This is a genomic window from Mesorhizobium sp. WSM3860 (assembly GCF_002294995.1).
GTDB lineage: Bacteria > Pseudomonadota > Alphaproteobacteria > Rhizobiales > Rhizobiaceae > Mesorhizobium.
Genome location: NZ_NSGF01000017.1, coordinates 1 through 54814, shown reverse-complemented (window position 1 = coordinate 54814; position 54814 = coordinate 1). Strand labels below are relative to the sequence as shown.

Annotated in this window: 59 protein-coding genes and 1 tRNA gene; 23 read left to right on the top strand and 37 right to left on the bottom strand. The window is 63.7% G+C overall.

Annotation, left to right across the window (positions count from 1 at the left end):
- Nucleotides 1-24: 24 nt before the first annotated feature.
- Entirely contained in the window at nucleotides 25-552 is a 528-nt protein-coding gene (locus tag CK220_RS23460) for a gamma carbonic anhydrase family protein (RefSeq protein WP_095813811.1), read from the bottom strand.
- 17 nt (nucleotides 553-569) lie between these two features.
- Entirely contained in the window at nucleotides 570-914 is a 345-nt protein-coding gene (locus CK220_RS23455) for a hypothetical protein (protein WP_095813810.1), read from the bottom strand.
- Nucleotides 915-1023: 109 nt separating this feature from the next.
- Between CK220_RS23455 and CK220_RS23450 the strand changes: the two genes are divergently transcribed.
- Nucleotides 1024-1746: a hypothetical protein gene (locus tag CK220_RS23450; protein WP_095813809.1), complete on the top strand. Its 723-nt coding sequence runs from the start codon at nucleotides 1024-1026 to the stop codon at nucleotides 1744-1746.
- Nucleotides 1747-1978: 232 nt separating this feature from the next.
- Entirely contained in the window at nucleotides 1979-3217 is a 1239-nt protein-coding gene (locus CK220_RS23445) for a cytochrome P450 (protein ID WP_095813808.1), read from the top strand.
- A 241-nt stretch (nucleotides 3218-3458) separates the two neighbouring features.
- Here CK220_RS23445 and CK220_RS23440 read toward each other — a convergent pair whose 3' ends face one another.
- From CK220_RS23440 to CK220_RS23420, 5 genes are all read right to left on the bottom strand, one after another.
- Nucleotides 3459-3803 (bottom strand): cupin domain-containing protein, encoded by a 345-nt coding sequence (locus CK220_RS23440; protein ID WP_095813807.1) that lies wholly within the window; start codon nucleotides 3801-3803, stop codon nucleotides 3459-3461.
- A gap of 5 nt (nucleotides 3804-3808) precedes the next feature.
- Entirely contained in the window at nucleotides 3809-5089 is a 1281-nt protein-coding gene (locus CK220_RS23435) for an O-acetylhomoserine aminocarboxypropyltransferase (protein ID WP_095813806.1), read from the bottom strand.
- Between the two features lie 158 nt (nucleotides 5090-5247).
- Nucleotides 5248-5769: a CoA-binding protein gene (locus tag CK220_RS23430; protein WP_095813805.1), complete on the bottom strand. Its 522-nt coding sequence runs from the start codon at nucleotides 5767-5769 to the stop codon at nucleotides 5248-5250.
- Nucleotides 5766-6548 (bottom strand): AAA family ATPase, encoded by a 783-nt coding sequence (locus CK220_RS23425; RefSeq protein ID WP_095813804.1) that lies wholly within the window; start codon nucleotides 6546-6548, stop codon nucleotides 5766-5768. Before CK220_RS23425 ends, CK220_RS23430 begins: the two co-directional genes overlap by 4 nt.
- Nucleotides 6549-6595: 47 nt before the next feature.
- Complete coding sequence (locus CK220_RS23420) at nucleotides 6596-7417, bottom strand: enoyl-CoA hydratase (RefSeq protein ID WP_095813803.1); 822 nt, start codon at nucleotides 7415-7417, stop codon at nucleotides 6596-6598.
- Nucleotides 7418-7566: 149 nt separating this feature from the next.
- On the opposite strand from CK220_RS23420, the gene CK220_RS23415 reads away from it, so the two are divergent.
- From CK220_RS23415 to rpsI, 3 genes are all read left to right on the top strand, one after another.
- Nucleotides 7567-8028: a PaaI family thioesterase gene (locus CK220_RS23415; RefSeq protein ID WP_095813802.1), complete on the top strand. Its 462-nt coding sequence runs from the start codon at nucleotides 7567-7569 to the stop codon at nucleotides 8026-8028.
- A 225-nt stretch (nucleotides 8029-8253) separates the two neighbouring features.
- Nucleotides 8254-8718 (top strand): 50S ribosomal protein L13, encoded by a 465-nt coding sequence (gene rplM, locus CK220_RS23410; RefSeq protein ID WP_066989450.1) that lies wholly within the window; start codon nucleotides 8254-8256, stop codon nucleotides 8716-8718.
- Entirely contained in the window at nucleotides 8718-9194 is a 477-nt protein-coding gene (rpsI, locus tag CK220_RS23405) for a 30S ribosomal protein S9 (RefSeq protein WP_066989448.1), read from the top strand. Before rplM ends, rpsI begins: the two co-directional genes overlap by 1 nt.
- A 59-nt stretch (nucleotides 9195-9253) precedes the next feature.
- Here rpsI and CK220_RS23400 read toward each other — a convergent pair whose 3' ends face one another.
- The gene (locus tag CK220_RS23400; RefSeq protein ID WP_095813801.1) at nucleotides 9254-10159 is read right to left on the bottom strand and encodes a LysR family transcriptional regulator; all 906 of its coding nucleotides are present in this window, start codon (nucleotides 10157-10159) and stop codon (nucleotides 9254-9256) included.
- A 95-nt stretch (nucleotides 10160-10254) separates the two neighbouring features.
- Between CK220_RS23400 and CK220_RS23395 the strand changes: the two genes are divergently transcribed.
- The gene (locus CK220_RS23395; RefSeq protein ID WP_095813873.1) at nucleotides 10255-11142 is read left to right on the top strand and encodes an aldo/keto reductase family oxidoreductase; all 888 of its coding nucleotides are present in this window, start codon (nucleotides 10255-10257) and stop codon (nucleotides 11140-11142) included.
- A gap of 207 nt (nucleotides 11143-11349) precedes the next feature.
- On the opposite strand, the gene CK220_RS23390 is transcribed toward CK220_RS23395, so the two are convergent.
- Together CK220_RS23390 and CK220_RS23385 are read right to left on the bottom strand one after the other, a co-directional pair.
- Nucleotides 11350-12408, bottom strand: coding sequence for a glycerophosphodiester phosphodiesterase family protein (locus CK220_RS23390; protein ID WP_095813800.1), 1059 nt, complete (start codon nucleotides 12406-12408; stop codon nucleotides 11350-11352).
- Nucleotides 12409-12491: 83 nt separating this feature from the next.
- The gene (locus tag CK220_RS23385) at nucleotides 12492-13706 is read right to left on the bottom strand and encodes an acyltransferase (protein WP_095813799.1); all 1215 of its coding nucleotides are present in this window, start codon (nucleotides 13704-13706) and stop codon (nucleotides 12492-12494) included.
- Nucleotides 13707-13831: 125 nt separating this feature from the next.
- Between CK220_RS23385 and speB the strand changes: the two genes are divergently transcribed.
- Together speB and argC are read left to right on the top strand one after the other, a co-directional pair.
- Nucleotides 13832-14833, top strand: a complete 1002-nt coding sequence (speB, locus tag CK220_RS23380; RefSeq protein ID WP_095813798.1) for an agmatinase — start codon at nucleotides 13832-13834, stop codon at nucleotides 14831-14833.
- Nucleotides 14834-14862: 29 nt separating this feature from the next.
- A complete protein-coding gene (gene argC, locus CK220_RS23375) occupies nucleotides 14863-15795 on the top strand; it encodes an N-acetyl-gamma-glutamyl-phosphate reductase (RefSeq protein ID WP_095813797.1) in 933 nt (310 codons plus the stop codon).
- A gap of 22 nt (nucleotides 15796-15817) precedes the next feature.
- Here the strand turns inward: argC and CK220_RS23370 are convergent, their stop codons facing one another.
- Nucleotides 15818-16909: a COX15/CtaA family protein gene (locus tag CK220_RS23370; RefSeq protein ID WP_095813796.1), complete on the bottom strand. Its 1092-nt coding sequence runs from the start codon at nucleotides 16907-16909 to the stop codon at nucleotides 15818-15820.
- Between the two features lie 151 nt (nucleotides 16910-17060).
- Between CK220_RS23370 and CK220_RS23365 the strand changes: the two genes are divergently transcribed.
- Complete coding sequence (locus CK220_RS23365; RefSeq protein ID WP_067330098.1) at nucleotides 17061-17276, top strand: DUF2842 domain-containing protein; 216 nt, start codon at nucleotides 17061-17063, stop codon at nucleotides 17274-17276.
- Between the two features lie 94 nt (nucleotides 17277-17370).
- A complete protein-coding gene (locus CK220_RS23360; RefSeq protein ID WP_095813795.1) occupies nucleotides 17371-17775 on the top strand; it encodes a hypothetical protein in 405 nt (134 codons plus the stop codon).
- 12 nt (nucleotides 17776-17787) lie between these two features.
- On the opposite strand, the gene CK220_RS23355 is transcribed toward CK220_RS23360, so the two are convergent.
- Nucleotides 17788-18846, bottom strand: coding sequence for a polysaccharide deacetylase family protein (locus CK220_RS23355; protein WP_095813794.1), 1059 nt, complete (start codon nucleotides 18844-18846; stop codon nucleotides 17788-17790).
- A gap of 87 nt (nucleotides 18847-18933) precedes the next feature.
- Between CK220_RS23355 and CK220_RS23350 the strand changes: the two genes are divergently transcribed.
- Entirely contained in the window at nucleotides 18934-20154 is a 1221-nt protein-coding gene (locus tag CK220_RS23350) for a GNAT family N-acetyltransferase (RefSeq protein ID WP_095813793.1), read from the top strand.
- Between the two features lie 41 nt (nucleotides 20155-20195).
- Here the strand turns inward: CK220_RS23350 and CK220_RS23345 are convergent, their stop codons facing one another.
- Entirely contained in the window at nucleotides 20196-22400 is a 2205-nt protein-coding gene (locus tag CK220_RS23345) for an exopolysaccharide transport family protein (protein WP_095813792.1), read from the bottom strand.
- Between the two features lie 263 nt (nucleotides 22401-22663).
- Here CK220_RS23345 and CK220_RS23340 point away from each other — a divergent pair, with 263 nt between their 5' ends.
- From CK220_RS23340 to CK220_RS23320, 5 genes are all read left to right on the top strand, one after another.
- A complete protein-coding gene (locus CK220_RS23340; protein ID WP_059184846.1) occupies nucleotides 22664-23227 on the top strand; it encodes a polysaccharide biosynthesis/export family protein in 564 nt (187 codons plus the stop codon).
- 8 nt (nucleotides 23228-23235) lie between these two features.
- Complete coding sequence (locus tag CK220_RS23335) at nucleotides 23236-24366, top strand: glycosyltransferase family 4 protein (RefSeq protein ID WP_095813791.1); 1131 nt, start codon at nucleotides 23236-23238, stop codon at nucleotides 24364-24366.
- 131 nt (nucleotides 24367-24497) lie between these two features.
- Nucleotides 24498-26030, top strand: a complete 1533-nt coding sequence (locus CK220_RS23330; protein WP_095813790.1) for an undecaprenyl-phosphate glucose phosphotransferase — start codon at nucleotides 24498-24500, stop codon at nucleotides 26028-26030.
- Between the two features lie 65 nt (nucleotides 26031-26095).
- Complete coding sequence (locus CK220_RS23325) at nucleotides 26096-27343, top strand: O-antigen ligase family protein (RefSeq protein WP_095813872.1); 1248 nt, start codon at nucleotides 26096-26098, stop codon at nucleotides 27341-27343.
- A 54-nt stretch (nucleotides 27344-27397) separates the two neighbouring features.
- Nucleotides 27398-27474: transfer RNA gene (locus CK220_RS23320), tRNA-Pro, on the top strand.
- A 41-nt stretch (nucleotides 27475-27515) separates the two neighbouring features.
- Here the strand turns inward: CK220_RS23320 and CK220_RS23315 are convergent.
- Together CK220_RS23315 and CK220_RS23310 are read right to left on the bottom strand one after the other, a co-directional pair.
- Nucleotides 27516-27974 carry a YbaK/EbsC family protein gene (locus CK220_RS23315; RefSeq protein ID WP_095813789.1) on the bottom strand — a complete coding sequence of 153 codons (459 nt, stop codon included), beginning with the start codon at nucleotides 27972-27974 and terminating at the stop codon, nucleotides 27516-27518.
- A gap of 172 nt (nucleotides 27975-28146) precedes the next feature.
- On the bottom strand, nucleotides 28147-28413 hold the full coding sequence (locus CK220_RS23310; RefSeq protein ID WP_095813788.1) for a helix-turn-helix transcriptional regulator: 267 nt from the start codon (nucleotides 28411-28413) through the stop codon (nucleotides 28147-28149).
- A 304-nt stretch (nucleotides 28414-28717) separates the two neighbouring features.
- Between CK220_RS23310 and CK220_RS23305 the strand changes: the two genes are divergently transcribed.
- The 3 genes from CK220_RS23305 (at nucleotide 28718) to CK220_RS23295 (ending at nucleotide 30403) form a co-directional block, all read left to right on the top strand.
- Nucleotides 28718-29317 carry a hypothetical protein gene (locus CK220_RS23305; RefSeq protein ID WP_095813787.1) on the top strand — a complete coding sequence of 200 codons (600 nt, stop codon included), beginning with the start codon at nucleotides 28718-28720 and terminating at the stop codon, nucleotides 29315-29317.
- 229 nt (nucleotides 29318-29546) lie between these two features.
- Nucleotides 29547-29738 carry a hypothetical protein gene (locus tag CK220_RS31575; RefSeq protein WP_082954114.1) on the top strand — a complete coding sequence of 64 codons (192 nt, stop codon included), beginning with the start codon at nucleotides 29547-29549 and terminating at the stop codon, nucleotides 29736-29738.
- Nucleotides 29739-30142: 404 nt separating this feature from the next.
- Nucleotides 30143-30403 carry a hypothetical protein gene (locus tag CK220_RS23295; RefSeq protein ID WP_245429359.1) on the top strand — a complete coding sequence of 87 codons (261 nt, stop codon included), beginning with the start codon at nucleotides 30143-30145 and terminating at the stop codon, nucleotides 30401-30403.
- 100 nt (nucleotides 30404-30503) lie between these two features.
- Here CK220_RS23295 and CK220_RS23290 read toward each other — a convergent pair whose 3' ends face one another.
- The 7 genes from CK220_RS23290 to CK220_RS23260 all read right to left on the bottom strand — a co-directional run bounded on the left by CK220_RS23290 (nucleotide 30504) and on the right by CK220_RS23260 (nucleotide 35285).
- Nucleotides 30504-30806 (bottom strand): DUF883 family protein, encoded by a 303-nt coding sequence (locus CK220_RS23290; protein WP_095813785.1) that lies wholly within the window; start codon nucleotides 30804-30806, stop codon nucleotides 30504-30506.
- Between the two features lie 103 nt (nucleotides 30807-30909).
- On the bottom strand, nucleotides 30910-31449 hold the full coding sequence (locus tag CK220_RS23285; RefSeq protein WP_067000781.1) for a MerR family transcriptional regulator: 540 nt from the start codon (nucleotides 31447-31449) through the stop codon (nucleotides 30910-30912).
- A 125-nt stretch (nucleotides 31450-31574) separates the two neighbouring features.
- Nucleotides 31575-31898: an integration host factor subunit alpha gene (locus CK220_RS23280; protein WP_067000778.1), complete on the bottom strand. Its 324-nt coding sequence runs from the start codon at nucleotides 31896-31898 to the stop codon at nucleotides 31575-31577.
- Nucleotides 31899-32000: 102 nt separating this feature from the next.
- A complete protein-coding gene (locus CK220_RS23275) occupies nucleotides 32001-32972 on the bottom strand; it encodes a beta-ketoacyl-ACP synthase III (protein WP_095813784.1) in 972 nt (323 codons plus the stop codon).
- A gap of 9 nt (nucleotides 32973-32981) precedes the next feature.
- Nucleotides 32982-34052 (bottom strand): phosphate acyltransferase PlsX, encoded by a 1071-nt coding sequence (plsX, locus tag CK220_RS23270; RefSeq protein ID WP_095813783.1) that lies wholly within the window; start codon nucleotides 34050-34052, stop codon nucleotides 32982-32984.
- 130 nt (nucleotides 34053-34182) lie between these two features.
- On the bottom strand, nucleotides 34183-34731 hold the full coding sequence (locus tag CK220_RS23265) for a DUF177 domain-containing protein (RefSeq protein WP_095813782.1): 549 nt from the start codon (nucleotides 34729-34731) through the stop codon (nucleotides 34183-34185).
- An 11-nt stretch (nucleotides 34732-34742) separates the two neighbouring features.
- Nucleotides 34743-35285 carry a ubiquinol-cytochrome C chaperone family protein gene (locus CK220_RS23260; protein ID WP_095813781.1) on the bottom strand — a complete coding sequence of 181 codons (543 nt, stop codon included), beginning with the start codon at nucleotides 35283-35285 and terminating at the stop codon, nucleotides 34743-34745.
- A gap of 117 nt (nucleotides 35286-35402) precedes the next feature.
- Between CK220_RS23260 and CK220_RS23255 the strand changes: the two genes are divergently transcribed.
- A complete protein-coding gene (locus CK220_RS23255) occupies nucleotides 35403-35918 on the top strand; it encodes an outer membrane protein assembly factor BamE (RefSeq protein ID WP_095813780.1) in 516 nt (171 codons plus the stop codon).
- A 142-nt stretch (nucleotides 35919-36060) separates the two neighbouring features.
- Here the strand turns inward: CK220_RS23255 and CK220_RS23250 are convergent, their stop codons facing one another.
- The 15 genes from CK220_RS23250 to CK220_RS23185 all read right to left on the bottom strand — a co-directional run bounded on the left by CK220_RS23250 (nucleotide 36061) and on the right by CK220_RS23185 (nucleotide 51605).
- Nucleotides 36061-38202: a sodium-translocating pyrophosphatase gene (locus CK220_RS23250; protein WP_095813779.1), complete on the bottom strand. Its 2142-nt coding sequence runs from the start codon at nucleotides 38200-38202 to the stop codon at nucleotides 36061-36063.
- A 300-nt stretch (nucleotides 38203-38502) separates the two neighbouring features.
- A complete protein-coding gene (locus CK220_RS23245) occupies nucleotides 38503-39723 on the bottom strand; it encodes an MFS transporter (protein ID WP_095813778.1) in 1221 nt (406 codons plus the stop codon).
- Complete coding sequence (nusB, locus tag CK220_RS23240) at nucleotides 39720-40214, bottom strand: transcription antitermination factor NusB (RefSeq protein WP_095813777.1); 495 nt, start codon at nucleotides 40212-40214, stop codon at nucleotides 39720-39722. The genes CK220_RS23245 and nusB overlap by 4 nt, the downstream gene beginning before the upstream one ends.
- A complete protein-coding gene (ribH, locus tag CK220_RS23235; protein WP_095813776.1) occupies nucleotides 40211-40705 on the bottom strand; it encodes a 6,7-dimethyl-8-ribityllumazine synthase in 495 nt (164 codons plus the stop codon). Before ribH ends, nusB begins: the two co-directional genes overlap by 4 nt.
- 135 nt (nucleotides 40706-40840) lie before the next feature.
- On the bottom strand, nucleotides 40841-40990 hold the full coding sequence (locus CK220_RS32030) for a hypothetical protein (RefSeq protein ID WP_176479174.1): 150 nt from the start codon (nucleotides 40988-40990) through the stop codon (nucleotides 40841-40843).
- A 122-nt stretch (nucleotides 40991-41112) separates the two neighbouring features.
- The gene (locus CK220_RS23230; protein ID WP_095813775.1) at nucleotides 41113-41730 is read right to left on the bottom strand and encodes a riboflavin synthase; all 618 of its coding nucleotides are present in this window, start codon (nucleotides 41728-41730) and stop codon (nucleotides 41113-41115) included.
- A gap of 61 nt (nucleotides 41731-41791) precedes the next feature.
- Nucleotides 41792-42919, bottom strand: a complete 1128-nt coding sequence (ribD, locus tag CK220_RS23225) for a bifunctional diaminohydroxyphosphoribosylaminopyrimidine deaminase/5-amino-6-(5-phosphoribosylamino)uracil reductase RibD (protein ID WP_176479173.1) — start codon at nucleotides 42917-42919, stop codon at nucleotides 41792-41794.
- Nucleotides 42920-42921: 2 nt separating this feature from the next.
- The gene (nrdR, locus tag CK220_RS23220) at nucleotides 42922-43401 is read right to left on the bottom strand and encodes a transcriptional regulator NrdR (protein ID WP_059184872.1); all 480 of its coding nucleotides are present in this window, start codon (nucleotides 43399-43401) and stop codon (nucleotides 42922-42924) included.
- A gap of 213 nt (nucleotides 43402-43614) precedes the next feature.
- On the bottom strand, nucleotides 43615-44205 hold the full coding sequence (locus CK220_RS23215; protein ID WP_245429358.1) for a hypothetical protein: 591 nt from the start codon (nucleotides 44203-44205) through the stop codon (nucleotides 43615-43617).
- A 76-nt stretch (nucleotides 44206-44281) separates the two neighbouring features.
- A complete protein-coding gene (glyA, locus tag CK220_RS23210) occupies nucleotides 44282-45595 on the bottom strand; it encodes a serine hydroxymethyltransferase (RefSeq protein WP_095813773.1) in 1314 nt (437 codons plus the stop codon).
- 126 nt (nucleotides 45596-45721) lie between these two features.
- Nucleotides 45722-47362 (bottom strand): Na+/H+ antiporter, encoded by a 1641-nt coding sequence (locus CK220_RS23205; protein WP_095813772.1) that lies wholly within the window; start codon nucleotides 47360-47362, stop codon nucleotides 45722-45724.
- A 138-nt stretch (nucleotides 47363-47500) separates the two neighbouring features.
- Nucleotides 47501-48754, bottom strand: a complete 1254-nt coding sequence (locus CK220_RS23200) for a L,D-transpeptidase family protein (RefSeq protein ID WP_095813771.1) — start codon at nucleotides 48752-48754, stop codon at nucleotides 47501-47503.
- 633 nt (nucleotides 48755-49387) lie between these two features.
- Entirely contained in the window at nucleotides 49388-49903 is a 516-nt protein-coding gene (locus CK220_RS23195) for a winged helix DNA-binding protein (protein ID WP_067001002.1), read from the bottom strand.
- 239 nt (nucleotides 49904-50142) lie between these two features.
- The gene (locus CK220_RS23190; protein WP_095813770.1) at nucleotides 50143-50565 is read right to left on the bottom strand and encodes a DUF6163 family protein; all 423 of its coding nucleotides are present in this window, start codon (nucleotides 50563-50565) and stop codon (nucleotides 50143-50145) included.
- Nucleotides 50562-51605 (bottom strand): enoyl-CoA hydratase/isomerase family protein, encoded by a 1044-nt coding sequence (locus tag CK220_RS23185; RefSeq protein WP_095813769.1) that lies wholly within the window; start codon nucleotides 51603-51605, stop codon nucleotides 50562-50564. The genes CK220_RS23190 and CK220_RS23185 overlap by 4 nt, the downstream gene beginning before the upstream one ends.
- A 168-nt stretch (nucleotides 51606-51773) precedes the next feature.
- Here CK220_RS23185 and CK220_RS23180 point away from each other — a divergent pair, with 168 nt between their 5' ends.
- From CK220_RS23180 to CK220_RS23170, 3 genes are all read left to right on the top strand, one after another.
- Entirely contained in the window at nucleotides 51774-52589 is an 816-nt protein-coding gene (locus CK220_RS23180; protein ID WP_095813768.1) for a DUF2066 domain-containing protein, read from the top strand.
- 220 nt (nucleotides 52590-52809) lie between these two features.
- The gene (gene hemB / locus CK220_RS23175; RefSeq protein ID WP_095813767.1) at nucleotides 52810-53841 is read left to right on the top strand and encodes a porphobilinogen synthase; all 1032 of its coding nucleotides are present in this window, start codon (nucleotides 52810-52812) and stop codon (nucleotides 53839-53841) included.
- Between the two features lie 145 nt (nucleotides 53842-53986).
- Entirely contained in the window at nucleotides 53987-54634 is a 648-nt protein-coding gene (locus tag CK220_RS23170) for a dihydrofolate reductase family protein (protein WP_095813766.1), read from the top strand.
- Nucleotides 54635-54814: the final 180 nt, after the last annotated feature.

Sequence of the window (54814 nt, the reverse complement as noted above, 5' to 3'; positions counted from 1 at the left end):
CCGAAACGGCAGACCGAACCGCTCTCAGAGCTCCCTCAACCCGGTCTTGAAGCGCCTGCCGTTGGCGACATAGTGCGCGGCCGAGACGCGGAGCCTCTCGATTGCCGCGTCGTCCAGCACCCGTATCACCTTGGCGGGCGAGCCGACGATCAGCGAATTGTCCGGGAACACCTTGTTTTCCGTCACCAAAGCGCCGGCGCCGACCAGCGAATTCTTGCCGATCCTCGCGCCGTTGAGCACGATGGCGCCCATGCCGATCAGGCTGTTGTCGCCGACCGTGCAGCCATGCAGCAGCGCGCGATGCCCGATCGTGCAGCCCTGCCCGATGCTGAGCGGATAGCCCGGATCGGTGTGCATGACCGTGTGTTCCTGCACGTTGGTGTCGGCGCCGATGGTGATCGGCTCACCGTCGCCGCGGATGACGACGCCGAACCAGAAGCCGGCATTGCGGCCTATCGTGATATCGCCGATCAGCGTGGCGTCAGGCGCTATCCAGTTGGTTTCGGCATCCTCGAACCGGGGTGCCTTCCCGTCGATCGCATAGATCGGCATCTTTTCTCCGATTCGTCTCATGCCGAGAATTCGGTGGAGCTTAGGAGACCCGTTGCCCAGGATGCAATGGTGATCAACACGATGCCGAGCGCTAGTGCCCACGCCATAGCCGTGCAGCCGCAGGAAAGCAGCGCCAGCGTGCCGATGCGCCCCTCGCGCCGTGCAGCCAGCGCATCATTGGTGAGCATGAACGGACCGGCACAGGCGGTCACCGCGAGCGAGCGGACAATATGCGCAGGCGTGACATAGGGTTCGGCGAAGGCCAGCCGGCGGCCGCAGACGATTTCCATCGCCGAGCCAGCGAGGCCGCAAGCCGTCAGGCCGACCGCAAACGCGTAGAGAGGGAGCAGCATGAGATCCATCTTTACCAACCGTTTACCATGAGACCGCACAGTCGTGCCGACGCGCTGCAAGAGCCATGCCGCGCCAGCTGTGCCACCTGAGGACAGGTGAGCGGATCGGGGAATCGCGATGAGAGAGGCAGCCGCCGCGGAGGAATTCGAGGTCGTCGACTCGACCTTGATGAAGCGGGTCTTCTACGTCTTCGCGGCGCTCGCCCTGCTTTCGGTGGCTATCAGCCTCGGCGGCAAATGGCTCGGCCGGTCCATCGCCATGGCCGGCTATACCGACGACACGACCGTGCGCCAGATCGTCATGGGCAACAATGTGATCAGCGTGCCGGCCAACTTCATCCGCTTCGACCAGGCCAGGCGCGACGGCATCGCCTCGCGCCTCGACCTTTATCTGCGCTATCCCGAAATGGACGGCTACAGCACCGCCGCGCGCGACGACTTCAACCACGCCACGACCAGGAAGATCATCTTCCTGTCATTCGAGCCGCGGATGATGTCGCGCGACATGAGCGGCCGTTTCGCCCCAATCTACAGCGCCCTGATCGTCAAGCCGGGCACGCCTAGTCCGGGCGGGACGACGCTCTACGGCTTCGCCGAGAAGTCAGGCTATCTCAACGAGGTGCTGGCGGTCGCCGACCGTCCCGGTAAAGACCCGTTCGTCGCCCGCTGCCTGAGCGGCCCAAGTGCCGAGGAATCGCTGGCCCCCTGCGAGCGCGACATCCAGGTCGGCGACGATCTCAGCCTCACCTACCGTTTCCCCCGCGAGCTGCTCGGGAACTGGCAGGCGCTCGATGCCGCGATCGCCACCAAGGTGACCGGTGTCCTGAAGACGGGACGCTGAAGCGCTCCGCCGGAGGCATGTGCGGGCCACGCGCTCTTCCTCTCCAGCGGCCAGCCTGGCTCAATCTGTCGGCGCGAACGGCGCGAAGATGCGGTCTGGCATCGGGCCGGCAAGGCGCTAGAGCAGTTCAGCGTTTCATGGAAACGCTGAACTGCTCTAACCATTTGTTTTTACGCAATTCCGGACGGAAAACCACTACACACTTTTCCTGGAATTGCTCTAATGGTCAAACATGATGCCACCCTATCTCACGTTCGACCCCGTCAGCCGCCGCCTGCGACTCGATCCGCACGAGCCCGCCTTCGTTCAGAACCCTTATGAGGCCTATGCTTTCCTGCATGGCGCATCCAATGCCTTCTTTTGGCAAGACTACGGCTTCTGGTGTTTTGGCGGCTTCGACGACGTCAACCGCCTGCTGCGCGACCGCCGTTTCGGCCGCCAGAACCCGGCCGGCATTCCCGACAGCCGCGGTCTCAGTGACGACCGCTCGCATCTCGCGGCCTTCGACGCGATCGAGGCGAATTCCATGCTGGAACTCGAGCCGCCGGTCCACACGAGATTGCGGACACTGGTCAATCGGGCCTTCGTCTCGCGCCAGGTCGAGCGGCTGAGGCCGCGCATCGAGGCTCTGGCCAATGAACTGATCGACCGTTTCGAGCCGGGCTCCGTCGATCTTCTGCCCACTTACGCCTCGCCCTTGCCGATCACCATCATCGCCGAGATGCTCGGCGTTCCGGTCGAGATGGGGCCGCAACTGCTCGACTGGTCGCATCAGATGGTCGCCATGTACATGCACGGCCGCACGCGCGAGACCGAGGAAACGGCCAACCGCGCCGCGCGCGATTTCGCGGCTTTCCTGCGCGGCTATGTCGCCGAGCGGCGCAAGAGACCCGGCGACGATTTGCTTTCGCTGCTGATCGAGGCCCAGGACAACGGCCAGAAGCTCTCGGAGGACGAGCTGGTTTCCTCAGCAATCCTTCTGCTCAACGCAGGGCACGAAGCAACTGTGCACCAGACCGGCAATGCCGTGAGATCGATCCTCGCGCAGGGCGGCGATGCGCGCCGCTTCTTCGCAACACCGGAGGCCAATGCCGCCACGGTCGAGGAATGCCTGCGCTACGATGCGCCGCTGCACATGTTCCTGCGCTATGCCTATGAAGAGATGGAAGTGACGCCTGGCATTCTGCTCAAGCCCGGCGATAAGGTCGCGCTGCTGCTCGGCATGGCCAATCATGATCCGCTGGCGTTTGCCGGGCCTGGCACTTTCAGCCCAGCGCGCACAGACCAGAAGAACGTCTCGTTCGGCGCCGGCATTCATTTCTGCATAGGCGCGCCGCTGGCCAGGCTCGAACTGCAAGTGTCCTTGAAGACGCTGTTCGACCGGCTGCCAAAGTTACGTTTGGCCGAAGAACCGCGTTTCCGCGATACCTATCACTTCCACGGGCTGGAAGACCTTTCCGCCGCGTTTTGAGTTGAAGCCTTCTGACCCTTCGTCACCCTTGGGCGTAGCGACGCGAAGCGGAGCGCAGTGACCTCGGCGAAGGGATGCAAACGGAGCAGAATTCTGCACCGCTGCAAAGCTTCAAAGTCACGGAATGGATCCTCGGGTCTGCGCTGCGTCGCTACGCTCCTTGCTCCGCCCGTGGCTGACGAAACGATAAACGCCTCGGCCAATGTCGAACGTACTCAACACAGAAACCGGAGTGGCTCTGTCAAAGCTTGATCACATATTCCTTGCGAGTCGTCTCCAGCACTTCCCAGGTGCCCTTGAAACCCGGCCGCAGCACAAAGCTGTCGCCGGCCTTGACCGTGCGCGCGTCGCCGCTGTCCTCGGCGATTACTGAAACGCCGGACAGGATGTGGCAGAATTCCCATTCGTCATAGACGATGCGCCACTTGCCTGGCGTCGCTTCCCAGATGCCGGCATAAAGGCTGCCGTCCCGCTCCTCGACATTCCAGGTGCGGAATTTCGGATCGCCGGAGATCAAGCGGTCCGGCGCCGGCGCGCCGGCCTCCGGCTCGACAGTTTCGGGATCGACCGAGAGAAAGGCGGACATCGCGCTCAGACCTTGCTCAGAGCCTGTTCCAGGTCGGCAACGATGTCGTTGACGTCCTCGATGCCGATCGACAGGCGGACCGTGTCCGGGCCTGCACCGGCCTTCACCTTCTGCTCGTCGGACAGTTGGCGGTGCGTGGTCGAGGCCGGGTGAATGACCAGCGACTTGGTGTCGCCGACATTGGCGAGGTGCGAGAACAGCTCCAGTGCCTCGACGAACTTGATGCCGGCCTCATAGCCGGCCTTGAGGCCAAAGGTGAATACGGCACCGGCGCCCTGCGGCGAGTATTTCTTCTGCAGTGCGCTGTTCTTGTCGCTCGGCAGTCCGGGATAGTTCACCCAGGCGACTTTCGGATGGTTCGAAAGCCAGGCGGCGACGCTCGCTGCGTTGTCGCAATGACGCTGCATTCTGAGCGGCAAAGTTTCCAGGCCAGTCAGGATCAGGAAGGCGTTGAAGGGCGAGATTGCCGGGCCGAGGTCGCGCAGGCCGAGCACGCGCGCGGCAATGGCAAAGGCGAAGTTGCCGAAAGTCTCATGCAGAACGAGGCCGCCATATTCAGGGCGAGGCTCCGACAGCATCGGGTATTTGCCCGACTTTGACCAATCGAAGGTGCCGCCGTCGACGATGGCGCCGCCGATCGAATTGCCGTGGCCGCCGATGAACTTGGTCAGCGAATGCACCACGATGTCGGCGCCGTGCTCGATCGGCCGCACGAGGTAGGGCGAGGCCAGCGTGTTGTCGACGATCAGCGGCAGGCCGTGCCTGCGGGCGATATCGCCGATCTTCTCGATATCGACGAAGATGCCGCCCGGATTGGCGAGGCTCTCGATGAAGATCGCCCGGGTATTGTCGTCGATCTGGCTCTCGAAAGTCGACGGATCGTTGGTATCGGCCCAGCGCACCTCCCAGCCATAATTCTTGAAGGCATGGCCGAATTGGTTGATGGAACCGCCATAAAGCTTTGTGGCAGATACGAAATTGTCACCGGGCCGCATCAGATTGTGGAAGACGATGACCTGGGCGGCGTGGCCGGAGGCGACGGCCAGCGCGGCCGTTCCACCTTCGAGCGCGGCCAGGCGCTCCTCGAGAACCGCCTGCGTCGGGTTCATGATGCGGGTGTAGATGTTGCCGAAGGCCTTCAGCCCGAACAGCGAGGCGGCGTGGTCGGCGTCATCAAAGACATAGGAGGTGGTCTGATAGATCGGCGTGGCGCGCGCTCCGGTCGCCGGATCGGGCTTGGCGCCGGCATGGACGGCTAAAGTGTTGAAACCGGGCGTACGGGTCATCGAAATCTTCCTCTCCAGATCTTTGGAAATCGCCGGGCATTCTCGGCGAAGCGGGGTCGTGAATGCAAAGAAGAAAATACCTTTCGGCTTGCGATCTGCGGCGAACGCCCGGGAAAATCCATTTCTTCCCGGAATAATTTTGCGCGCCTGGTTGTCGCCTATTTCTGCCGCACGCCAAAACTCTGGAAACCTTTGCGCATCAAGGGCTTCTTCGACGACAGCACGCCGGAGTTGACGCCGGTCCAGCCGATCTCGCCCGACAGCTTGCCATATTCGATCTTGGGACAGCGGTTCATGACCACCTTGATACCGGCTGCCTCGGCGCGCGCGGCGGCCTCGTCATGGCGAACGCCGAGCTGCATCCAAACGACCTTCGGCAGCGGATCGAGCTTCAGCACCTGGTCGACGATGCCTGGGACAGCAGCCGAGCCGCGAAAAATGTCGATCATGTCGACCGGATGCGGCAGGTCGGCCAGGCTGGCATAGACCGTCTGTCCAAGGATCTGCTTGCCGGCATGACCGGGATTGATCGGCAACACCGAAAAACCCTTGGCCAGCAGATATTTCAGCACGAAATAGCTCGGCCGCACGTCGTTTGGCGAGGCGCCGACCATGGCGATGGTCTTCACCGAGTTCAGAATGCCGGCGATGTAGCTGTTGTCGTAGGCGTCGTGATTCATGGCTCGTCCTCATACAGCGCTTCGGCGAGAAAGGCAGCCGGGTCGCTGCAGGAGTCACGCATCATGCGAAAATGATCGGTGTCCTGAAAATCAATCAGATCGAGGCCGAAGCGGCTGATGCGGAAGAGGCGCGCGTTCGGGCAGGCCATCAGCAATGGCGAGTGCGTCGCCATGATGACCTGCGCGGTGCCGGATCGCTCCATCCGCTGAAGCAGCTTCAGCAACTCGATCTGCCGCGTCGGCGACAGCGCGCTTTCGGGTTCGTCGAGGATGTAGATGCCTTGCCGGCGGCAGCGCTCCTCGAAGAAGCGGATAAAACCTTCGCCATGCGACCAGGACAGGAAATCGGGTGGTGGTGGCTTAAACGGATCCTCGAGCGCAATCTTATCGAGGTAGCGCGCGACAGAGTAGAAAGACTCGGCGCGAAAGAACCAGCCGGCGGTGACCTTTGGCAGCCAATGCGCGCGAAACGTGCCAGCAAGTGATGCGCCGCTCTTGTCAATAGCGATGGAGTGATCGACGGGCATATAGCCCTTTCCGCCGCCCGCCTCGTCATAGCCGGCCAGCGCGCCAATGGCTTCGAGCAGCGTCGATTTGCCGGTGCCGTTCTCGCCGACGATGATGGTGATGGCCGACGTGAATTCGAACTCGAATTCACGATCCCGGAAGATCGGCAGGTTCCATGGATATTCGTCCCAAGCCGCGACCCGCGAAGACTCAAGCAGGATGCGCTTGAGATAGGGCGCTTTCAGCCGCGTCAGTTGCTTGCGGGCCGCCACGTCGGACCTTCAATCATGAAAAAGCGCCGGTGCATTCTCGGGGTCAATTATTCGTCGGCCCATTCCGGCTTGCGCTTGCCGATGAAGGCGCCGATGCCTTCCTCGGCGTCGCGCGCCAGCATGTTTTCCACCATCACGCGGCCGGTATGGTCGTAGGCGTCGGCCAGCCCCATCTCGGCCTGGGCGTAGAACGCTTCCTTGCCGGTCTTGACCACCAAAGACGATTTTGAAGCAATGGTTTGCGCGTATTTGTTGACAACCTGATTCAGATATTCTCGCGGCACAATGCGGTTGATCAGGCCGAATTCCTTGGCCGTCGCCGCGTCGATCGTCTCGCCGGTGAGAAGCATCTCCATCGCCTGCTTGCGCGAGACGTTGCGCGACAGCGCCACCATCGGCGTCGAGCAGAACAGGCCGATATTGACGCCGGGCGTGCAGAAGGTCGCTTCATGCGAAGCGATGGCGAGGTCGCAGCTGGCGACCAGCTGCAGGCCGGCGGCGGTGGCAAGGCCGTCGACCTCGGCGATCACCGGCTTCGGGTGGCGCACGATAGTCTGCATGAGCCTGGCGCAAGCGGCGAATGTCTCTTCGAAGAAGGCGCGGCCGCGATCCGGTTCGGCGCGGTGCGCCGTCATTTCCTTGAGGTCGTGGCCGGCGCAAAACACTTTGCCTGACGCGGCCAGGATAATGACGCGTACGGATTTGTCGGCCTTCACGCGGTCGAACTCCGCCTGCAGCGCAGCCATCGTCGCCAGCGACAGCGCGTTGGCCGGCGGACTTGCAAGAATGAGACGCAGCACGCCCTTGTCTTGGCTGACAAGAACCGGGCCGTCGGCGACGGCGGGCTTGATGGCAACGACTTCGGCCATTTTTGAACCTCTCAATCAGCGGTCCCGGGTTATGGAGCAACAGAACTAACATGCTGCCGATTGAAGAACAGCCGCGAGACGTGTTTTCTCCGTGGCACCGTATGGTCCAGGCGCGCCGCCCGGGACTTCCCCGTATATAGGAATCGCGCATGCCCGCTCAAAGCAATCTCAAACCGGTGCTGACCGCGGCCGAAGTCAACGCGCTGATGGCAAGCGTCTATCCGCAGCTCAACGACCAGTTCTCCTTCTATGAGGCGCTGGAAGTGTTTCCGGGCGGCTGCACGGTGCGGCTCAATTCCGACGAGCGGCATCTGCGCCCCGGCGGCACCGTCTCGGGTCCGGCGCTATTCACGCTTGCCGACATCGGCGGCTATGTCTGCGTGCTCAGCCATGCCGGGCCGGATGCGCTTTCGGTGACGACCAATCTCAGCATCAACTTCATGCGCAAGGCCGAGGCCGGACCGATCGACGGCCACTGCCGTATCCTCAAGCTCGGAAAGAGCCTGATGGTGTTCGACATCGACATCGTCGCCGGGGCCGACCGGCACACGGTGGCTCACGCCACCGGCACCTATTCGATCCCGCCGAAGCGAATGTATGCGGTAAAATAATACCGTTTTGCCAATTGATTGTTTTTGCTTTATTTTCGGCGCCAGAAGAGTTTCTGCTTGTCTTGACGCATCCGGCGCCCTCGCCTATAAGCCGTCACGGAACAGCGGCCGCAACGGCCGCCGTTTTGTTATTGCCGGACGGCTTGGCCTCTCCGTCAATTCAAGCAACAAAAAACGCCCGTTCCTGCCGTTCGCGGATAGGAAGGTCAACCTGAGAGCAAAACCATGGCTACCTTTTCGCAGAAGCCTGCGGATGTGGTGAAGAAGTGGGTGCTGATCGACGCCGAGGGTCTCGTCGTCGGCCGCCTTGCCACTGTCATCGCCAACCATCTGCGCGGCAAGCACAAGCCCACTTTCACCCCGCATGTCGATGATGGCGACAATGTCATCGTCATCAATGCCGACAAGGTGGTGTTCACCGGCAAGAAGTACACCGACAAGGTCTATTACTGGCACACCGGCCATCCTGGCGGCATCAAGGAGCGCACCGCGCGCCAGCTGCTCGAGGGCCGCTTCCCCGAGCGCGTCGTCGAGAAGGCCGTCGAGCGCATGATCCCGCGCGGCCCGCTTGGCCGCCGCCAGATGAAGAATCTCCGCGTCTATGCAGGCACTGAGCATCCGCACGCCGCCCAGCAGCCGGTGACGCTCGACGTGGCCAAGCTGAACTCCAAGAACAAGAGGGCCTCGTAATGGCTGAGCTTTCCTCGCTCGCAGAACTCGGGACTGTCACGACCGCCGCGCAGCCGGCCGCGCCTGTCCATGTCCAGAAGCTCGATAAGTCGGGCCGCGCCTATGCCACCGGCAAGCGCAAGAACGCCATCGCGCGCGTCTGGGTGAAGCCGGGCTCCGGCAAGATCATCGTCAACGACAAGGAATTCGCGACCTATTTCGCGCGTCCGGTGCTGCAGATGATCCTCAACCAGCCGATCGTCGCTGCCAACCGCGCCGGCCAGTACGACATCGTCGCCACCGTCATCGGCGGCGGTCTCTCCGGCCAGGCGGGCGCCGTGCGTCACGGCATCTCCAAGGCGCTGACCTATTACGAGCCGGGCCTGCGCTCGGTGCTCAAGAAGGGTGGCTTCCTCACCCGCGACAGCCGCGTGGTCGAGCGCAAGAAGTACGGCAAGGCCAAGGCTCGCCGCAGCTTCCAGTTCTCGAAGCGCTAAGCGCTGCGAAGTCCAAGCATTTCGAAAAGGCCGCCTCCGGGCGGCCTTTTTTGCTTCCGTCACCAGTGCCCGGCCGGTGTTTTTATGTAGTCGATGAACGCGCGCAGCGGTGCCGGTACCAAGCGCCGGCCAGGGTAATAAAGAAACGGCCCCGAGAAGCTTTGCCACCACGGCTGGAGCACAGGTTCCAGGACGCCGCTGTCGAAATACGGGCGCACCCAGTCCTCGAAGAGCCAAAGAATGCCGACGCCGGCGATCGCCGCATCGACAGCGAGATCGACGCCTCCACCGATGCTGACGACCAGTGGCCCCGTGGGATCGACCCGCACCACCTCGCTGTCCCGCTCGAACTCCCACGGCGTCATGGCGCCGCTCGGGAAGCGGCCGCGCACGCAGGCATGGCCAAGCAGGTCGCGCGGGTGCTGCGGCCGACCGTGCCGGTCAAGGTAGGACGGCGCGGCGGAGGTCGTGAAGCGCTGCGCGCGCGGCCCGATCGGCACCGCGATCATGTCCTGCTCCAGCCGCTCGTCATAGCGGATTCCAGCGTCGCAGCCGGCCACCAGCAGATCGATAAAGTTCTCCTCGGCGATCACCTCCAGGCGAATGGCGGGATAGGCCGCGAGAAATCCCGGAACGATCTTGGGCAGCAACAGCCGCGAGGCGCTTATCGGCACGTTGAGACGCAAGGTTCCGGCGGGCCGGTCGCGAAAGCCGTTCACCACATCGAGCGCAGCTTCTACCTCGCCCAATGCGGGGCCGAGCCGCGCCAGCAGGCTGGCACCGGCCTCGGTCAAAGCAACGCTGCGCGTGGTGCGGTTGAAGAGCCTAACACCGAGTTGGGTTTCCAGACGGCGAATGGCTTCGCTGAGCGCCGACGCGCTGCCGGCCGTGGCGCGCGCTCCCTCGCGAAAGCCGCCGGCGCGCGCCACGGCCAGGAATGCCTGAAGATCGTTGAGGTCAGCCATTGTTCGCCATTCCGCACAAGTTGTTCCGATTATAGGCGATTATCGAAACAGCTGACATGACCTATTTCCCGATCGGCAGACAAGGAGAAGTGACCATGCCCAGCAGTGACAAATCCGGCATCGACAAATCCGGCACCTATAAACTCGGCGAGCACCCAGTCCGCCGCCTCGGCTATGGCGCCATGCAGCTTGCGGGTAAAGGCGTGTTCGGCCCACCGAAGGACCATGACGCGGCAATCGCCGTTCTGCGCGAAGCGGCGGCTCAAGGCGTGAACCACATCGACACCAGCGATTTCTATGGCCCGCATGTCACCAACAAGCTGATCCGCGAGGCGCTGGCGCCCTACCCTGACGATGTCGTCATCGTCACCAAGATCGGTGCCCGCCGCGGCAGCGATGCGTCCTGGCTGCCAGCCTATTCGCCGGAGGAACTCACGCAAGCCGTCCACGACAACCTCAGCAATCTCGGGATCGACGTGCTGGACGTGGTCAACCTGCGCATCATGTTCGATACCCACGGCCCGGCGGAGGGCTCGATCGAGGCGCCGCTGACCGCTCTCGCCGAATTGCAGCGCAAGGGCCTCGTGCGCCATATCGGCCTCAGCAACGTCACCCGAGCCCAGATAAGGGAAGGTCGCAGGATATGCGAGATCGTCTGCGTGCAGAACCAGTACAACCTGGCGCACCGGGACGATGAGGCACTGATCGATGAGCTGGCGCGCGACGGCATCGCCTATGTCCCGTTCTTTCCGCTCGGCGGCTTCAGCCCGCTGCAGTCCTCGACCTTGTCGGGCGTTGCGAAGCGGCTCGGCGCAACGCCGTTGCAGGTCGCGCTGGCATGGTTGTTGCGACGCTCACCGAACATCCTGCTGATCCCTGGCACCTCATCGGTCGAGCATCTACGGGAAAACCTTGCCGCGGCGGAGCTGGAATTAGCGGACGAGGTGCTGGCCGAGTTGGAGGGGGTGGCGAAAGCTGCCTAGGTCAGCGCCGTCATCCCACCCTCGGCTGCGGCGCGACCTCCCCGTCAAGGGAAGGTACGGCGCCGCGCCTATCCTTCGGCGTCCCATTTGCAGCGTCCCGCAGCCGTTATAGCACTCGACCCTCGGCGAGCTTGGTGCAACCTCCACCTCCCCTCGATGGGGAGGTCGGCGCGAAGCGGCCGGGTGGGGATGGAGCACCGACGCCAGCTAGTTGATGCTTGCCGTGCGCGCCGCCTCAGCCGGGCGCGCCTCGTCAGTATAAGGTATCCGATAGCCATTGGGGGCCAGCCATTCGATCGCCGCTTTTGGCTCGTCGGTCTGGATGATGGTGGCGCCGCGATCGACCCAGAAACCCCAAGCCTCGCGCGGCAGGCTGGCAGCGACCGCCAGCTCGTCGCCACGGCCGCCGGCAAGGAAGCCGCCCGGCTTGTTGACGATGGCATAAGTATCGGCCCAGAGGTGCCAGTCGCCGCGGACGGCTGTAGCCCGCATGCGCGTGCTGAACAGCGGGCCGCCATTTGCGGTCAACGTCTCGGCGCCGTTGCGCCAATTGATCAGCTCGATAGCGCGCGGCGCGAACGCCTTGTCGACCTCGCCGGCGAAGGCGGCGTCGTGCACGGCGTCATCGGCGAGGATTGGCATGAACTGGAAGCCGCCGCCCGCCTGGGCGAGCGCGGCCTTCGCGGTGTCGATACGCCCACCGCTCCACAGATTCTCCTTGACGATCACCTGATCGGCCATGCCGAGATCGCGGGCGACCGCGATCATGCCGGGCAGGTCCGTCACTTCCAGCTTGTTGTCGAGGTTGATCAGGATCCTGTCCTTGGTCGTCAGCAGCATCTCGCGCAGGGTCGACACCGGCTCGTTGGTGACGGCGCCGGTGCCCTCGATCACTAGCCGGCACTTCTTCAGCTCCGCCAGCGTATACTCCGCCACCTCGCCTTTGCAGTTCGTGGTGCGGTCGAGCCAGCTGTCATGCATGATGACGAACGCGCCGTCTTTCGAGCGCCTCACATCGACCTCGACGATCTCGGCGCCGATCGCGATCGAGCCCTCGACCGCGGCAATCGAATTCTCGGCATAAAGCGTCTTGCCGGCCTGCATGCTGCCGGCCCGATGCGCCGCGATCATCACATGGTCGCGCCACTGGTTGGCGTGTTCGAAGCGGTCGAGGATTTGGGCAGCGCGCGTCTCGCCGGCCAAGGTTTGGCTCGAGGCAGTCGCAAGCGCGGCGGACAGAAGAAGGCTCAGCCAGAGTGTTCGCATCGGGGAATCGCTCCGTTCCGGGTCGGTATCCGGTTAGTCGATGCCCATGACAGGGAGGTGAACGAAGCCGGCTAGCTGTTTGATCAAATCCGCTTGGCGAGGCGGCGGAACCAGGCCAGCGCCGGCATTTCGACGAAACGCCATGTAAGCCAGGACGTGACGATGACGGCGATCAACATTGCTATCAAAGCTGCCAAGCCAATCCATGGCGAGCCAACGCCGAAGCCGGTCACCTGATTGCCGCGCAGGCTCAAGTCGCCGAAAATGCCGAGCCCGAGCTTGCGCTCGGTCAGGCCGCCGACATTGATCATGCGGGCCTGGACGAAGATGTGAACCATGTAGATCGAATAGGAAAGCGAGCCGAGCAGCAGCATCGGGCGGCTGGAGAGCAGCGTGCTGATCAAGCCGCCCTCATGGGCGAACAGGTAGAGCGCCAGCGCAAAGACGAAGGGCGCCGCGATGCCGGCGTCGTTCGTTCCGGCGACCGAAACGAAGATGCCGATCGCCGCGATCATGGCGAGCTCGGCCAGTGTCCAGGCGATGCGCCCTGCCCCGCCGGCAAGCGTCTGTCGCGCCTCTGCAATGGAATCATGCTGAAACCAGGCAAGCAGCGCACCGAGCGAAAAGCCGTACAGGCAGCGGATGAAGCCGAAATCGAAGGACACGTCCATATGACGCGTCGAAAAGGCAAGCAGGAACAAAGGCGCGGTCACGGCGGCTGCGACGAACCATATCCAGGCGCGGCGGCCGGTCGCGAATACCACGCCGGCAAAAAGCAGATAGGTGAAGAATTCGGCCGAGATGCTCCAGCTCGGCGCATTCCAGCTCAGGTGATCCTCGACCCCCATGCCCTGCAGCAGCAGGAGATTGGCGACAAGGCTTTTGACGTCGAAGCCGCCGGTGAAGGGCGCTGCGCCGGTCCCGTGCAGCCCCGGCAGGGCGAGCCGCAGCGTCTCGAAGCCGACGAACCCGGCAAGCATCAAGAGATGCAGCGGGTAGATGCGGCCGAAGCGCACCAGCGCGAAACGGGCAAGCTCGTCCGGCTCGCTCAGCCGGCTGGCATAGGAGCTGGCAATGACGAAGCCGGACAGGACAAAGAAGAAATCGACGAACAGGTAGGAGCCGCCGATAAAGGCGCTTTGCGAGATCATCGACGTGGTCGGAAAATGGAACAATGCGACCAGCAGCGCGCAGATGCCGCGCCAGGAATCGAGCACCAGGAAGCGCTCGCTCGCCATCGTGCGGATCCTGGCCGCCGCCGGAGCGGGCGCGAGATTGAGCAAGGCGGCCTGCGTCATGGTGAGACAAATCCTGTGTTGCGGTGGCACTCCTCGAGCGCCGCTCGGTATCCGCAAGCTGTGACTGGCAAGTTGCGTGCCGGTTCTGTAGTTGTGGCTGCCCCGACGACAACCGAGGACCCCTAATGGCGAACCAAGAGATCGACCACGCCTTCACCGCCCGTTCCAAAACGGGCGCGTCGTTCGAGCCGACCTATGCCGGCGCGCTGTCGTTCATGCGGCGCAGATATACGAAGGATGTGAAGGGCGCGGACGCCGTCGTGTGGGGCATTCCCTTCGACGCCGCGGTCACCAATCGTCCCGGCGCGCGCTTCGGGCCGCAGGCGATCCGCCGCGCCTCGGCGATCCTCGACAACGATCCGCAATATCCGTTCTCGCGGGACCTGTTCGAACGGCTCGCCGTGGTCGACTACGGCGATTGCCTGCTCGACAGCGGCAACCACCAGAAGACGCCCGGTACGATCGAGCGCGAGGCGGCCAAGATCCTGAGCTCAGGCGCATTCCTTTTGACGCTCGGCGGGGATCATTTCGTCACCTGGCCGCTGCTCAAGGCCCATGCCGCGATCCACGGGCCGCTGGCGCTGGTACAGTTCGATGCGCATCAGGACACCTGGCCGGATGACGGCAGGCGCATCGATCACGGCTCCTTCGTCGCCCGCGCGGTCAAAGAAGGCGTCATCGATCCCGACCGCTCAATCCAGATCGGCATCCGCACCCATGCGCCGGACACGTTTGGCATCAAGATCCTTTACGGCCATGAGGTCGAGGAGATGCGCGCCTCCGACATTGCCTATGCGATCGTGGAGCGCACCGGCGGCAGGAAGACCTATCTGACCTTCGACATCGATTGCCTGGATCCGGCCTTCGCCCCCGGCACCGGCACGCCTGTGGCCGGCGGCCCGTCTTCGGCCAAGATGCTTTCGACGCTGCGCCAACTCGGCCAGATCGATATCGTCGGCGCCGACGTCGTCGAGGTTGCGCCGGCCTATGATCATGCCGATATTACGGCGATCGCCGGATCGATCATCGCCATGCACTATCTCGGCCTGGTGGCCGAACGGAAAGCGCGGCTCGACGACCTGAACAACGGCACTCATGCCGTACTACACAACGCTCAAGGCATATAGTTCTGGAATCGCAGGGAATTTGGCAACCGATGAAACCGAAAATCTTCATTGACGGCGAGCATGGCACGACAGGCCTGCAGATCAGGGCGCTGCTGGCCGACCGCAGCGATCTGGAGATCATCTCCATTCCCGCCGACCGCCGCAAGGAAGCCGCGGCCAGGGCCGAATTCCTCAATGCTGCCGATGTCGCGATCCTCTGCCTGCCGGATGCCGCGGCCAAGGAAAGCGTATCGCTGATCAAGAACGACTCGACCAAGGTCATCGACGCTTCGACCGCGCATCGCGTGGCCGAAGGCTGGGAATACGGCTTTGCCGAAATGGACAAGGATCAGGCCAACAAGATCGCCAGCGCAACGCGCATCGCCAATCCCGGCTGCTGGCCGCAGGGCCCCATCGCGACGCTGCGTCCGCTGGTCTCGGCCGGCCTGCTGCCTGCCGATTTCCCGGTCACCGTCAACGGCATCTCCGGCTATTCCGGCGGCGGCCGGCCGATGATCGAGGACTATCTCGGCAAGGGCGAGAACGCGCCTGAATTCCTGCCCTATGGGCTTACGCTGCAGCACAAGCATGTGCCGGAGCTCAGGACCTACGCGAAGCTGTCGCACGATCCGATCATGCAGCCCGCGGTCGGCAATTTCGCGCAAGGCATGATCACGGTGGTGCCGTTGCAGCTCGGCGGCCTCGACCGTGTGCCGAGCGGCGCCGAGCTTCATGCGGCGATCGCCGACCATTACGCGTCGATCGGCGGCGGCGTGGTCGAGGTTGCGCCCTATACGCATATGGAGCGCATGCCGGAGATCGATCCGGAGGCCTATAACGGCACCAACCGGATGAAGGTCTATGTGTTCGCCAATGACGAGCGGGCGCAGGCGCTTCTCTTGGCCGTCTACGACAATCTCGGCAAGGGCGCTTCCGGCGCTGCCGTGCAGAACCTGGACCTGATGCTGGGCATCAAACACTGAGCCACGATCGGCGAGGCGCGCCTCAGCCTCTGACGGCGATCTCGGTCGGCAGCGGATAGGCACCCTTGGTTCCGCGCCAGTGCGCGGCGGCGAAGCCGAGCACGATCAGCGCGACGCCTTGATGGGTCAGCGCCATATGCAGCGGCACCTGCATCAAAAGCGTGCCGATGCCGATCGAGGCCTGCGCCAACACCAGCAGGAACAGCAGCGCGGCGCGGCGGGCATGCGTCGTGCCGGGCTGACGCCGCCATGTGGCGATCATGTGCCAGAGCGCCACCACAAAAAGCGTGTAAGCGCCGAGCCGGTGCACGAACTGCACCGTCTTCGGGTTCTCGAAGAAATTCAGCCAGGCGGGTTTCAAGAGCAGGAGATCGGCCGGGATCACCTTGCCGTCCATCAGCGGCCAGGTGTTGTAGGAGAGGCCGGCGTGGAGGCCGGCAACCAGCCCGCCGAGATAGATCTGGATCAGTGCCAAGAGCACGATCACACCGGCAAGCCGCTGGGTCGAGCGGTCGGCGGCCGGCTCGGAGTGCGGCGCCAATCCTCGCGCGACAACCATGGTGGCGGTGAAGATTAGCGCCGCTAGCGTCAGATGCGTCGCCAGCCGGTACTGGCTGACCGAGACACGGTCGACCAGACCCGAGGCCACCATCCACCAGCCGATGGCGCCCTGCAAGCCGCCGAGCAGCAGGATGCCTAGAAGCTTCGGCCCGAGGCCGCGTTCGATGCGCCGCGTCGCCCAGAAGAACAGCAGCGGCAAGGCGAAGACCGCGCCGGCGCTGCGGGCGAGGATGCGGTGCACCCATTCCCACCAGAAGAGCGACTTGAACGCATCTATGCTCATGCCCTTGTTGAGCTCTGTATATTGGGGGATCTGCTGGTAGCGCTGGAACTCTTCCTGCCATTCGGCATCGTTGAGCGGCGGGATCACGCCGTGGATCGGCTGCCATTCGGTGATCGAAAGCCCGGAACCGGTGAGCCGGGTGGCTCCGCCGACCAGCACCAGCGCGGCCAGCACGATCAGCACGAAATAGAGCCAGCCGCGCACCAGCGCGCGGTTGTGGAGATCGCGATCGCGGGCGGCGTATCGGGCCGTGGTGGTGATGGCGGCCATGGGGTTCCCCGGCAGTTGAAATGGCGGGATTGGTGGACCATGGCCGCCCGGCTGGCAAGACCGGACAGCGCGGCACGCCGTCGCGCCGGCCTGCGGCGGTTGCGCCCGCTCCCCAATCGGCCTAAGCGAGGCGGGTCAACGGGACCGCGACATGCCCATTCGCCTGAAAAAGCTGATCGGAACCATCCTGCTGGTGGCGCTGGTCGTTATCTACGCGCTGATCGCCTCGGCCATCGCGGTCACCAGGCTCGCCGAATACGGCTCCTTGGCGCATTTCCTGTTCTTCCTGCTCAGCGGCCTGCTCTGGGTGCTGCCGGCGATGGGCATCATCAAATGGCTGATCCTGGAGCCGCCTCAGAAGGGCTGAGTGCGGCCGCGCCAAACGCTAACGTGATTCATGCGTGATTGCGCATTGGGACTAGCTTGCCGGGCTTGATCGCTTGGCAGGGAGGGCTTGCGTCATGCTAAAAGCATCGTTCGCGGGATTGATCCTGATAATCGCCTGCATGGCGGCCTCGATGGCAGCCGCCGAAACCATCAACGTGTCAGACGACCATGGCGGCAGCGTCGCCGCGTACAGCCAGCGCTGGAAGGGGCTCGCCGCGCGTGACGTCAATGTCCGCATCGTCGGCAAATGCCAGTCGGCCTGCACGGTGCTGCTCGGCTACATTCCCCGCAACCGCATCTGCGTGATGCCTGCGGCAAGCTTCGGCTTCCATCTGGTCCACCGCACCGACATGACCGCCGTTTTGTGGAATGCCTATGCTGCCGACATCCGAGGCTGGATCAACGCGCATGGCGGGCTTGCGTCGCAGTTCAAATGGATGAGCGCGCCGGACACCTACCGCTATTTCCACAAATGCTGACGCCCCTTCGGGCTAAATGGTGACGACCATCTTGCCGGCGTTGGCGAGCGGCGTCGTCACACCCGACAACATCGTGCGAATATGGGCGACGCTCTGGTAGCGGCCATTGACGGAGATGCGCGGGAGCGCATGCAGGAAACCGGCATGCTCGGCGCGCAATACGCCATGCCGGGTCGTCACCGCCGAGACATAGCCGGCCTCACGGGCGAACCCGACCTCGCGGCAGCCCACCGCGCTGGCATAGCCATAGGGGTAAGCGAAATGGCGCGGCCCGGCGCCCAGCCGTTCCATGAGGATACGGCGGACGTCGCCGATCTCGTGACGCGCTTCCGCCTCGGACAACCGCTTGAGGTTGCGGTGGTTGACGGTGTGCGCGCCGATCGTCACCAGCGGATGGGCGGCCACCTTGCGAATCTCGTCCCAGTTCATCAGGGTGCCGGGGCGGCCGGTGCCGAGCTCGATGCCGTTGGAGCGCGCCAGTTCACGCAGCGCGGCGCCCTGCTCTTCCTCCGGGACCTCTAGGGTCAACCACGCGTTCAGCCGTGCAATGGTCTGAATCTTTCGGCCGGGTGTCGAGCAATCGACGACCGTCGATCCTCTCGGGGTCTTCAGCGTCAGGTGCGAGCCGGTGTCGACGATATCCTCGACGAGGTCCCACCACAGGTCGACGGCACCGTCGATCAGGCCCGGCGCGACATAGATGGTGATCGGCGCACCGTGCTTCTCCAATACGGGCAGCGCCTCCGTCATGTTGTCGCGATAGGCATCGTCGGCGGTGATGGTGGCGAACTGGGCGCATTTGCCGCCCGCCCCGATGCGTTCGATCGCTTCATCAAGGCTAACAAAGGCATAGCCCCTTCCCTTCATGTCGGCGATCAGCTTGTCGAGGAAGGCAGGGGCGATGTTCAGATGGCGATTGACGCTGTTCGGCTTCTCGGGCGTGGCGGTCACGCGATGCAACATCAAGATGGCACCGATACCGCCGACAAACGGCTTCGCCAGCGGAGCGAGACCGGTGTAGCGGGCAACGTTCAACGCCAGCTTCCGGATTGCCTCGGCCCCGTCGATCATTCATTCACCTTTTGCGCCTAGGCTCATCCAAGGACTTGCGCCTACGCGAACCCCAGGTTGCAACCAATACGTCTTAAGGATTGAGGGATGGTTGACGCCGCCGCGTCATTTGACGGCAATCGGGTCGCCGCCAACGAAACGCCGGCGCGTGCGCCTGCCTCGATACAAGGCAGAATAACGGCGGCGGTGAGCGACGGCACCGGTCTTGCGGACTATGCGCAATTCTGCACTTCGGCGCTGTTTGCTCCGGCGCAGAGCGCGTCCTGGGTGCGCAACTGGGCGGCCGAAACCAAGGCCGATATGGCGGTCGCCGCGCTTAATGTCGACGGTCGACCGGCTCTTTCCCTGGCGCTGGAAGTGGTCCGAAACGGCCCGTTCCGCATCGCTCGTTTCGCCGGCGGACGTCATGCCAACGGCAATTTCCCCGCAACCGATCCGCGGCTTTTGTCCGCCATCGACCGCCACGCAATCCGCTCCCTGCTCTCCGCAGTCGCCAGCGCACGGCCCGACATCGACCTCGTTTCGCTGGAGCGGCTGCTGCCCGATCTCGACGGCGCCGCCAACCCGCTCGCCGCGTTGCCCAATTTTCCGAGCCCGAACCTTGCGTTGGCGGTCGATCTCGCTGGCGGCTTCGACGCGCTGCTCAGCCGCGCGAGCGGCAAGCGGAAGCGCAAGAAGCATCGCTCGCAGACGCGCAAGTTCGAGGCCGTCGGCAGCTTCCGCCGCATCGAGGCGCGAAGCCGCGAGGAGGTCGACAGCTTGCTCGACGCTTTCTTCGACATGAAGCAGGCGCGCTTCGCCAAGATGGGCATCGCCAATGTGTTCGGCGATAAAGACGTGCGCGCCTTCTTCCGGGCACTGTTTGCCGACGCGCTTGCCGAGCAGGAGCCATCTTTCCTGCTGCACGGGCTCGAGGTAGCGGGAAAACTTCGCGCCGTTACCGGCTCCAGCCGCTCAGGCAAGCGCCTCATCTGCGAGTTCGGCGCGATCGCCGAGGATGATCTCGCCTTTACCAGCCCCGGCGACTTCCTGTTCTTCGACAACATGCAGGAAGCCTGCGAGCAAGGCTTCGACGTCTACGATTTCTCGGTCGGCGACGAGCCCTACAAGCGGCTCTGGTGCGACATCGAGGTCCGGCATTTCGAGGTGCTGATGCCGCTGACGCTGAAAGGTCGCGTGCTAGCCACAGGTTTACGGCAAGGCGCGCGGGCGAAGGCCTTCATCAAGAACAATCCGACGGTCTGGACACTGACCAAGATCTTGCGCCGGAAGGCTGCCGGACAGGCCACCCCTATGGACGACGCCTGACCGTCGTCGTCAACCCGAGAATAAATCCAGCCGATATCTGCTCAGGCCGCCGATCGGCGTCCGGGCAATGGATCTCCCGGTTCACGGCCAACCGGCGTAACCAGCGTGACATCCGGATAGCCGTTCTCGATCAGCTTGACCGCCGCCTGCGTCACCTCGTCATCGGCTTCAAGCATCGACAGGAACACTTCCGTACCATCGCCGACCAGACGGCCGATGCCCTGTGCGTCGGCAGGGCCGCATTCGACAACGACGAGGTCGTAAGCCGTGGTCAGCGACTGCATGATGATCGGAAGCCGGTCGGCGGCGCGCATGGCGCGGACCGGATCGGCGGTGCCGACCGGAATGACATGCGCGTCCGAATAGAGATCGGGATGGATGACGTCGCTAAACTGCGCTTCGGAGGCCAGCAGATTGGTGATGCCGGGGAACAGTCCGCTGTCCAGCATCGGGCGCGAGGCGGCGCCCGAGGCGGTTAGATCGAGCAGGAGCACCCGCAGGCCCGCATCCGACACTTCGCGCGCCACCAGCACGGCGGTGGCGGCGGCCTCGTCGCCTTCCGGGGAGACAAAGATGGCGCGCGCGGCGCCCGAGGCAATCAGCTTTTCCGCCGCCTTCTCGACATCGATCTCGCCAAGCCTCGGCTGCCACGACCGAGGCGCTTCGGGCCGTGCCGGCTCTGGTGGGTCTACCGGCTCGGTAGGCGCTGCCTCCATGATGGCGCCCTGCCCGATCCGCTCGTCAGCGACCGACTCGTCGCCATCTTCGTCCTCGGCATCGGCGAGCGCCGGTTCGGTGCGCGCCACCGGCATCGCCACCTGTTCGATCGGCTCGAATCGGGCGCCGGCGGCCGGACGCATGGCACGGCCAGAGAACAATTCCCTCAGAAGCGTGCTGATCGCCATCAAAAGCAGCGACGCGGCGGCGGCGGCACCAGTGATCGGCCCGATCTTCGGGAAATACGGTTCGGTCGGCACCTGTGCTTTCGAAAGCAGACGGGCGTCCACCGGCAGATAGTTGCGGTCGGCGCGCGAAGCCGCCTCGCGATAGCTTGCCATATAGGATTCGAGTTGCTGGCGCTGGGCATTGGCGTCACGCTGCAGCGCATCGAGCTCCACCTGCTGCTCGCCGGCGCGGGCCGAAGCGGCTTTCAGCGTGTTGACCTCCTGGACCAGCTGGTCCTCACGAGCCTTGGCGGTCTGCGCCTGAGTCGCCAATCCCTTCAGGATCTTCTGTGCCTCGTTGCGGATCTGGCCGTTGAGATCGGCAAGCTGCGACTTCAGCGCCCGGATGCGAGGATGGTTGTCGAGCAGCGTCGTCGACAGATCGGCAATATTGGTCCTGAGTTCCACCTGCCGCTCGAGCAGGCGCTGGATCAACTCGGAAGACAGAACTTCCGGCACGCTGTCGAGCGTGCCGCCGTTCTGCAGCGCTTTGCGCACGCTGTCGGCGGTCGCCTCGGCGGCGGCGCGATTGGCGCGCACCCGTGAAAGCTCGCTCGACAGTTCGGAGAGCTGCTGGGTCGCGAGCACCGAATTGTTGCCGCCCATCAACAGGTCGGATTGCGCGCGATAGGCGGCAACCTTGGCTTCGGCATCCTTCACCCGATTCTGCAGATCGGTGATTTCCGGGCCAAGGAAGCCTGTGGCGGCGGTGTTCGATTCCATCTTCGCACTGCCCTTTGAGGCAAGGTAGGCCTGCGCAATGGCGTCCGCGACCTGGGCGGCGAGCTTTGGATCCTTCGAGGAGAACTCAACGGCAATAACGCGGGATTTTTCAACGCCGTAGACGTTGAGCTTATCGTGCATTGCCTTGAGCACGCGCTCTTCCGGCGGGATGTCGAAGGGATCGCTCTTCAGGCCGACAAGCACGAGGGCGCGACTGAGCGCCGACATCTTCAGCGCTTCGTCGAATTCCGGCAATTTTTCCAGATTGAGGTCCGAGGCAACCTTCTTGAGGATATCGGGGGACGATATGATCTGGACCTCGGTGGCCACCGCCTCCTCGTCGGATGCAGGCTTGTCGTCGTTGGTTGTGCCGGCCGGCCGCGTAAAGACCGATTCGCGCGGCCCGATCTCCAGCTTCGCCACCGCCTTATATTGCGGCGTCGCCAGCCAGGCGAAGGCAAAGGCCAGTGCGGTTACGACAAGCGTGACGAGAAGAATACGCAGCCAATTCCTCGCCAGGCTGGCGAAGAGCTGTCTCAGGTCGACATCGACATCTGCGGCCGCGGACTGAACGGACATGCATCCTGCTCCGGAACTTTGAGTCGAGGATGGACCGTAAACAACTATGGTAACTCAGCCGTTAAGATCAGGATGCGCACTTATTAGAATGCACTCAAAGAACATTAGGCGAAAGCAATAGAACAATTGGGTTTTTTGCCGACCATCTCCGCTTCCGGGCGACGTCCTTTACCGCCCATTAACCCTAACAGGATGATAACGGGCGCACTTCCTGGGGTGGCCGCCTCACCGGTGGCGAGAGCGACGAAGGTTCGTGTCCGATCATGAAAAGCACTGCTCATCTCTTTCGCGCCATGCTTGCCTTGTCGCTGCTTACCGGGTGTTCCAGCTACCGGCCGACGCCCGCCGCCTTTCATGAAGTGCTCGACCAGCCTTACAGACTCGGCGCCGGGGACCGCATCCGCGTCACTGTGTTCGAGCAGGACGGGCTGACCAACACCTACAGCGTCGACCAGTCCGGCTACATTTCCTTCCCGCTGGTTGGGGCCGTTCCGGCGCGGGGCCACACCGCCCAGCAGCTTGAAAAGGAAATCGCCGATAAATTGCGCCAGGGATATCTGCGCGATCCAGACGTCTCGGTCGAGATCGACCGGTACCGGCCGATCTTCGTCATGGGCGAAGTCGGCGCTGCGGGCCAGTATTCCTATGTGCCGGGATTGACCGTGCAGAAGGCGATCGCGATCGCCGGAGGCTTCACGCCGCGCGCCAACCAGGAAAGCGTCGACATCACCCGCGATATCAACGGCAAGGTCATGACCGGCAGGGTGCAGACATCAGATCCGCTGCTGCCCGGCGACACCGTCTACGTCCGCGAACGCCTGTTCTGAAAACCAACGTGGCGGCTCACCTCCGGATCGTCCATTGCTTCCGCTCACCTGTCGGGGGAATCTTCCGGCATGTGCGCGACCTGACCGAGGCGCAGGTCGCCGCCGGCCATTCCGTGGGCATCGTCTGCGATTCGACGACGGGCGGCGACTATGAGGAGCGGCTGTTCGGAGCGATGAAAGAGCGCCTGGCGCTCGGCATCCATCGCACGCCGATGCAGCGTCATATCGGACCGGGCGACATCGCCGCGGCCTGGCGCACCTATCGGATCATCAAGGAATTGCGGCCGGACGTGCTGCACGGGCATGGCGCCAAGGGTGGCGCCTATGCCCGTCTGTTCGGCTCACTGTTGCGGGTTTCAAGGTCTCGCGTGGCCCGCCTTTATTCGCCGCATGGCGGCTCGCTGCACTATGACGAAACGACAGCCACCGGAAAGCTGTTCTTCGCGCTGGAGCGCTTCATGGCCCGCTTCAGCGACTGCCTTCTGTTCGTTTCCGATTATGAGCGGAAAACCTATCGCCGGAAGGTCGGCGAGCCGCCCATCCCCAACAGGCTTGTCTATAACGGCCTGCGGGCCGTCGAGTTCGAACCGGTGGCGCCGGCGGCCGATGCCGCCGATCTCATATACATCGGCATGATGCGCGATCTCAAAGGCCCGGACATCTTCATCGATGCGCTGGCGCGGGCCGGCAGGGAGCTCGGCCGCCGGTTAAGCGCGGTGATGGTCGGCGCCGGCGACGACCTGCCACGCTACCACGCTCAGGTGGAGCGACTCGGACTGAAGGGCCATGTCCGCTTCCTGCCGCCGATGCCGGCCAGAGAAGCCTTCGCCCTGGCCGAGCTGATCGTCGTCCCGTCCCGCGCGGAAGCAATGCCCTATATCGTGCTCGAGGCGCTGGCAGCCGGCATGCCGATGATTGCCACCGCCGTGGGCGGCATTCCCGAGATCTTCGGCGAAGACTCCCCTGCCCTGATCCGGCCCGATGCTCGCCAACTTGCCGACAGGCTCAGAACGGCTCTCGACGATCGCGGCGCCTACCGCAAGCTGATGCCGCAAAACCCCGAGTTGAAGGCGCGATTCGGGGCCGACGTGATGGCGGCCGAGATCGAGAAAGCTTACTTCGCCGCGCTAAAGCTTTAGAATCTACTAATCTAGCAATACGGGCGAAAAGTCGCCGCAAGCAACAACACGCATTCAAAGCCACCTGTTGTTTCAAGGCTTTCTTAGCTCTCTTTTGCTATTCACTCGCGCGAAGCTCGCGGACAATCCCCATGAACGAGATCGACCCCGCGCACCGCTTTTCCATGGAGGCGGTGCGCAAATTCGACGGCCCGGCCGAAGGTCAAGTGCCCGGCATCAATGACGTGGCGCGACAGGTCGCCTCGCAGTACCGGCGCGATACGATGTCGCCGATCATGGTCAGCGGCGTGCTGCGCATGGTCGAATTCGCCGTGCTCTTCCTGTCAGGCATTTGCCTCTATTTCTACTATGTCGGCTTTTTCAACTATCTCGCCTGGCAATATCCGCTGACGATCGCGGCAGCTTCGTTCCTGGCGGTGGTGCTGCTCGACGTCAGCGACAGCTACCAGATCGCGGCGCTGATGCGCCCCCTCGCCAATTTCGGCCGCGTCCTGCTCGTCTGGGCCGGCACCTTCGCGCTGATGGCTCTCACGGCCTTCGCCATGAAGGCCTCGGAGGACTATTCGCGCCTCCTGTTCGGCAGTTGGTTCGTGGTCGGATTCGTGCTGATCTTCGGGCTCAGACTGGTGATGTCCAGGCTGATCAGGCGCTGGGCGCGCGACGGGCGCATGGAGCGCCGCGCGGTCATCGTCGGCGGCGGCAAGTCGGCCGAAATGCTGATCCGCTCGGTCGAGAAGCAGCCCTATAACGATATACGCATCTGCGGCATCTTCGACGATCGCGGCGACAAGCGTTCGCCGCCGATCGTCGCCGGCTACCCGAAGCTCGGCACCATTTCCGAACTGATCGAGTTCGCCCGCATCGCCCGCATCGACATGCTGATCGTGTCGCTGCCGCTGACGGCCGAATCGCGCGTGCTGCAGCTTCTGAAGAAGCTCTGGGTTCTGCCGGTCGACATCCGGCTCTCGGCGCATTCCAACGCGCTGCAGTTCCGCCCGCGCGCCTATTCCTACATCGGCTCGGTGCCGATGCTCGACATCTTCGACAAGCCGATCAACGACTGGGACTCGGTCGCCAAGCGCAGCTTCGACATCATCTTCTCGCTGGTCGGCATCATCGTCTTCTCGCCGGTGATGCTCGCCACCGCGATCGCCATCAAGCTCGACAGCAAGGGTCCGGTGCTGTTCAAGCAGAAGCGGCACGGCTTCAACAACGAGGTCATCGAGGTCTACAAGTTCCGGTCGATGTATACGGACAGGTCGGACCCGACCGCCAAGCAGACGGTGACCAAGAACGACCCGCGCGTCACCCACGTCGGCCGCTTCATCCGCAAGACCTCGATCGACGAGCTGCCGCAGTTCTTCAACTCGCTGTTCGGCTCGCTGTCGCTGGTCGGGCCGCGCCCACACGCGATCGCCGCCCAATCGCACAACCTGCTCTACAACGAGGTGGTCGACGGCTATTTCGCCCGCCACAAGGTCAAGCCGGGCGTCACCGGCTGGGCGCAGATCAATGGCTGGCGCGGCGAGATGGACACCAATGAAAAGATCCGCATGCGCACCGAATACGATCTCTACTACATCGAGAACTGGTCGATGCTGTTCGACCTGCGCATCCTGTTCCTGACGCCCGTCCGCCTGCTCAACACGGAAAACGCCTATTGAGCGCCATCACGCAGGAGTTGTCGGCCGGCGCGGTCAACCAGTTGCCGCCTCAGGCGGTCAACCAGTTGCCGCCTCAGGCGGTCAACGCAAAACTGATCGCGCTCATTTCGTCGGCCGCTATCGTCGTCGGCATCCTGCTTTCCGGCTTCGTCATCAGCGAGCCGGCACCCTACGAGCTCTACATGGCCGGGCTGATCGCCGTCTGGGCGCTGTTTGGCCTCAGAATATCGCGAGCGATATTGCCGCTGCTGGTGCTTTTGGTGGCGATGAATATCGGCGGCATGATCGCGATGACGCAGATGGCGGAACTCGCCAACACACCGCTCTATCTCGCGGTCTCGCTGTTTCTCGCCTTCAGCGCGGTCTTCTTCGCCTCGGTGACATCGGTCCAGCCTGACCTCTACCGACTGATCTTCATCGCCTATGTGGTGTCGGCCGTCGCGACCTCGCTGCTCGGCATCGCCGGCTACTTCCATGCCTTTCCGGGCGCGGAGATGTTCACCAAATACGACCGCGCCGCCGGCGCCTTTCAGGATCCGAACGTGTTCGGTCCGTTCCTGGTGCTGCCCGGCACCTACCTGCTCCACCTGCTGCTCACCGGCCCGGTGTCGCGCATGCCGCTTTTGGCGGTGCCGCTATTGATCATCACAGCCGGCATCTTCTTCTCCTTCTCGCGCGGCGCCTGGGGCATGTTCGCGGTGTCGGCGGTGCTGCTCACCGCATGCCTCTTCCTGCAGAGCGCCAGCGGCATGTTCCGCCTGCGAGTCGTGGTGATGACGATCGCCGCGCTCGCACTGCTGATCATCGCCGTCCTCGTCATCCTGCAGCTGCCCGGCGTGTCGGATATGTTCACCCAGCGCGCGCATCTCGAGCAGAGCTACGATACCGCGCGTCTCGGCCGCTTCGCCCGCTATACGATCGGCTTCCAGTTGGCGCTGGAGCACCCGTTCGGCATCGGCCCGCTGGTCTTCGGCACGATCTACGGCGAAGACACGCACGACATCTGGCTGAAGGCGCTGATGGACTATGGCTGGCTGGGCTTCGTCTCGTTCCTGACGCTGACGCTGTGGACGATCTGCGCCGGCTTCCGCATCCTCCTGCGCGCTCGCCCTTGGCAGCCCTATCTGCTTTGCGCCTACGTCGCCTATCTCGGCAATATCGGGCTCGGCACCTTCATCGACATCGACCACTGGCGCCATCTCTATCTGCTGCTCGGGCTGATCTGGGGCGCAATCGCGCTGGAATACCGACACCAGAGGGAATTGCGGCCGGCGCGAGCCCTTCCCGCTGCGGCACTATCATCGGCGAAATAGCCGCCGAATTCGGTTGACCCGCACGGGGTTATCACGATACATCGCCACCCGGTCCGGAGTGTAGCGCAGCCCGGTAGCGCACTTGACTGGGGGTCAAGGGGTCGTCGGTTCGAATCCGGCCACTCCGACCATTTCGCCTTGAGACTTGGCCTCCAGAAGTCCCCTCCAATCCCTACTGGCACACGTCGACCCATTTGGCGTCGACAAGTTCGGCCATCCGCTGCGGCGCAATCCGCACCGCCGCGTTGGTCGCGCCGGCGGCCGGCACGACCTCGTCGAAGGCCCGCAGGGTCATATCGCAAAAGACCGGCAGCGGCGCCGGCAGGCCGAAGGGGCAGACGCCGCCCGGCGGATGGCTGGTCGCGGCAAGCACCTGCTCGCCATCGAGCATGCGCGGCTTGCCGCCGAGCGTGTCCTTGCATTTGCGGTTGTCGAGCCTGGCAGTGCCGCTGGTCACGACCAGCATAGTTTGGTCGCCGACGCGTAGGCAGATCGTCTTGGCGATCTGCGCCGGCAGCACGCCATGGGCGTCGGCCGCCAGGGCCACCGTCGCCGAGCTCGCTTCGGTGACCAGCACCTCGATGTCGGGTGCATGTTCGGCAAAGAAGGCGCGGACCGATTCCAAGCTCATGAGCGAAACCTCAATCAGGCATGTGGCCAGTCTATGCCGCCGAATCGTGGCAGCGGCCGGGATTGCCACATGGCGCGCTGGCAGTTGGCAAGGGCCAGGGGACAATGGAAGGCGCAAAAAAGCCCGCCAGGGCGGGCCATGGCGGGCGTTTTTCGCGGACGCTTCGGCGTCTCTATTGCTGTGTGGGCCGATTCTCTTCGGTCGGCATCATGATCAATTCCTCTTCCGGCACTTGCAGCGCGGAGGCGATACGCCTGAGCTTGGCGGGGTCGGCATCCTTGCCGTCCTCGATGTCGACGATCTCGCCCACGGCCAGGCCGCAGGTCAAGGAAAGTTCCTCGATCGTATATCCCCTCGTTTCGCGGACGGCTTTCAGCGGATTGAGGCCGGACGCGGCAATGATGTCGTTAGAAACAGCGTTTCTTGCGGTGTTGGGCATGGCAACTCCTTGGGATGAAACAACACAGATGAAATGTGGCGTTGCCTGAGACGGGCGGGAGAATGGCCGTTAACGGATGATTTGCCAAGAGGCCGTTTTGGCCGTCACGCCTTCGTGACCGTGTTATCGGCTGGGGGCCGAAGCCGCAGGCCACCGACATGTAAGGTGGCGCGAGGCCCAATCAAGATCTTTTGAAGCGCTGAAGGCCGCACCCGCCGGCATTTTGCCCACTCCGGTTCGTTAGCTCTCTGTCGCTGGCCGGAAGGCGGGCGACGCCAGCCCCTTTTGAAGAGGATCGGATTCCATGAAACTGAAGCTATTCGCTATCGTATTCGGCACGATTTCAGGCCTTGCGGGCGCCGCGCAGGCGGACACCATGCGCGTGCGCGGCACAGTGGTCGACCTCGCCGGTACGACGCTGACCGTGAAAGCTCGCGACGGCAAGAGCGATACGATCATCCTTTCTCCGGACTGGATGATCTCAGGGGTCGCCAAGGCGTCCGCCGCCGATATCAAACAGGGCGATTTCCTCGGCATCGCATCGGTCTCCAAAGCCGACGGCGGCAGCGGCGCGCTGGAAGTCGTGATCTTCCCGGCGGCGTTAAAGGGAACCGGAGAAGGCGACCGCGATTGGGATTTGCAGCCCAATAGCCGAATGACCAACGGCACTGTCGCCGACGTGACCGAGGTCAGCGGCAGGACGGTGACGCTCACCTACAGCAATGGCCAGAAGAAGGAGATCGCGATCCCGCAATCGACGCCGATCGTGAAATTCGCGCCCGCCACGCCGGCGGATCTCAAGCCAGGCATGACGGTGTTCGTCAGCGCCGAGCGCGGCAGCGACGGCAAGCTCGTTTCGCGCCGGGTAGTGGTCGGCAATCATGGCGTCGCGCCGCCGATGTGAGGCGCGCGACTGACGCATCGGCTCGAAAAGCATGATAGCCGAGCCGTCCTTGCGCGTCCGCAAGGGCCCGCGGCGCGATCGTGGTTCAGCCAGAAACAATCCAGAAACAAAAATCTACAGTCCGGAAAAATTGTCGAAAAAATCCAGGAGGATAGTGCCGATCGCGAGGCTTGGGTCACCGATTTGGTCCGGTGAACTCCGGAACGCCCGCGTAAAAGGAAACGAAATCATGAAGAAGTCCCTCCTCTCCGCGCTCGGGCTGGCTCTGGCCCTGGCGTTCACCATGCCGATCCTCGGCACGACCAGCGCCGATGCGGCCCCGGTGGTAAAGCACCACCACCACAAGCATCATCGCCGGCACCATCACCACCACCACCATCATCATCACCACCATAAGAAGGTGGTTGAGAAGAAGGCCTGATCCCTTCCCACTTGCCGATGGGAAGACAGGCCTTCATTGTATTGATCGCGCAGGTCTTCCCATCGGAATTTTTCGCTTCGGTGGGCCATGCCTCTCCTTCGGGCACCCGCTGTCCCACTGATGAGCGCGCAGCCGCATTCGATCCTTTTCAGGCGCTCCCGACCTCTCGCCTTCATCAGACTGGCCCCAACGAGGCGTTAGGGCTGGCAGACGCGGCACCTACGGCAAGCAACCTGAACGCTGACATCTTCAAAGCAATACCCGCCACGCGAGAAAAATCGCGCGGGACGTGAACCTTTCCATCGGAGGCCGCACCAAGCGGTCATGGGCGCCACGAAGGCGCTCCTCAACCGGACCGGGACGCCAGAAAGCGATCCCAGCAACCAATGGAAGGAAATGCTCACATGACCAACTTCAAGCGCATCTCGCTCGCCGCCGCCGTCGTCGTCTCGACTTTCGGCTCGGTTTCCGCGCCAGCCTTTGCCGGCACCCATCCGACCGGTGACGGCGGCGCGGTCTGCAAAGGCTCCGGCTCCTGTCTGGTGCTGCAGCTCGACTGCAAGGGCACCTACACCGACGCCACCGATAAGAACGGCACCGTCTACGGCAAGTGCAGCCAGGTTATGAAGGTCGATCCGAAGAGCCGGATCAAGCTCGCCAACTGATCGAAGCCGAAGCCCATTCCTTCCCGATTTGATCCGGATGGGCTCTCTTGCTGACGGAAAATGGCGGCCGGCGCGAATGGTCGCCATTTCTGTTTCGCAATCAGCGCCGGCTGATCAGAAGGCCGGCAAGCAGGCCGACCACGACCAGCCCGACTGCGGCCACGGTGGCCGGATGGTCGCGCGCGGTATGCTCGAGCGCCCTGCCCCGGCGCCTGATTGCCGGCAGCGCCTCGTGAAAGCGGTCGGCGAGCTGCGAATAATAGTCGGACGCCGCCTCGCGGCCGTCCTCGTAATAGGTGTCGCCGCGTTTGGCCAAGGCTTTCCTGACATCATCCAGTTGGCGCGAGAGCGCCGCGACCTGCCTGTCCAGATCGAGATCGGAAAGGGTCGAAAACCATGCCATGCCTGATGTCCTTCTTTGCAGAGAAGGGCTAACGCATGGATGCGACAGCAGTTCCGGCTGTCAGGGACGCCGGCCGTTCGAACGCGGGAGCGGCAACCGCAGCTCAACGCACCTGGTCGAGCAGGCGCTTGCACTCCAAAAGGTCGAAGAGCGCCTCCTGCAGCAAGGCCCGGTTGTCGCGCGACAATTTCGAGGAGTCCGGCTGCACGGGACCTTCGTCGTCGCCCTTGCCGAGACCGAAGAAACGGCGGCTGGGCTTCACCTTGGGCTGACCGACCAGCGCATCCTCGTCGCCGCGCGGCTGGGCAGCCGCGGTCAGCGGCACCTGCTCGGCCTGGCGGCGTTGCGCGATCGCCTCGACGGCTGCCATGTCGCCATTGCCGATCGCAACCAGGAAATGGTTGCCGTTCTCGCGCAACAGCTTCTGCACGCCTTTGATCGTATAGCCCTGATCATAGAGCATGTGCCGGATGCCCTTGATCAGCTCAACGTCCTGCGGCCGGTAGTAACGGCGGCCGCCACCACGCTTCATCGGCTTGATCTGGTTGAAACGCGTTTCCCAGAAACGCAGCACGTGCTGCGGCAGGTCGAGATCTTCCGCGACTTCGCTGATGGTGCGGAAAGCATCGGGGCTCTTGTCCATGGGCGAATCCTCACGCTGGTCCGCAATCCGGAGTTGATCCGAATCGTACCTTATTTCAGCGGTTTATGAAGCGTAATTCAAGCCCAGCGTCAAAGGAGCCGCGGTTTTCAACCGGCATTCGAGGCCTACTTGACGCCCTTGGCCTTGCTGTTCTGGTGCGAACGCAAGATGCGGTTCTTCAGCACGTTCGAGGATTTGAAGGTCATCACGCGGCGCGGCAGGATCGGCACTTCCTCGCCGGTTTTGGGATTGCGGCCGATGCGCTCGTTCTTGGAGCGGACATGGAAAGTCGCAAAGGAAGAGAGCTTCACCGTCTCGCCACGAACGATGGCTTCGCAAATCTCATCCAGGACGGCCTCGACCAGCTCGGCCGATTCAGTTCGCGATAAACCAACCTTGCGGTAAACGGCTTCGGCTAGGTCGGCACGCGTCAGTGTCTTTCCCCCCATGCGACCGTCCCATCAGCTCAAAAACATAAATCGATACAGGCAGCGGCAGAGCCTAAGTAATTGATCCGGCAAGGTCAAGGACCGAACCCCCGCGTTCGGCACTTACCAGCGGAGCAACACCGCGCCCCAGGTAAAACCCCCGCCCATCGCCTCGAGCAGAACAAGGTCGCCCTTCTTGATGCGGCCGTCGGCGACGGCCACCGACAAAGCGAGCGGCACGGAGGCAGCCGAGGTATTACCGTGCAAATCGACGGTGACCACGACTTTCTCTTCGGCTATCCCGAGCTTCTTGGCGGAAGCGTCAATGATCCGTTTATTGGCCTGATGCGGCACGAACCAATCGAGGTCTTCCGCGGTGATGCCGGCCTCGGCGAAAGTTGCCTCGATGACGTCGGTGATCATGCCGACCGCGTGCTTGAACACCTCGCGGCCTTCCATCCTGAGATGGCCGACCGTTCCGGTGGTGGACGGCCCGCCGTCGACGAAGAGTTTTTCCTTGTGGACGCCGTCCGAGCGCAGGCTGGCGGCCAGCACACCGCGATCGGCGATGCCGCCCGTCCCGTCCTGCGCTTCCAGCACAACGGCGCCAGCGCCGTCGCCGAAAAGCACGCAGGTCGAGCGGTCGCTCCAGTCGAGGATGCGCGAGAAGGTTTCGGAGCCGATCACCAGCGCGCGTTTTGCCAACCCGCCGCGGATATAGAGATCGGCCGTGGCGACGGCATAGACGAAGCCGGAACACACGGCCTGCATGTCGAAGGCAAAGCCGTGACGCATGCCGAGCCGGTTCTGGATCTCAACAGCGGTCGCGGGAAAAGTATTGTTGGGCGTCGACGTCGCCAGCACGATCAGATCGATATCGGCAGGCGTCAGGCCGCCGCTGTCGAGCGCGGCGCGCGCCGCCGCCTCGCCCAGCGAGGCCGTCGTCTCGTCGTCGGCCGCGACGTGGCGCTGCCGGATGCCGGTGCGCTGAACGATCCACTCGTCGGAGGTCTCGACCATGCCTTCGAAATCGGCATTCTTCATGATGCGGCGGGGCAGCGCGGCACCGTTGCCGCGCACGACTGATCTGATCAAGGTTCGTTCCTATTCCTCGGCGTCGACGACGACGCCGGATTTCCTGTTTGCCTGGGCAGTCGGATTGCGCGCATGAAACAGATCGAGATCGGCCTCGATCCGGTCAAGCAGATTGTTGCGCACCATGTCGTAGCCGAGCTCGATCGCCGCCGCAAAGCCATCCGAATCGGCACCGCCATGGCTCTTCACCACAATGCCGTTCAGGCCCAGGAAGACGCCGCCATTGGAGCGGCCGACATCCATCTTCTCGCGCAGCCGGTCGAAGGCGCCTTTGGCAAAGACGTAACCGATCCTGGCCATCAGCGTGCGGCTCATGGCGGCCCGCAAATAGCCGGCGATCTGCCTTGCCGTGCCCTCGGCGGTCTTCAGCGCGATGTTGCCGGCAAAGCCTTCGGTGACGACCACGTCGACCGTGCCCTTGCCGATATCGTCGCCCTCGACGAAGCCGCGATAGTTCATCGAGGCCATGTTGGCCTCGCGCAGCATGCGCCCGGCCTCCTTGACCTCCTCCTGGCCCTTGATCTCCTCGACGCCGACATTGAGCAGGCCGACGCTCGGCCGCTCGATGCCGAACACCGAACGCGCCATTCCGGTGCCGAGGATGGCGAAGTCGACGAGCTGATGCGCATCCGCGCCGATGGTGGCGCCGACGTCGAGCACCACGCTCTCGCCGCGCGTCGTCGGCCAAAGCGCTGCGATCGCCGGGCGGTCGATGGTGGCCATGGTGCGCAGGCAGAATTTCGACATCGCCATCAGCGCGCCGGTGTTGCCGGCTGAGATGCAGGCCTGCGCGGCGCCGTTCTTCACCGCCTCGACCGCCTTCCACATCGACGATTTCCAGCGGCCATGGCGCAGCGCCTGGCTCGGCTTGTCGTCCATCCTGACAGCGATCTCGCAATGGACGAACTCGCTCACCTCGGCGAGCTTGGGGAACTTGGCCAGTTCGGGGCGCACGGCGTCCTCGCTGCCATAGATGACGAAACGGATGTCAGGGCGGCGGATGGCGACCGTCATCAGCGCGGGGATGACGACGCCTGGTCCGTGATCCCCGCCCATGGCATCGATGGAAATCCTGATCACGCGGTGTTTTTCTCACGGTTTGCCTGGCTAGCGGCGGGCGCCTGCCGAGGTAAGGGGGCTCGCGAAGGTTCGGCGAAAATAGCGGTTTTGGGCTGCCGCACAACCAACTTTTCCAAAATCCAGGCCGCGTTCAGGATTTTCCGAGCAGCGAACGCAGCTTTTTCTGGAATTCGCTTTCCTCGGGCTGATCGTCACCCGCAGCCTCGAGCGAGGCGCCGGGCTTGCGCGGATAAGGGTCGATCGCGAGGCCGAAAAACTGCTCGGCGAGCGCCCCGACATCGATGGTGTCGCCGGAAAAAGTCTCCGGGCTGTCGGGCCCGTCGGCGTCGAGGACGATCTCGCCGCCGCCGTCGAAGCCTTCGCGCCCGAGTTTCGACTGCTCCGGCAAGAACAGCGCCTCGACAGGCTCGTCGATGTGAGCCGCGACCGGCTCGAGGGTGACAATACAGGCCTGGGTGATGTCGGCTTCGACACGGCCGCTGACCTTTACACCGTTGCGTTTCCAGGACGCCACCAAGAGCTCGGCTCGGTAGCTCTCGACGGAAAGCAGGTCATATTCGGCGGCAAGTGCTGCGCGCTGCCGTTCGTCGGCCTCGATCGCGACCGGCAAACCCTTCTGCGGCAGGCGGGCGACATTGGCGACAAAGGATACGGGGCTCTGCGGTTCGGCGTGCTTCATTCTCGCCTCCTTCAGGTGGCTCCGGCGGCCGGGAACGCAACGGTTCCGGCCATGATCGATTCGGTCGGCTGAGCGGCAAGCTGCCCGGACGCCGCGCAAACATAGCTCGCCAGCAGCGACGCCTCAGACCATTCGCCGGCATCGGGCCTGACATTGCGGGCGAGCGCCGCGGCAAGCGCCGCGCCGTCGTCGTCCCGCAAGGCCTCGTCGTAAGCCGCGGTGCGGCCATAGAACATCTTTGCCAGCTTCTTCATGCGCTTCGGCACGCCGACATCGCTGATGCCGAGTTCCCTCAGCGAATGGTCGACATCGAGGAAGAACTCGTCGATCAGCACCTGAGCGACCTCGGCCGCGGCCCCGCCCTCCCCGCGCAGCCGGCGCTGGATCAGGTACATATGCAGCGACAGCATCTCGAAGCGGCCAAGCGGCGTATCCGGCACATTCCAGTCGGAATAAAACACCGTTTGCCGCGCCGCCGCCACGATTTGTGCGTAGAGCGCCTCGGTGATGGCGCGGTTGGCGTGACGTTCGCGACCAAAAAGGCGCTGGAACATTGAGGGTGGTCTCCCGGGGACCTTTTGTTTGATTTGGCCTTGTTGCATCGGCATGCAAGCTGGTTTACCGGTTTTGCGGCCCAGCGCAAGCTGCGGGGATGTGATGGAGAATTGTTGTTGGGTGCGCTGAAATTCAAGTCGTTTTTCATGCCTGTGCCGGCGGGCGTGGCCTCTCTGCTGGTGGCGGTATCCGCGCTTTCCGCCTGCAATTCGTCCAAGATGTTCGGTGATCTGCATCCGAGCGAGACGCTGACGAAAGGCTACGTCATCGACCAGGCGGCGATCGACTCGGTGCCGGTCGGATCGAGTCGCGAGCAGGTGCTTCTTGCGCTGGGCACGCCGTCGACGACGGCGACCTTCGACAACGAGGCGTTCTACTACATCTCGCAGACGCGCAAGCGCTACGTCGCATTCGACAACCCGCACATCGTCGACCAGCACGTGCTGGCGGTCTATTTCGGCGCCGACGGCCGCGTCACCCAGATCGCCAATTACGGTCTGAAGGACGGCAAGGTCTTCGACTTCATCTCGAGGACGACGCCGACGGGCGGCAAGGACCAGAACTTCCTCAGCCAGATCATCAACGGCGCCAGCAAGCTGGCGCCCGGCATCCCGGGCGGCGGCACGCCCTGAGTTCGCTGTCAGCGACGTCCACGGACCAAGACCCGCCGAATCGCTTCGGCGGGTTTTTTGTTACGCCGAAACCGCTAAGTCGAAAAACAAAACCCGCGGGATCGCTCCCGCGGGCTCACTTGGTCCAGAAAGAACGCCTGGCTCAGCCGTGAGCGAGCACGGCCAGGAGCAGCAGCGCAACGATGTTGGTGATCTTGATCGCCGGGTTGACGGCCGGGCCGGCAGTGTCCTTGTAGGGGTCGCCGACGGTGTCGCCGGTGACTGAGGCCTTATGCGCCTCGGAGCCCTTCAGGTGCTTGACGCCGTCCTTGTCGGTAAAGCCGTCCTCGAACGACTTCTTGGCGTTGTCCCAGGCGCCGCCGCCGGAGGTCATCGAGACGGCGACGAAGAGGCCGTTGACGATGACGCCGAGCAGCGAGGCGCCAAGGGCCGCAAAGGCCGAGGCCTTCGAGCCCGAGATCAGGAGCACGCCGAAATAGACGACGAGCGGCGCCAGCACCGGCAGCAGCGACGGGATGATCATTTCCCGGATCGCTGCCCGGGTCAGCAGGTCGACGGCGCGCGCATAGTTCGGTTTCGAGGTTCCGGCCATGATGCCCTTGTCCTCGCGGAACTGCTTGCGCACCTCCTCGACGATCGAGCCCGCCGCGCGGCCGACGGCCGTCATGGCGATGCCGCCGAACAGATACGGAATCAGGCCGCCGAAGATCAGGCCGGCAACGACATACGGGTTGGAGAGGTCGAAGGAGATCTCGCCCATGCCCTGGAAGTAAGGGTATTTGTCGCCATTGGCGGCAAAGAACCTGAGGTCGTTCGAATAGGCCGCGAACAGCACCAGCGCGCCGAGGCCGGCGGAGCCGATGGCATAGCCCTTGGTCACGGCCTTGGTGGTGTTGCCGACCGCGTCGAGCGCGTCGGTGGAGTGGCGCACTTCCTTGGGCAGGCCCGACATTTCGGCGATGCCGCCGGCATTGTCGGTGACCGGGCCGAAGGCGTCGAGCGCCACGATCATGCCGGCGAGCCCGAGCATGGTGGTAACGGCGATTGCCGTTCCGAAGAGACCGCCAAGCTGGTAGGTGGCGATGATGCCGCCGACGATGACGATGGCCGGAAGCGCCGTCGATTCCAGCGAGACGGCGAGGCCCTGGATGACATTGGTGCCGTGGCCGGTAACCGACGCCTGGGCGATCGAATTCACCGGGCGCTTGTTGGTGCCGGTGTAGTATTCGGTGATCACCACGATGAGGCCGGTCACCAGAAGACCGATCAGACCGCAGATGAACAGGTTCTTGCCGGTGATGGCGATCCCGGCGACGGTGCCGACCTCACCCCAACCGAGCGTCGCCGAAGTGGCGACGGCCAGGCCCACGATCGACAGCAGGCCGGTGACGATCAGGCCCTTGTAGAGGGCGCCCATGATCGAGCCGTTGGAGCCCAGCTTGACGAAGAAGGTGCCGACGATCGAGGTCAGGATGCAGGCGCCGCAGATGGCGAGCGGATAGAGCATCGCTGCGCCCAAGACTGCGGTGCCGCCAAAGAAGATGGCGGCCAGAACCATGGTGGCGACGACCGTCACCGCATAGGTCTCGAACAGGTCGGCGGCCATGCCGGCGCAGTCGCCGACATTGTCGCCGACATTGTCGGCGATGGTGGCCGGATTGCGCGGATCGTCCTCCGGAATGCCGGCTTCCACCTTGCCGACGAGGTCGCCGCCGACGTCGGCGCCCTTGGTGAAGATGCCGCCGCCGAGACGGGCGAAGATCGAGATCAGCGAGGCGCCGAAGCCGAGCGAGACCAGCGCGTCGATAACGACGCGGTCGTTGGGCTGCAGGCCCATCGGGCCGGTCAGGATGAGGTAGTAGATCGAGACGCCGAGCAGCGCCAGGCCCGCCACCAGCAGGCCGGTGATGGCGCCGGACTTGAAGGCGATGTCGAGGCCGGCGGCGAGGCTGTTGGAAGCGGCCTGCGCGGTGCGGACATTGGCGCGCACCGAGACATGCATGCCGATGAAGCCGGCAGCGCCCGAAAGCACCGCGCCGATCAGGAAGCCGATCGCGGAAGTGATGGAGAGCAGCCACCAGGCGAGAAGAAGCACGACGATGCCGACGACGGCGATGGTCGTGTACTGGCGCGCCAGATAGGCCTGGGCGCCTTCGCGAATGGCGGCGGAGATTTCCTGCATGCGCTGGTTGCCCTGATCGGCCGCAAGCACCGATCGTGTCGCCCAGATGGCGTACAGGACTGACAACAAGCCGCAGGCGATGACGGCGGTAATGATGGTCATTGCCGGATTTTCCTCGATTGATGGCCCAGAAGAACCCCTCCCTGGGCCGTTGGGACGGAGATGAACGCCGCACGCGGAATCCACCCCTTGGCTAGGGTGTATGCGAAACAGGGCTCGGAACGTCAAGATATTGTTCGGTTTTTGCCCGGCTTTCGCCAGAAAGACGATTGCCGCGGCTCACCGGCAGCGGCCGCCGTGCATTCAGATCGACTGCGCGGCGGCACGGCGATCGATGCCGCTAGATTCGCTGCCGGTGCCATCCGGCGCGCTGCGCAGCGCTCGATGCAAACAGCGGTAATGTCAGTTGGCGCGGCGCAAGCCCGGCAGCTTCAAGGTGCCGAGCGCCAGGAAACAGAGCACAACGACCGGGAACACGATCCAGTTCAGCATGGTCCAGCCCCAGGCATTGTAGACCGCGCCCGACATCAGCGAAGCGAAGGCGACGGAGCCGAACAGGACGAAATCGTGGAAGCCCTGCACCTTGCCTTTTTCGGACGGATGGTAGCTCGCCGCGACCATGGCGGTCGCGCCGATGAAACCGAAATTCCAACCGAGGCCGAGCAGGATCAGCGCCGTCCAGAACTGCCATAGCGCAAGGCCTGAGAGCGCCACCACTGCGCAGCCGACGAGCAGCACCAGGCCGATGGCGACGATGCGCTCGGCGCCGAAGCGATGGATCAGCGAACCGGTGAAGAAGCTCGGCCCGAACATCGCCATAACGTGCCAGGAGATGCCAAGCGTCGCATCGTCGGTTGAAAGACCGCAGCCGACCATGGCGAGCGGCGCGCCGGTCATGACGAAGCTCATCAGCGCATAGCTGCCGACGGCACAAAACAGCGCCGCGACGAAACGCGGTTGGGTTGCGATCTCGGCCAGCGGACGTGCGTCGCTTGCGGCGGCTTCGGTGGCGCTGCTCGTCCGCCTGGACGTATGCAGGAACGAAAGGATAATCGCACCTATGGCGGCCAGCACCAGGATCGAGGCGAAGGATCCGGCAAACATCACCGGCGCCAGAAGCTCGCGGGTGTAGATGACGATCTGAGGGCCGAGGATGGCGGTGACGATGCCGCCAGCCAGCACGAAGGAAATGGCGCGCGCCTTGAATTGCGGCGGCGCGTTGTCGGCGGCGGCGAAGCGGAACTGCTGCACGAAGGCGCCGCCGACACCGATCACGCCCAGGCCAAAGGCGAACAGCCAGAAGCTCGCCTGAAAGAGCGCGAGCGTCGCGATCAGGCCGCCGAGGGCGGTGACGATGGTGCCGGTCATGAAGCCGCCGCGATGGCCGAGCCGGCGGATGATGCCGGCCGCCGGCAGGGCGCCGAGCGCAACGCCGAGGTTGAAGCCGGTGACCGGCGCCGTCGCAAGCGATTTGTCGGGGCCGAGCAGGTACTGGCCGGCAAGCGCGCCGAGCGAAATGGCGATCGGCGCGGCGGAGCCGACGATCGCCTGCGCGGCCGCGAGAAGCACTGCCGTGCGTCGGGCCTCCCTGCCGGCGTCAGCGACGACTGCCGTGGCGGTCACGATGCATCCTTGCCGCGGCCCTCGCCACGCACCCGGCGCGAGACACGGTCGAGCAGGGCGTTGACCAGCTTCGGCTCGTCCTCCTCGTAGAAGGCCTTGGCGATGTCGACATATTCCGACACGATCACGGCCACCGGCACGTCCTCGCGCTTCATCAGCTCATAGACGCCGGCGCGCAGGATGGCGCGCAGCGTCGAGTCCAGCCGCGACAGCGGCCAGTCGTCGGTCAGCGCCTGGCGGATGATCGGATCGATGGTCTTCTGGTTCTCGACGACACCGGTCAGGATGGCGCGGAACCATTGCGCGTCGGCTTCGCGATAGAGCGCGCCGTCGACTTCCTTGCCGAGGCGGAAGGCCTCGTATTCGGCGGTGATCTCGAAAACACCGCTGCCGGCCACGTCCATCTGATAGAGCGCCTGGACGGCGGCAAGACGGGCGGCACCGCGCTTGTTGGCGTGGCGCACCGCACCGGTCTCGGCAGGATCGCTCACGATTGGGCTCCGAATTTCTCTTTGAGCGCGATCATGGTCAGCGCCGCGCGGGCGGCAAAACCGCCCTTGTCGCCTTCGGTGCGCTTGGCCCGCATCCAGGCCTGGGCGTCGTTCTCGGTGGTCAGGATGCCGTTGCCGATGCAGACCGCTTCCTGCACGGAGAGGTCCATCAGCGCACGGCTCGATTCATTGGCGACGATATCGAAATGATAGGTGTCGCCACGGATGATGGTGCCGAGCGCGACGAAGCCGTCATAATGTACGCCGCCCTCGCCGGCACCGTCCAGCGCGAAGGTGATGACGGCCGGTATTTCGAGCGAGCCAGGAACAGTCACGACGTCATAAGTGGCGCCGGCCTCGTCCAGCGCGCTGGTCGCGCCTTCGAGCAGCGCGTCGGCGAGGTCGTCGTGGAAACGCGCCTCGACGATGAGCAGATGCGCCTTCGCCTGCGGACGAATGAACGCTTTGCCGTGTTGGGATATGCCTGCCATAAAAGTCTCCGGGGGGTTGCCGGTGACTTAGGCCGAAGCCGGTTTGATCGCAAGCACAAGATTGCCGCCCGACACAGGTCCAGCATCTCCCGACGACAGATCCGGATCCCAAGCAGCACGATCTTCCGGGCTTCTTCAGCTAGCAGGCGAAGCCTCGAGGATCGAGATCGATGCTCGAGTGCCGATCACCCGCTCAAACACCCCTTCAGACGACAGAAGCCGCATCAGGCGATAGAGCGAAAATCCGAAACCCAGCCTCATGGCTTGCTGCGACGGGTTGGTCATGGATTTCCCTCCGACCAAGAGAAAGCTTACGAGGGGCGTGAGCAGAAGGGAAGCTGAGGCGCCGGCGCGACCTGGCGCCTTTCAGCGATCCGCGCCGCCTCGCCGGAACCCCTCGGCTGCGCTCATAGCCCCTCTTTTGCCGCCTCCGCCAGACGCGCGGCATAACGGGCCATGGTATCGATCTCGATGTTGACGCGATCGCCAGCCTTGCGCTCGCCCCAGGTGGTGACGCTCAGCGAATGCTGGATCAGCAGCACATCGAAGCGCGTAGCTGCCACCTTGTTGACGGTCAGCGACGTGCCGTCGAGCGCGACGGAGCCTTTCGGCGCGATGAACTTCGCCAGGTGGCGCGGCGCTTCCAGCGTGAACCGCACAGCGTCGCCCTCTTCCCTGCGCTCGACGATTTCCGCCGCGCCGTCGACATGGCCGGAGACGATATGGCCGCCGAGCTCGTCGCCGATCTTCAGCGCGCGTTCGAGATTAATCCTGGTGCCGGATTTCCAGCCGGATGCAGTGGTCAGCCTGAGCGCCTCCTCCCAGGCCTCGACCTCGAACCAGCGCGCGTTCGAGCCGTTCTCGGGCAGCGCCGTCACGGTCAGGCAGACGCCGCCGCAGGAAATCGAAGCGCCGATCGCGATCGTTTCGGGGTCGTAGGCCGTGTCGATGCGGAGACTGACGCCTTCGCTGAGCGGCTTCACCGAAGCGACAGTGCCGACGTCCGTAACAATTCCTGTAAACATCAGAGCGAGTCTTCCAGTTGAACCATGATCTTATCCAAAAACCGGTTCCCACTTTTTGGGATCATGGTCTTACCCACTCGGCATAGCTGTCCTCGCCGAAGCGCATCTCACGCAATTTGCGGAAACCCGGCGGGATATGGGCAGCGTCGATCGGCGAGGCGATACCGTCCTCGCCGATCGCCTCCGGTCCCTGGAATAGGACGATGCGGTCAACGAGGTCTTCCGCCAGGAAGGCCTCGGCCACCTTGGCGCCGCCTTCGACCAGCACGCTCGCCATGCCGAGCGCTGCAATATCCTCGAGCAGTTCCGGCAGGGCTACTTCGCTCTCGTAGGTTTCGGTGCCGATGAAGTGCACGCCTGCGCGTTCGAGCGCAGCCCGCCGCTGCGGGTCGGCCTCGGCGCATGCGGCGACATAGAGCGGCACACGATCGACCCCGGAAACAAGCTTCGACGACTCCGGCAGCCGGATCTGGCGATCGAGGATGATGCGAGCCGGGGAGCGGTTCTCCAACCCCGGGAGGCGTACGGTCAGCGCCGGGTCGTCCTCCAACGCCGTGCCGATGCCGACCAGGATAGCGTCGGCCTCCGCGCGCATAAGATAGACTTCGCGCCTGGCGATCTCGCCCGTGATGGTGATCTGGCCGGCGCCTTTGCGGCCGATCCTGCCGTCACTCGAAAGCGCAAGCTTCAGCGTCACTTCGGGACGTTTCTTCAAAGATCGAATCAAATAGCCGGCCATCTGCTCGGCGGCCTCGGTGGCAAGCACCTTCTCCACGACCTCAATGCCGGCGGCGCGCAGGATGGCGTAGCCCTTGCCGGAAACGCGCGGATCGGGATCGCTCGCCGCGCCGACGACGCGCGCAACGCCGGCATTGACCAGCGCCGTGGCGCAAGGCGGCGTGCGGCCGTGATGAGCGCAGGGCTCAAGTGTCACATAGGCGGTGGCGCCGCGGGCCAGTTCGCCGGCTTCGGCCAGCGCCTCGGTCTCGGCGTGCGGCCGGCCGCCGACAGCAGTGACACCGGTGCCGACGATCATCGGGCCGGCGCCGACATCGCGCACGATGATGGTGCCGACGGAAGGGTTGGTCGCGGTGCGGCCGGCATTGCGGCGCGACAGCCTGATGGCCGCCGCCATGAAGCGGCGATCAAGGGCTGCTTGCTCGGCCTCGCCCAATTGAGCTTTCGCCATGATCAGCCGGCGTCCTCTTCGGTCTTTTCTTCGTCGCCCTTCAGTTCGCCCAGCAATTCGTGGAAATCCTTGGCTTCACGGAAATTGCGATAGACCGAAGCGAAGCGGACATAGGCGACGTCGTCGAGCGATTTCAGCGCCTCCATGACGAGCCGACCGACCTCGCCGGAGGCGACTTCCGTCTCGCCGGAGCTTTCGAGCTGGCGCACGATGCCGGTCACGGCGCGATCGATCCGCTCGGGATCGACATTGCGCTTGCGGACCGCGATCTCGACCGAGCGCAGCAGCTTGTCGCGGTCGAACGGCACCTTGCGGCCGGACTTCTTGATGACGACGAGATCGCGCAGCTGCACGCGCTCGAAAGTGGTGAAGCGGCCGCCGCAATCCGGACAGACGCGGCGCCTGCGGATCGCCGCGCCATCCTCGGCGGGACGCGAATCCTTCACCTGCGTATCTTCGGACTGGCAATAGGGGCAGCGCATGGAGAGCCTTGGGTTCGCGATTCAAAACATCATCCCGAAAAGTTGCAGACTTTCGGAGATCATGCTTCAAAAACAAAATCTTAGAGCGAGATCGCGATTCAAGGAAGCGTCATCTCGCTCTGGTGAGCGGAAAGGCTTAGAGCCTTTCATGCCTCAGAGATAGCGAGGCGCGAGAAAGATTGCCAGCGCCCTGCCCCGGCGTGCCCGGTCGGTTCAGGGCGCGACGTCCTTGGTTGGGAATCCGCAGGACGCGCCGAGGTTGCGGTAGGCCTTGGTGAAGCCGTCCATCGGAATGCTGGCGACGGTCTGCTTGCCAAAAACAACATCCAGCGAGGTGACTTTGCGCATGGCGCGCAGCAGAGCGAGACTTGTCTTCGCCTGGTTGTCGACCGTCCAGCTGGGACGACCGCCGACGGCATTCGAATAGACTTTCGCGGAAACCTTGATGCCGGGGTCGCCGAAGGTCGCCGCGATGTCCTTGCCGGTCGGCAGGTCCTTGTTGTCGATAGTGATCATGATGGCGGGATAGGCATCGGGCGGCAACGCGTCGCCGGTCGAGATCGACAGGGTGAGCGTGCCCGCATTGCCGATGCCGTCGACGAAAGCCGCGGAGGCCGCGCAGGTCTTGTGCGCATCCTGCCCGGTGTCGAGCGTGTCGATGATCGTGGTCCACCTGCCGAAGGTGTTTGTGGCCGGCAAACTCGAATCCGGCTGTGCCTGCTCCTGCGCGACCGCGCCGGACACGGCGAAACCGGCCAGCGAGCCGAACAGGGCCACGGCGGCAAGATGGAAAATGCGCATCATCAAGTCTCCAGTTCGGGGCGCCGTTCAACCAGGACGGCGCGCTGCCGGCGGATAAAAGATGACGCGCGGCTTCCGGTCAACCGAGATAAGGATAGAGCGGGAAGCGATCCGTCAGCGCCGTGACCTTGGCCTTGACCGCGGCCTCGACGGCTGCATTGCCCTCGTCGGAATTCGCCGCCTTCAGCCCGTCCAGCACCTCGGCGATCAGCTTGCCGATCTCGCGGAATTCGGCCTGGCCGAAGCCGCGCGTGGTGCCGGCCGGCGTGCCGAGACGAACGCCGGAGGTGACGAACGGCTTTTCGGGGTCGAAGGGGATGCCGTTCTTGTTGCAGGTGATGTTGGCCCGGCCGAGGGCCGCCTCGGCGCGCTTGCCGGTGGCGTTCTTCGGGCGCAGGTCGACCAGCATCAGATGGTTGTCGGTGCCGCCCGACACGATGTCGAGACCGGTTTCCTGCAGGCTGGAAGCCAGCGCTTTGGCGTTGGCGAGGATGCTCTCGGCATAGGTCTTGAAGCTCGGCTTCAGCGCCTCGCCGAGCGCCACCGCCTTGGCGGCGACGACGTGCATCAGCGGGCCGCCCTGGAGGCCGGGGAAGACCGCCGAGTTCATCTTCTTGGCGATCTCCTCGTCGTTGCAGAGGATCATGCCGCCGCGCGGCCCGCGCAGCGACTTGTGCGTGGTGGTGGTCACGACATGAGCATAAGGCAGCGGCGACGGGTGCACGCCGCCGGCGACCAGACCGGCGATATGGGCCATGTCGACCATGAGATAGGCGCCGATCGAATCGGCAATCTCGCGGAAACGCTTCCAGTCCCAGATGCGCGAATAGGCGGTGCCGCCGGCCAGGATCAGCTTCGGCTTCGTCTCGCGCGCCGTCTTCTCGATCGCGTCCATGTCGAGCAGATGGTCGTCCTTGCGCACGCCGTAGGAGACGACCTTGAACCATTTGCCGCTCATGTTGACCGGCGAGCCATGCGTGAGATGGCCGCCGGAATTCAAATCGAGGCCCATGAACGTGTCGCCGGGCTGCAGAAGCGCCAGGAAGACGGCCTGGTTCATCTGGCTGCCGGAGTTCGGCTGGACATTGGCGAAGTTGCAGCCGAAAAGCTTCTTGGCGCGCTCGATGGCCAGTTCCTCGGCCACGTCGACGAACTGGCAGCCGCCGTAGTAGCGCTTGCCCGGATAACCCTCGGCATATTTGTTGGTCATGATCGACCCCTGCGCCTCGAGCACGGCGCGGGACACGATGTTTTCCGAGGCAATCAGTTCGATCTCATGGCGCTGGCGGCCAAGCTCGTTGCGGATGGCGCCGAAAATTTCCGGATCGGCGTCGGCAAGCGTGGTCTCGAAGAAGGATTCGAATTTGTTGGAGGCTGCCGCGGCATTTGACATGGCTTGCTTTCCCTTGGGGCCGGAGGTCTGCGAGGTCGCCGCGCCATTAACACAGTTGATTGGAGCCCGCCACGTTTGCGGCGCGAAATTTGCTGGCCGGATTGCGCCAAGCAAGTCGGCTGAACGCTATTTCCTGTCGCGCCGGCTTTTGAGCAGCGCTTCGGTCAAAGTGATCTCGGAAAGCAGCGCCCGCATCGTGTGGTCGTTGATTTGGCGGCTGCGGAACATGGCGCGCACGGCGGCGCGCTCCGCCTCGACGCCGGCGTGCCTGAGTTCAAGCTCCAGCCGCCCAGATTCGCGCGCCTCGGCGTGCGCCTCTTCGGCCTCGTCGGAAGCCGCGATGCGGCGCCGATAGCCGGCAACGATGCTGTCGGCGACCGCGAGCCGGGCCTCGGCCGCCTCGCCTTCGCCGCCCTCGCTGGCGAGGCTCTCGATCTTGGCGATGGCGGCGTTGGCGGCGCCGACACGCGCGCGCCGCTCCTCGGCCGCACCCGGATCCTCGCCCGGCTCGACCAGCCCGCGGGCGATCCTCGGCAAGGCAAGGCTGGCGATGACCAGCGAGCAGATGATGACGCCGGCGGCGAGGAAGATCACCACGTCTCGCGCTGGAAAGGGCGAGCCATCCTGCAGTGCGAGCGGCAGCGACAGGATGCCGGCAAGCGTGATCGCGCCGCGCACGCCGGCCACCGATCCGGCCAGCCTGACGCGGAAACCGAAGAGCTCCGCCTTGCGCTTGCCGAGCCGCGCGGCGATCATCGACGCCATGTCGCCGACCCAGATCCAGAGGAAGCGCAGGCCGATCACGCAGAGCGTCAAAATGAGCACGGTCAGCGCCGGCTCGAACAGCCAGTACCGGCTGGTGAGTTCCGGCGGGACCCTGCGGATGACGTCAGGAAGCTGCAGGCCGAGCAGGATGAAGAGAGCGCCGTTGAAGACGAAGGTCAGCGTCGACCATAGCGACATCGCCTGGATCCGCGCCGAGACCGACAGAAAGCGGAAAATGCCGGAGGTGCCCGTAAGCAGACCGGCTGTGACCGCGGCCAGGATGCCGGAAGCGCCGACATGCTCGGCGCTGAGATAGGCGACGAAGGGCAGCAGAACCATCACCAGCACCTGCGCCCCCGCCGGCGTGCCGCCGATGCGGCCAAGCACCTGCAGCGCCTTGGCGGCGACGAACAACGCCGCAATGCCCGCGAGGATGCCGGCCGCCACGGCGTAAAGAAAGCTCAACGAGGCGTCGGCGAAAGAAAAGCTGCCCGTCAGCGCCGCCGCGACAGCAAAGCGGAACATGACCAGGCCGGAGGCATCATTGAGCAGGGATTCGCCTTCCAATATGTGCATCAGCCGTGCCGGAACGACATTGCGGTCGACGATCGAGGACACGGCAACGGCATCGGTCGGTGACAGCACGGCGGCTAAGGCGAAGGCGACCGCCAGCGGGATGCTTGGCACCAGCCAGTGCAGGGCATAGCCGAAGCCGACGATGGTGAAGAAGACCAGTCCGATGGCGAGATCGAGGATCGGCCCGCGCAGCTCGATCAGCTCCCGTTTCGGCGCCGCGAAGGCATCGCCGAACAGAAGCGGCGGAATGAACACCAGCAGGAAGAGTTCCGGATCGATCTCGACATGCAGTCCCTTGGCCGGCCAGGCAAGCGCGGCGCCGATCGCAATCTGCAGCACGGGGAGCGGCACCCGCACCAGCCGTACGAGAGCGCCGGAAAGCGCCACGAAAGCGAGCACGACGAGAATGAACACGGCGACGTCCATGATGCGATTCCGGCTGTTCGCGCTTTTAAGTCTCAATTCGACGCATGCGGTTCTGCCAAAGCCGCTGCGCACTTTTGGGCGACAGGCAAACAAAAAAGCCGCTCCAAGAGCGGCTTTTTCGCGATTTATGTCAATCGCTTACAGCGCAGAAGTAATCTGCAGCTCGCTGTTGCCGTCGAGGCCGTAAATGTCGTCGCGGAACTGCACGACGCCGGGTCCGGTCGACCATGCCGACAGATAGAGGAAGTGGACCGGCACCGGGTTGACGACCTGAACCGGCGTATTCTCGCCAGTCTTGATCGTCGCCTCGAAATGCTGGCGGTCCCAGCCTGGCGTGTCGCGCAGGATCCAGGTGACGAGGTCGCGCACATTCTGGACGCGCACGCAGCCGGAGGAATCGAAGCGCATCAGCTTGCCGAACAGGCTCTGCTGCGGCGTGTCGTGCATGTAGACGCCGTCCGGGCTCGGGAAGTTGATCTTGACCGAGGCCATGGCGTTGCCGGCGCCGGGATCCTGGCGAAAGCGGTACTTCGCGGCATCGTCCGTCGACCAGTCGACGGTCATCGGATCGACCTCGCTGCCGTCAGGCGCGAACAGCCGGATGTGGCTGTCCTTGAGGTAGTTCGGGTCCTTCCGCATCAGCGGAATGATATCCTTGCGTACGATCGAGACCGGCGCGTTCCAGTAAGGATTGACGATGATCTCGTTGATCTTGGAATTCACGATCGGCGTCTGGCGGTCGATCTTGCCGACGATCGCGGTGTGGCGCAGCACGACGCGGTCATGCTCGACGGCTTCCACCTGCGCCGCCGGAATATCGACCAGCACATAGCGGTCGCCGAGCGTGCCCGCCTTCTCGCGCAGCCGCTGCAGATTGGTCTGCAGTTGGCCGAGGCGGATCGGCGCCGGCACGTTCATCGCCGTATAGGTGTATTTGCCCATGGAGCCGTCGGCCGGCAGGCCGTGACGGAGCTGGAAGCGCTTGACCGCCGAGTCGACATAGGAATCGAACGCCGTCGAAATGCCGGCGCTCTGCGACAGGTCGCCAGAGGCCATCAGCCGCTTGCGCAGCGGCACGACATCCGGATCGTCGACGCCGAGCTGCAATTTCTTGGTCGCCGGAACCTGCTCCCAGCCGCCCTGGCTGACAATGCCCTGGTACTGGGCCACCGCCTGCTCGGTGAAGGCTACGGTCTGCAGGCTGAAGATCGGCAGCGTCGAGGCAACCTTGCCGGTCTCGCTGGCACGGGCGTCGAACTGGTCGTCCCAATTGCCGCGGGTCGAGGATTTCAGGATGTCGCCGATCACATCCTGCGCGCTGGCATGGCCGGCGACGACGGCGGCGGCGAGCGCGGAGGCTCCGGTCAGGAAGAAACGGCGGCTGGTTCTCATGGACGTTCCAGACATTTTAGCTGTATCTAATCTCGCTCAGTTCGCTCTGCTGGCGGGTCGCCCGCACTCTAGGGTCGGCAATCTTAACAATTAGCCAACCATGTCCCGCACGCTCGGCCGCCAGAAACGCGCGGCCGCAGCGCCGGGTCCAATGAGCGCAGGGCCACGGCCGCAGCATCACCCGCATTCTCGCTTTCACTGCGATTATGGCGGCAACGTGACCTTGGCCCGCGATTTGCCCCCGGCGAGATGATCAAAAATGGGACCGAGGCTTTTTGGCATCGCCGGCAGCGGCGGGTTCACCAGATGCCCGCCGTGACCCTCGGTTTGCGCCTATTTCACCCGGTTCGGGCAGAGGGCTTTGAACTGCTCCAGCGTGTAGTCGTAGCCCGAGGTCCCGACCCATCCAGCATCACGTTGTCGTCAGTGCCGGTGATCTGATAGTCCGTCGGGCTTCCGGCGGGAGTGCGCCCCCAGAGCTTCCACGCGCTCTGCTCGGCGGTCAAGCGCCCTGCTGCCGCCCCGCTTTCGCAAAGGAAAAGAACCGGCACCTTCCAGCACCGGCCCCATTGCTCATTTCCCCCGCGCCGCGCTCCTTCGGCGCGGCCTCGTTGTCTCAAATTTCGAATGCGCTTACATCCGGTAAGCGATCGTGTCGTTCCAGAAGCGATCCAGACGCTGGAGCGCGCGGTTCATCTGCTTGAACTCGTCGGTGTTGATGCCGCCGACCGCCTCGATCGAGCCGACATGACGCTCGTATAGGCCGGCGACGACCTCGGCCACCTCGTTGCCCTTCGGCGTCAGCGAGACGCGGACCGAGCGGCGGTCGATGCGCGAGCGCTGGTGGTTGATGAAGCCAAGGTCGACCAGCTTCTTCAGATTATAAGAGACGTTCGAGCCGAGATAATAACCGCGCGAGCGCAGCTCGCCGGCGGTCAGTTCCGAATTGCCGATGTTGAACAGCAGCAGCGCCTGGATGGCGTTGATGTCGGAGCGGCCGTTGCGGTCGAACTCGTCCTTGATCACGTCAAGCAGACGGCGATGCAGACGCTCCACCAGCTGCAGCGATTCCATGTACAGCGAACGGATCGCCTCGCGGCGATCGTCGGAAACGTTGGCGGTCTTCGCCGCCGGACGCGAATTGATCATTGTCTTTGCCTCTCGTTTGTCGCCCGGTGATTTTTTGTTCTTCACCTTGATCGCGACACTATCGAATACTCATAAAATTCGACTTAAACGCCAGGGCTAACAAGAGCTTACCGGTAAGAGGTTTCGAAAGAGGCTTAACGAACGGTCATGCGAGCAAGAACAATTAACCTAAAGATTTAGCCAACGGTTTTGCGGCGGTCGCCGACCCCGTATCTAGGTTCCTGACGCCGCCCGGCAAGCTATTGCCTGAGCTGGCGCTTCTGCAGCCAGATGACCACGCGGAAGACGATGTAGAGCAGCGCCACGCAGGCATGCGAGACGACGATCAGCAGCCGGTGGCCGAAGAGATTGGGAAAGCCGGCATACATGACGGTCTCGGTGGCCGCACAGATGAACCAGATCACCGGCCCCCAGGAGGCAAGCATCCAAAGGCCCGCGGCGGCGAAAGGAAAGAAAACGGCAAGCGTGGCTGCGGCCACCTGCCAGTGCACCGGCATCAAATCGAAGCGCCAGAGCTCGCCCGGATAGATGCCGATCAGCCGGACCCAGTAGAGGACGCCGAACAGCAGGCAGTAGCCGGCAATGACCCGTTGGAACCAGGCGAAGATGATCTCGGTGGTCGAGGGCTGCAGCACCACACGCCTGGAGGTGACCTCGCTCACAGCTCGAGCTCCCCGGCCCCGAGCGGCGCGAAATACGCGTCGACATCGGCCGCGCTCACCGCATCGAGGCTGGCGGGCCACCATGCCGGCTTCGAACCCTTGTCGATGATGGCAGCGCGGATGCCTTCATAAAAGTCGTGGCCGGCCAGCATGCGGTTGAGGATGCGGAACTCCATCTTCATGCACTCGTCCATCGACAGCGTCGACCCGGCGCTGATCTCGCGCCAGGCGACGTTGAGGCTGGTCGGCGAACGGGTCCTGATCGTCGCCAGCGTCTTGGCGGCGAAAGCGTCGGTGGCGGATGCCCGTTCCAGGCTGGCAACGAGATCGGCGAGCGAGGGCTGCGAAAAATGGCGGACGATCGATTCCAGATCCTGCGGCTCGGTCTCGCGTTTTGCGGGTATGAAGAAATCGCGCAACTCCGCGTTCGCGTCGCCGCTTGTCGCCAGTTCGTCAAGCAGCCCTGCCTGGTCCTCGGCCTTGATCGCGTGGGTGGCGAGGCCCGACCACAGTGCATCTCCATAGCGGATGCGGTTTCCCGTCAGCCCCAGATACATGCCGAAGCTGCCGCCGAGATCGGGCAGCAAATGGCTGGCGCCGACATCGGGGAAGAAGCCGATGCCGACTTCCGGCATGGCGAATTGCGCGTTCTCGGTCAGCACGCGATGTGAGCCGTGGAAGGAAATACCGACGCCGCCACCCATGACTATGCCGTCGATCAGCGCAACATAGGGTTTGCTGAAGCGGGCGATGCGGGCATTGAGCCGGTACTCGTCGGCGAAGAAGTCGACAGGCGGCTTGCCGGCGCGGCCCGCCTCGTAAATGTGCAGAATATCGCCGCCGGCGGAAAATGCCCTGCCCTCAGCCTTGACGACGACGACGGCGACGCCGGCATCGCCCTCCCAGGCGTCAAGCGCCCTGCCGAGCGCCTTGACCATGCGATGGGTGACGGCATTGAGTGCCTGCGGCCGCGTCAGTGTGACGACGCCCGCCTTGCCTAAACGCTCGAAGCGAATCTCGTCGCCTCCGTCAAAATCCATCGCCAGAGAATCCTCCTCTCCGCCCTTCCAAGGGGGATTGAAGTGCTAAAGGCGGCATAGGGATGCGTCAATGGCAGCATCGCCGCGCTGGCGGCCAGCCGCTTCCGGTGTTAGGTAACCGGCAAAGTGTTGCGCCCACGCGGCGCGACAGATTTCGAGCTAATCGCCATGGCTGGGTTTTCTCGTCTCGTTGCTGGATTGGCAGGTCTCCTTTTTCTGGGAGTTGCGCCGGCCGCCGCCGAGGTAGCCTCCGAACTCTACCTGGCGCAGACGATCGTGACCGGCACCGGCGAGCCGAACCGCGAGATCGGCTTCAAGGATTGCCTGGACAAGGTGCTGGTCAAGGTTTCAGGCGATCAGCGGCTGACGCAGAAGCCGGAGATGCTGGCGCTGCGCAACAAGGCAGCCGACTTCGTCCAATTCTTCCGCTACCGTGACCGGCTGGAAGGCGTCCCGATCCATGACGAGCAAGGCACACATGACCGGCCACACGATCTCACCTGCCTCTACAAGCCCACCGTAGTCGACAAGCTCCTGGCGCAGCTCGGCAGCAAGCCGTGGCGCGGCGAGCGGCCGCTGATCGCCGTCTTCATAGCGGCCGAGCAAGGGGCGCGGCATTTCGTGCTGACGGCCGACGAGGATCGCGGCGAGTCAATGCGCTTGTCCTTTGCCAACGCCACGGCGCCGCTCTCGATGCATGTCAGCTTTCCAAGTGCTGACCAGCTCGCCGGCCTCGACGACAAGGCGCTGCGCACTGCCGATATGGCAAAGCTCGACCGGCTCGCCCGGCAGGCGGGTGCCGACCGGGCGCTCGCCGGCAGCATCTTGTGGAGCGACAAGGAACTGGGCTGGATCGCCGACTGGCGGCTGGCCGAACACGGCAAGACCTATCAGTGGCAGGTGCGCGGCGTCAGCTTCGACGAGGCTTTTCGCGTGGCTGTGAAGGGCGCGGCACAGATTTTGTCGGGAAATGGACAGCCGTAAACGCCGGCGCGGCCCCTCATCGGCCTGCCGGCACCTTCTCCCCGTGAAAGACGGGGAGAAGGGAAGTGCTCCAGCGCCGGCGATCCCCTCCCCGTTCTTCACGGGGAAAGGACAAGGGTGAGGGGCAGCGCCGACATAGCAAGGAACTGGCACAATCGTGTCGCATTGGTGAGCGGCAGGTGCGCATGGTAAAAGCCGGGACGACAAGAGAGTTTTGGCGATGAACAAGTTCACCCCCGCAAAGCCTGCCGGCGCCCGCAGCGTCGACGAGATCACAGGCAGCCGCAGGCTGCGGCGCATGCGCAAGGCCGACTGGTCGCGCCGGTTGGTGCAGGAAAACCAGCTCTCGGTGAACGATCTGATCTGGCCGATCTTCGTCGTCGACGGGGAAAATGTGCGCGAGGCGATCGCCGCCATGCCGGACGTCTACCGTCTGTCGGTCGACCTCGCGGTGAAGGAAGCGGAGCGCGCCGCCAAGCTCGGCATCCCGGCGATCGCGACTTTCCCCAATATCGAGCTTTCGCTGCGCGACCAGACGGGCTCGCATATCCTCGATCCCGACAATGTCATCAATCGGGCCACTCGCGCCATCAAGGACGCGGTGCCGGAAATCGGCATCATTACCGACGCGGCGCTCGATCCGTTCACCAGCCATGGCCATGACGGCATCCTGCGCGACGGCATCATCGTCAATGACGAAACCGTCGAGCAGGTCACGGCCGCCGCCGTCATCCAGGCAGCCGCCGGCGCGGACATCATCGCGCCGTCCGACATGATGGATGGACGCATCGGTGCGATCCGCGACGCGCTGGACGCCAATGGCTTCCAGGAGGTGGCGATCATGTCCTACGCGACGAAGTTCGCCTCCGCCTTCTACGGCCCCTATCGCGAGGCGGTGGGCACCGCCGGCCTGCTCAAGGGCGACAAGAAGACCTATTACATCGACCACGCCAATTCCGACGAAGCCGTGCGCGAGGCCGAGCAGGATCTGGCCGAAGGCGCCGACATGCTGATGGTGAAGCCGGGGTTGCCCTATCTCGACATCATCCGCCGGCTGAAGGACGAGTTCCAGATGCCGACCTTCGCCTACCAGGTGTCGGGCGAATATTCGATGATCAAGGCGGCCAGCGCCAATGGCTGGATCGACGGCGAAAAGGCGATGCTGGAATCGCTTCTCGCGCTCAAGCGAGCCGGCTGCGACGGTGTCCTCACCTATTTCGCGCCGACCGTAGCGGAGATGCTGAGGGGCTAGGCCCAGGCGCCATTTTAAATTCTCGCTGCGTCACTGGGCGCCCCCCGACGAGTTGATTGCTCGCCGGAAAATGCCGCTTGCATTTTGCAATCGGTTAAGCTACTTCATAACTGCTTGCGAATTACAATCGGTTTACGAGGGCATCATGTCCAAGCTGCGCGTCAACGCTTTCACCCTGTCGCTGGACGGCTACGGCGCAGGCCCCGATCAGACTCTCGAAAACCCGCTCGGCGTCGGCGGCGAAGGACTGCATAAATGGATGATCGGCACGCGCACCTTTCGCGAGATGGTGATCGGCAAAGATGGTGGCACCACCGGCGTCGATGACGGCTTCGCGGCGCGCAGCTTCGAGAATGTCGGCGCCTGGATCCTCGGCCGCAACATGTTCGGGCCGATCCGCGGCGAATGGCCGGACGAGAGCTGGAAAGGCTGGTGGGGCGATAATCCGCCCTATCACGTGCCGGTCTTCGTGCTCACCCATCACAAGCGAGCGCCGATCGTCATGGAAGGCGGCACGACGTTTTACTTCGTCACCGACGGCATCCATTCGGCGCTCGAACAGGCCAAGGCGGCCGCCAAGGACAAGGATGTGCGGGTCGGCGGCGGCGTCGCCACGATCCGGCAATATCTGAAGGAAAACCTGATGGACGAGATGCATCTCGCGATCGCGCCGATCCTGCTCGGCTCCGGCGAGCAGCTTTTCGCCGGACTGGACATGCTGAAGCTCGGCTACCGCTGCACCAGCCAGGTCGCGACGGCCGATGCGACGCATGTGATGATCGGGCGGGCGTGAACTTGGCGATTGGCCAAACCGGTGAAACGGCCCTTTCTCCCCGTCACTATACGGGGAGAAATGCCCGGCAGGGCAATGAGGGGCAGCGCTGCCGGTTGAAGACTAGAGCGGGATGAATTTGGATTGAATCGAAGGGATTCCCAAGGGTCTGCAAATCAGATTCAAGATGCTGGCTGGGAA

Excerpts from the sequence above, each read along its gene's own strand:
- CK220_RS23460 (WP_095813811.1), bottom strand. The coding sequence starts at position 552 with ATGCCGATCTATGCGATCGACGGGAAGGCACCCCGGTTCGAGGATGCC.
- CK220_RS23455 (WP_095813810.1), bottom strand. The coding sequence starts at position 914 with ATGGATCTCATGCTGCTCCCTCTCTACGCGTTTGCGGTCGGCCTGACG.
- CK220_RS23450 (WP_095813809.1), top strand. The coding sequence starts at position 1,024 with ATGAGAGAGGCAGCCGCCGCGGAGGAATTCGAGGTCGTCGACTCGACC.
- CK220_RS23445 (WP_095813808.1), top strand. The coding sequence starts at position 1,979 with ATGATGCCACCCTATCTCACGTTCGACCCCGTCAGCCGCCGCCTGCGA.
- CK220_RS23440 (WP_095813807.1), bottom strand. The coding sequence starts at position 3,803 with ATGTCCGCCTTTCTCTCGGTCGATCCCGAAACTGTCGAGCCGGAGGCC.
- CK220_RS23435 (WP_095813806.1), bottom strand. The coding sequence starts at position 5,089 with ATGACCCGTACGCCCGGTTTCAACACTTTAGCCGTCCATGCCGGCGCC.
- CK220_RS23430 (WP_095813805.1), bottom strand. The coding sequence starts at position 5,769 with ATGAATCACGACGCCTACGACAACAGCTACATCGCCGGCATTCTGAAC.
- CK220_RS23420 (WP_095813803.1), bottom strand. The coding sequence starts at position 7,417 with ATGGCCGAAGTCGTTGCCATCAAGCCCGCCGTCGCCGACGGCCCGGTT.
- CK220_RS23415 (WP_095813802.1), top strand. The coding sequence starts at position 7,567 with ATGCCCGCTCAAAGCAATCTCAAACCGGTGCTGACCGCGGCCGAAGTC.
- rplM (WP_066989450.1), top strand. The coding sequence starts at position 8,254 with ATGGCTACCTTTTCGCAGAAGCCTGCGGATGTGGTGAAGAAGTGGGTG.
- rpsI (WP_066989448.1), top strand. The coding sequence starts at position 8,718 with ATGGCTGAGCTTTCCTCGCTCGCAGAACTCGGGACTGTCACGACCGCC.
- CK220_RS23400 (WP_095813801.1), bottom strand. The coding sequence starts at position 10,159 with ATGGCTGACCTCAACGATCTTCAGGCATTCCTGGCCGTGGCGCGCGCC.
- CK220_RS23395 (WP_095813873.1), top strand. The coding sequence starts at position 10,255 with ATGCCCAGCAGTGACAAATCCGGCATCGACAAATCCGGCACCTATAAA.
- CK220_RS23390 (WP_095813800.1), bottom strand. The coding sequence starts at position 12,408 with ATGCGAACACTCTGGCTGAGCCTTCTTCTGTCCGCCGCGCTTGCGACT.
- CK220_RS23385 (WP_095813799.1), bottom strand. The coding sequence starts at position 13,706 with ATGACGCAGGCCGCCTTGCTCAATCTCGCGCCCGCTCCGGCGGCGGCC.
- speB (WP_095813798.1), top strand. The coding sequence starts at position 13,832 with ATGGCGAACCAAGAGATCGACCACGCCTTCACCGCCCGTTCCAAAACG.
- argC (WP_095813797.1), top strand. The coding sequence starts at position 14,863 with ATGAAACCGAAAATCTTCATTGACGGCGAGCATGGCACGACAGGCCTG.
- CK220_RS23370 (WP_095813796.1), bottom strand. The coding sequence starts at position 16,909 with ATGGCCGCCATCACCACCACGGCCCGATACGCCGCCCGCGATCGCGAT.
- CK220_RS23365 (WP_067330098.1), top strand. The coding sequence starts at position 17,061 with ATGCCCATTCGCCTGAAAAAGCTGATCGGAACCATCCTGCTGGTGGCG.
- CK220_RS23360 (WP_095813795.1), top strand. The coding sequence starts at position 17,371 with ATGCTAAAAGCATCGTTCGCGGGATTGATCCTGATAATCGCCTGCATG.
- CK220_RS23355 (WP_095813794.1), bottom strand. The coding sequence starts at position 18,846 with ATGATCGACGGGGCCGAGGCAATCCGGAAGCTGGCGTTGAACGTTGCC.
- CK220_RS23350 (WP_095813793.1), top strand. The coding sequence starts at position 18,934 with ATGGTTGACGCCGCCGCGTCATTTGACGGCAATCGGGTCGCCGCCAAC.
- CK220_RS23345 (WP_095813792.1), bottom strand. The coding sequence starts at position 22,400 with ATGTCCGTTCAGTCCGCGGCCGCAGATGTCGATGTCGACCTGAGACAG.
- CK220_RS23340 (WP_059184846.1), top strand. The coding sequence starts at position 22,664 with ATGAAAAGCACTGCTCATCTCTTTCGCGCCATGCTTGCCTTGTCGCTG.
- CK220_RS23330 (WP_095813790.1), top strand. The coding sequence starts at position 24,498 with ATGAACGAGATCGACCCCGCGCACCGCTTTTCCATGGAGGCGGTGCGC.
- CK220_RS23315 (WP_095813789.1), bottom strand. The coding sequence starts at position 27,974 with ATGAGCTTGGAATCGGTCCGCGCCTTCTTTGCCGAACATGCACCCGAC.
- CK220_RS23310 (WP_095813788.1), bottom strand. The coding sequence starts at position 28,413 with ATGCCCAACACCGCAAGAAACGCTGTTTCTAACGACATCATTGCCGCG.
- CK220_RS23305 (WP_095813787.1), top strand. The coding sequence starts at position 28,718 with ATGAAACTGAAGCTATTCGCTATCGTATTCGGCACGATTTCAGGCCTT.
- CK220_RS31575 (WP_082954114.1), top strand. The coding sequence starts at position 29,547 with ATGAAGAAGTCCCTCCTCTCCGCGCTCGGGCTGGCTCTGGCCCTGGCG.
- CK220_RS23295 (WP_245429359.1), top strand. The coding sequence starts at position 30,143 with ATGACCAACTTCAAGCGCATCTCGCTCGCCGCCGCCGTCGTCGTCTCG.
- CK220_RS23290 (WP_095813785.1), bottom strand. The coding sequence starts at position 30,806 with ATGGCATGGTTTTCGACCCTTTCCGATCTCGATCTGGACAGGCAGGTC.
- CK220_RS23285 (WP_067000781.1), bottom strand. The coding sequence starts at position 31,449 with ATGGACAAGAGCCCCGATGCTTTCCGCACCATCAGCGAAGTCGCGGAA.
- CK220_RS23280 (WP_067000778.1), bottom strand. The coding sequence starts at position 31,898 with ATGGGGGGAAAGACACTGACGCGTGCCGACCTAGCCGAAGCCGTTTAC.
- CK220_RS23265 (WP_095813782.1), bottom strand. The coding sequence starts at position 34,731 with ATGAAGCACGCCGAACCGCAGAGCCCCGTATCCTTTGTCGCCAATGTC.
- CK220_RS23260 (WP_095813781.1), bottom strand. The coding sequence starts at position 35,285 with ATGTTCCAGCGCCTTTTTGGTCGCGAACGTCACGCCAACCGCGCCATC.
- CK220_RS23250 (WP_095813779.1), bottom strand. The coding sequence starts at position 38,202 with ATGACCATCATTACCGCCGTCATCGCCTGCGGCTTGTTGTCAGTCCTG.
- ribH (WP_095813776.1), bottom strand. The coding sequence starts at position 40,705 with ATGGCAGGCATATCCCAACACGGCAAAGCGTTCATTCGTCCGCAGGCG.
- CK220_RS32030 (WP_176479174.1), bottom strand. The coding sequence starts at position 40,990 with ATGACCAACCCGTCGCAGCAAGCCATGAGGCTGGGTTTCGGATTTTCG.
- CK220_RS23230 (WP_095813775.1), bottom strand. The coding sequence starts at position 41,730 with ATGTTTACAGGAATTGTTACGGACGTCGGCACTGTCGCTTCGGTGAAG.
- ribD (WP_176479173.1), bottom strand. The coding sequence starts at position 42,919 with ATGGCGAAAGCTCAATTGGGCGAGGCCGAGCAAGCAGCCCTTGATCGC.
- nrdR (WP_059184872.1), bottom strand. The coding sequence starts at position 43,401 with ATGCGCTGCCCCTATTGCCAGTCCGAAGATACGCAGGTGAAGGATTCG.
- CK220_RS23215 (WP_245429358.1), bottom strand. The coding sequence starts at position 44,205 with ATGATGCGCATTTTCCATCTTGCCGCCGTGGCCCTGTTCGGCTCGCTG.
- glyA (WP_095813773.1), bottom strand. The coding sequence starts at position 45,595 with ATGTCAAATGCCGCGGCAGCCTCCAACAAATTCGAATCCTTCTTCGAG.
- CK220_RS23205 (WP_095813772.1), bottom strand. The coding sequence starts at position 47,362 with ATGGACGTCGCCGTGTTCATTCTCGTCGTGCTCGCTTTCGTGGCGCTT.
- CK220_RS23200 (WP_095813771.1), bottom strand. The coding sequence starts at position 48,754 with ATGAGAACCAGCCGCCGTTTCTTCCTGACCGGAGCCTCCGCGCTCGCC.
- CK220_RS23195 (WP_067001002.1), bottom strand. The coding sequence starts at position 49,903 with ATGATCAATTCGCGTCCGGCGGCGAAGACCGCCAACGTTTCCGACGAT.
- CK220_RS23185 (WP_095813769.1), bottom strand. The coding sequence starts at position 51,605 with ATGGATTTTGACGGAGGCGACGAGATTCGCTTCGAGCGTTTAGGCAAG.
- CK220_RS23180 (WP_095813768.1), top strand. The coding sequence starts at position 51,774 with ATGGCTGGGTTTTCTCGTCTCGTTGCTGGATTGGCAGGTCTCCTTTTT.
- hemB (WP_095813767.1), top strand. The coding sequence starts at position 52,810 with ATGAACAAGTTCACCCCCGCAAAGCCTGCCGGCGCCCGCAGCGTCGAC.
- CK220_RS23170 (WP_095813766.1), top strand. The coding sequence starts at position 53,987 with ATGTCCAAGCTGCGCGTCAACGCTTTCACCCTGTCGCTGGACGGCTAC.